We start from the raw sequence: 56,927 nt of genomic DNA, 5'->3' as shown, positions 1-56,927 counted from the left end.
CGCGTAGTCGCATAAGTCATTTCCCGTATGACGATTTCCCGGATTGCGGTGGTGGAATTCGATTCGCTGCGCGCGAATCTCGTTGCGAAGTCATCGAGTGGCTGTTTGGGGGGCGGCGCGCGGCGGTTCGTCTGAGCGACGCGGCGGAGGAAGGGCAAGGGCGAACGGGCAAACCGCGGGCGCATCCGCGCTCAATCCATCGGCGACACCAGCAGCGATACCGGCACGCCATGACAGTCGACCTCCGCGACGATCGTCGCGTGGAGTCCGGCGCCCGCCTTGGCGCGCACGTCGAGCGGACTCGTCTGCCGGTCGATGCGCAGAATGTTCAGCGGCCACGACGGCCGTGTCAGCCGTTCGTGCGCGAATGCGCCGACCCACAGCGGCGTGGCCGAGCTGCCGTTGTCGACCGCATAACCGCTCGGCCAGAAGCGCAGCACGTAACGCTCGTCGCGCGAGTCGCCGGGCCGCATGAAGACCAGCGACGACGGCACGCCGTTGTTGAGCTTCGGCAGCACCGGCAGCGACACCGCGGCGACATCCGGCGACGCCAGCGACAGCAGGCTGTGCGCGGACACATCGGTGCCCTCGACCCAGCCCTGCGCGCGCAACTGCTCGCGAATCGAGGCGGGCTGCGAGACCCATTGCAGCGTCAGCGGCTCCTTGTGATCGCCGCCCATGTCGGAGCGGTAGCAGGGCAGACGCCGCCATTCGGAGCTTTGCCATTGCGCCTGCGTGAACAGTACCGGCTGCTGCGGCGGCGCGTTGTCGGGCGGCGTCGGCAGCGCGAGGCCGAGCTGTGCGCCGACGCTGAGCACCACCACCGCCAGCACGACGAGCGGCATGAAGCGGCGCGGCGGCGGCGGTTGCGGATGCCGCCAGATCGCGGTCAGGGCGACGATCGCGACCCACGCGTAGGCGAGCGCCGCGCCGCCGATCGCGTCGGACACCCAGTAGCGTCCGAAGTAGACGCCCGCGAGCGCCACCACGATCACGACGATGGTGCTCGCGCCCGCCACCAGCACGCCCTCGAGCTTGCCGACCCGGCGCGCGAGCAGGAACGCGAGGAAGCCGTAGACGATCACCGTCGCGGCGACGTGATTGCTTGGGAATACGTAATGACTCGTCAGCAGTTCGTTGGGCGGCGCGCGGCGCATCGCGAGTTGCAGGCCGAGGATCAGCAACTGCGAGAACGCGACCGCCGCGAGCCAGTAGCCGATCGTGCGCCAGCGCCGCTCCCACACCATCCACAGCGCGACTGTCACGATCAGCACGGTCAGCGTGATGCCGCTGCCGAGCGTCGCGAGACTCGCGAGCACGGTGTCGCCCCACGGCGTGCGCACCGATTGCAGGAAGTGATAGACGGACAGGTCGACGGTGGTCAACGGGTCGCCGCTGACCACATCCTCGAGGACGCCGAAAAACAGCGCGCCGGCCACCAGCACGATCAGCGACGTGACGAGGATGTTGGTCGCGTCCGGCGTGTCGGGGTCGAGCATCCTGCGCGCGACGCGGCCGAGCGGACCCGGATGGCGGCATGCCCAGCTGCCGAGATGACGGCCGACCGAACTCGACCAGGCGTTCGCGTGCGACACCAGAAAGCCGGCGCCGCGAAAGCTCAGCCAGACGATGCACACCAGCATCGCGAGGATCACGACGAGCCGGAACGATACCGCGCCCGCGAGCAGCACCGATGCGCCGAACACGACGCCGGGCAGGATGTGCGCGGGGGCCCACAGCAGCGCGGACAGCAGGTTGATCGCGTAGAAGCGCAGCGGCGACATGCCCATCATGCCCGCGACGACCGGCACGATCGCGCGTAACGGACCGATGAAGCGTGCGAGCACGACGCTCTTCGCGCCATGTTTGACGAAGAAGCGCTGGCCCGCGTCGAGCACCTCGGGGTGGGTGCGGAAGGGCCACAGATGAACGATGCGATCCTTGTAGCGCTCGCCGATCCAGAAGCTCATGCCGTCGCCGGCGACCGCGCCGAGGATCGCCCAGAAGAAGACCCAGCCGAGACTGAGCGAACCGGTGCCGGTCAGCGCGCCGGCGAGGAACATCGCGGTGCTGCCGGGGATGAAGGTGCCGATGACCGCGATCGCTTCGAGGAAGGCCGCGAGGAACACGATCGCGAGCATCCACGTCGAGTGGCCGGCGAGCAGATGCAGAAGGTGGATGTAGGCGTGCTCCATCGTGCGCGATCGATCGGCCGTTGTGGCGTCCTTGCGTAACGATCGATCATAACGCGCGCGGGCATGGTCTGTGCGGAGCCTGGCAGAGCGCCGCTGCAGGGCATGGGAGATCGGCTCAGAATAGGTGGCGATGGGGTGGCGATGGTCTGCCGCTATGGGCGCGGCGGTGACGCAGGTCGACGGATTGGGGGCGGACGATGAAGCGGGCGAAGCGAGAAGCGGGTGGAATCGTGCGGACGATGTTGGTGGTGGCGGTGCTGTCGATGGGCGCGGTGGGAACGGTCGCGGCGCAGCAGATGGTGGGCGGCCAGTCGGGCGGTGCGAATGGCAGCGGGAGCGTGGCGGCGGCGGGTGGTAGCGCAGCAGGTGGCGGGACCGGTGCGGGTCCCAGCGCCACTCCGGGCGTTACCTCCGGCACGACGCCGGGCGTGGGCACATCGGTCAATCCGACCTATGGTGGCAATTCGAGCAGTTCGGGCCCGGCGCTGAACAACATGCGCGCGAACGGCACAGCCCTCTACATGAATCCCGATCCGCGCGCGCCGAACGTGACCGGCCGGCCCGCGCCGACGCGTTGATGCGATGATGCACGTATAGAATGCAGGTCCGGTCCGAGCATGGGACGACAGAACACAGAGGCAGACGATGGCGCACGGCGAACACAAGTACCACGTATCAGTGCAATGGACCGGCAACCGCGGCAGCGGCACCTCCGGCTATCGCGACTACGGCCGCGATCACGTGATTGCTTCGGGCAGCAAGCCCGACATTCCCGGTTCATCGGACCCGGCCTTTCTCGGCGACGCGAGCCGCTGGAATCCGGAGGATCTGCTGGTTGCCTCGGCGAGCGCGTGCCATAAGCTCTGGTATCTGCATCTATGCGCCGACGCGGGTCTCATCGTGCTCGACTATCGCGACGAAGCCGAAGGCACGATGCTCGATAGCGCCCAGCAAGGCCGCTTCTCGGAGATCGTGCTGCGCCCGCGCGTGGTGATTCGCGCGGGCGGCGATGTCGAACTGGCTACGCATCTGCATCACGTGGCGCACGAGAAGTGCTATATCGCGAACTCGGTCAACTTCCCGATTCTGTGCGAGCCGGTAGTGGAGACGGAGGCGGGCTGACGCGCGTTTGCGTGCGCGGGGATTTGCGGCTGGGAGCGAGAAGCCCGAAGCCCGAAGCCCGAAGCCCGAAGCCCGAAGCCCGAAGCCCGAAGCCCGAAGCCCGAAGCCCGAAGCCCGAAGCCCGAAGCCCGAAGCCCGAAGCCCAAACTTCCCGAAGCCCAAACTTCCCGAAGCCCAAACTTCCCGAAGCCCAAACCCAGCCGCTCAGGCGGACGTCCGCAGCCGCCCGCCCGTGAAGCGCCCGACGAAGCGTTTGAGCGGCTCCACGCCGAGCGCGACCGCGAACAGCGCGCCGACTGCCGCCGCGTCCGCGAGCAGGCCGAGCGGATAGTTCAGATAACCATCGGTGGCGGCATAGAGCACCGAGTCGATCACGAGCGAGATCACCGCGCCGGCGATAAAGCACAGCAAACCCTGACGCCCGATCAGCCCAATCCACGGCAAGCGCCGCGCGATCTTCTTCGCCCAGCCGAGCTGGATCAGATTCGCGACGAGCCATGCGATCGCGAGGAAGTTGCCCGCGCGCAGATACGACAGATTCTGTTTGAGGTCCCCGGGCAGCGGTGCATGCATCAGGACCAGCTTGTAATACGCGGCGCCCGCGACCACCGCGAACGCGAGCACGCTGACGAGCCAGCCGAGCCGGTGCGCGCTGACGCGCTGATAGACCGGCTGGCAGCGCGCGAGCACGCCGAGTACGAACAGCAACTGCCACGCGAACGGGTTGAAGTCCCAGTGCATGTCGGGTGCGGCGGGCAGGTACTTGCCGATTGTCGGCGCGCCGGCCCACAGCGCGACGCTGCCGGCCAGCAGCAGCCACGGCTGGCGGCGCGCGAGCGGAAGGATCGCCGGCACCAGCAGCGCGAAGAATGCGTACATCGGCAGCACCGACGCGAGATACGGCTGGCGGCGCAGCAGCACGATGTCGCGCAGCGCGGCGAGCGGCGTGTCGAGCAGATCGTCGAGGTCGGTGGTGGCGAGGTTCGGCCCGTCGATGCTGAACGCGGTCAGCACCGCGCTGACCAGCAGCATCAGCCCGGCGGTGACGAGAAACGCGCGGTAGATCTCGAACGAGCGACGCAGGAAGCGGCTGCGCGCGATCGTCTCGTTGCGCCGCTCGGCCAGCGCCGCGTAGGCGGTGGCGGTCGCGAAGCCGCCGAGGAACACGAACACTTCGGCGGCGTCGCACAGCGCGTACGCATGCAGCGTGACGCGCGACAAAATGCTGCCGCCGATGTGATCGACGACGATGATCAATAGGACCAGGCCGCGAAAAAAGTCGAGTTCGATCAGACGGGACGAAGACTTTGGCATTGTTAGCGTCAAAAGCAGCCCCGTACGACGGCGCGCTGATCCAGCGCGGCGGGCGTCTCACAAGGCTTTATAAATGGAATTGGGTACGGCGGCGGGAAGGCGATCCATGCCGGCATCGTCCGCGATCCGCTTTGCCGCGACCGGCCGGCTCGATAGCGCGCGGCGTCAGCGGGTTGTAAAGATGACCCTTGCCACGGCAAGGAGTTCCGTTGCATCGCAGCAAAAGGGCTCGATTATATTTCTTTCCATGACAAGCGCGCTGGGAGCCGCGCAGGGGCGGCCGTCGCTTGCCCGCGCTTATCCGCATCTACCCGAAGCCGCATTTCGAAAAAAGGGGAAGTCGCGCGCAGTGGAGAATTAGCAACATTCTCAACAGTTGGCACATCCTCTCATGGACGGCCGCCCGCGCTCGTGTGACGATTTCCGAAACGCATCGCGTCGACGAAGCAGTCTTCAGAACTGCCGAAAAGTGACGAAAAAGCAGTAGCAAGAACAAGGCGGCCAGATCGAGTTGTCCCATTACTCGAGGTGCAGGGAGATCATCATGAACAAGCAAGTGTTCGCGCTGGCTGTCTCCGTTGCTGCGTCTACCGCCTTCGTCGTGCCTGCGCGCGCGCAGACGAGCGTCACGCTGTATGGGGTGATCGACGAAGGTATCAACTACACCAATAACGTCGGTCGCGGGCATGTCTACGAACTCGCGAGCGGTTTCGCGCAGGGCAGCCGCTGGGGCCTCAAAGGCGCGGAAGAACTCGGCGGCGGCCTCAAGGCGATCTTCCAGCTCGAAAGCGGTTTCGATCTGAGTTCCGGGCGGCTCGGCCAGGGCGGGCGGATGTTCGGCCGCCAGGCGTTCGTCGGTCTCAGTTCGCAACCGTACGGCACGCTGACGTTCGGCCGGCAATACGATTCGGTCGTCGACTATCTTGCGCAGACCACCGCCAACGGCAACTGGGGCGGCGCGCTGTTTTCGCATCCGTACGACAACGACAACACCGACAACACCTTCCGCCTCGACAACACGGTCAAATACACGAGCCCGTCGATCTCGGGCTTCCAGTTCGGGGGCACCTACAGCTTCAGCAACGATACTGGCTTCGCGAACAATCGCGCGTACAGCTTCGGCGGGCAGTATACGTACGGGGGCCTGCTGGTCGCCGCGGCCTATCTGCAGGCCGACAATCCGGGCAACGGCTCGAACGGCGCGATCACCGCCAACGACGCCGGCTTCATCGCGACCCGGCTGCGCGTGTTCGGCGGCGGCATCACGTATACGTTCGGGCCGGCGACCGCCGGTTTCGTCTATAGCAACTCGAATTATCTGCAGCCGACCGCCAACGGTTATCTCGGCATCGAGCCGCCGGTGCCGCTCGTGCCGAGCACACCGCAGGGTGTGTTGCTGAACTCGCTGAAGTATCAGAACTTCGAGATCAACGGCAAGTATCAGATCTCGCCGATGCTGTTCGTCGGCGCGCAGTACGTGTACACGATGGAGACCTACGACGCGTCGAACGGCGGCGTGAAGCCGCGCATTCATACGTTCGGTCTGATGGCCGACTACAACCTGTCCAAGCGCACCGACGTCTATCTGCAGGGCGCTTATCAGCAGGTCACCGGCGACTCGACCTTGTCGATTCTCGATTACGCGTTTATCCCCGGCACGCAGTCGCCGTCGTCGACGTCGAAGCAGGTCGTGGTGCGCGCGGCGATCCGGCATAAGTTTTAGGTCGGGCGCGCACTACGTGGCGTGAGATCGGCGGCGGAAGCCGGAACTCGCTGATGATGAGCAGCGCGATTCCGGTGACATAGGACGCACACAACCGCGCGGTATCAATGCGCGTAATTGGTTCATGTGCGTCGCAATGGCGACGCGTTTGACAACATCGCAACTGCGCTGTCGTTGTCGACTGTTTCGTCTTAGCGATTGGCCGATGCTGAGACGGCGGCGATGGATGCGTTACTCACTTGAAGATATTGTCCGATGGACAAATTTGCTGTCCTGCTTCCATTGAAATTGTCATTCCAGACAATTTCTCCTTTACCAAGGGGGCCTGTAACGACGGCTATATAAGCATCCCCGGCACTCTCCAACGTGTATCTACCAGCGGGAATGTCGACGCCGACTTTGTACGTTCCAGAGAAGTTGTATCCGGTCTGACGGTTCATTGCTTGATACACGTCTAATGCACCTACGTAGCCAATTTTTTGGACTGCACTCGGCGATATCAGGTAGCCATCGTTTTTGATATCGCCAATGCCATGCACATACACATACCCGAACGATGGGAAATTCTCGTTATCAATGATCTGGCCGTTCAACTCTTCGCTGAAATATCCACCATCTTTGCTGACAAAAATATATTCCCCCTTTGGGATGATCCCCTTGGCATAGGAGCCGGGTTTGAAAGTGGAGCCACTAGTTAGCAGTGCTGCCACGTTTGTTGTAGCAGGTTGACTATCAGCGTCAGAGGACTTGTCTGCGACGTCGGCCGACGAGTTGGTGCTCGTCTTTGCAGTTTGATCCGAGCCGCCTTCTTCGCCGGGGATGCTGGTTTTTATAGCCGCGCCGATGAGGCACAGGAAAAGAATGATGGCACTTCCGAGTTTAATTCGGGTCTTGCGGCGTTTGTCCGAATTTTCTGAGTCGCCCCGATCGCTGACAAAGAACAGGATTGGGAAAATTACAAATGCTGAGAGAAGGAATGTGAAGATGGTCCATCGACTACCGCTTCTTCCCTTAGCCTTGGCGTACTCACCGCAGAGAGCCGCAGGAATGACTACAACAAGAAAAGCTATTGCGTATTGATATATGTTCACAAATCGTCCATTAGTTGAGTTAGTGGTTGAGCGATGAGTTCATGCCGGCGACTTTGGTCGAGAGTTACCGGCGCTTAGTGTGCCACATGATCTGGCACTTTTTTGGGACAACTACTTGAACGTTCTGAAGGGCACTGGAAGAGTGAACGGATTACTTGCCGTTTGGCGACACAAGATTACGGGGTGCCCGGCTAAATTAAAGGTCTGATGAACATTCAGCCCTCGGCTAACCCGGAAGGCTTTTTCTCTGCTTACGGGAATACCGTTAATTACATTTCCCGACGTGCTGATACTGCCCAGCGTGCCGGACCTGAACCGGCTGCCGACAGCAATCGACGTGCGTACGGGCGCGACGCGCACGCATGTCCTGTTCAACAACGGCTACCACGACATCGCTCAGCGCAATGCAGGAGCGATGATGGATTTTCTTGGCGTCACCCGATAAACGTTCCCATTTCCACCGATTTTTCAAAGGACTGTCAGATGCCGGGCAAATGGACAAAATGGCGTCGCATCGTGCTTGCACGATTATGTGGGACTCATGTAAAAAGCGAGGCTATTCTCAAATTGCGTAGCTAGACTGAATAATATTGAGAATATGCGAATGGCATCAATTACAAGAGAGCGTTAAAGGAATGCCAATTCCTGCATATATGTGGATCAAAGAGGCCACGATGTAAATCTCCCTGTTGATGCGGTCAACGGCAAGATCACAGGTGCGCGTTCGCACTCGCCCGTGTCGTTCGAAAAGGAGTTTGATTCGGCAACCCCTTATCTTTATAAAGCCGTGGCGAAGCGTCGAACGCTGCGGTCTGCCGAGAAAAAAGGAAAGTCATATTTCGTGATGACGCTCGAAGGCGTGAAGATTTGTGGCATAAATCCCGACATGACAAACACGAAACTCGCGCAGGCATCTGCACTCAATCACGTTGAACCGGTCTCCATGATGTATGACCGCATAACGTGGCATTACCTCGATGGCAATATCAAATACACCGACTCGCGGAATGAGCGCGGTGAAACGGGGGCGTGATATATGGCTTATACGGGAAAATTTCTGGTGAACAACACGCCGCTCTCACCACTCACCATCAATGGCATCGGCACGTTCAACGCGTTTTCAGGTGACCATCAGTATCGCAATCGTGGTGGCTGCACGATGGTGCCTAACGATGGTCCGATTCCTGCCGGTAAATACTGGATTGTGGATCGTCCCACGGGGGGCGCGGGCTCGCAGGCTTATGCGTGGGCGAAGGACACTTACAACTCAATGTTCGGCAAGCCATCGAATCACCGTGAGTGGTTCGCGCTCTATCGTGACGATGGTGCGATTGATGATTGGACATGGATTAATGGTGTCAAGCGCGGGCAGTTCCGATTGCATCCAGCAGGCGGGCAGGGTATTTCGCTCGGCTGTATCACCCTGCCAAGCCATACCGATTTCATGAGAATCCGCAACTCGCTGCTGCACACGGTGACCATTCCCGCCCGCCACTCAGGGCTTCAGGCATACGGAACCATTGAGGTCATCACGTATGGCAACACTTGCCCGTAGGCTGTTCAAGGTCACGTTGTTTTGCGGCCTGTTCTATCTCGCCTTGCGCTATGTCCACACTTATCCGTGGCCGATGCCGGAAAGCCAATCGGTGATGTGGTGGCGTGCTTCGCGCTGGCTAGGCATCCGTGACCCAGAAGATTTGTATTTTTGGGTTTGGGTGCCTATTGCACTGTTCGTGTCGGCAGTGGCTTACGTGGCGATCGTGAGGCTATGGCGGGACTACGGGACAAAGCGCCGGGGCGACGCGGCACGAAACTGAACCGTTGGCGGTCTTCTGCAACGAAGCAGGATGCGATTTCTCCGAACACCCGGTTGAAGGCTGCTTAAGTAGTGAGCTTCCCGAAAAAGGCCCGCAGATGCGGGCTTTTTTCTTTTGAGCGGAGCCTCGTCGACCTGGCGGCTGGCATGTCATTCCCGGCCGCCCGCACTAATTTCGACAATTTCCCCGTTCCGAACTTCTCTGTAACTCCTTGATTTATATGGCCGCGCAACGCGCGATTTGAACGGCTAAATTTGTTTCAGAATGCACTGCATGTCGTTGAGCCTAAAGGAAAAACCGTTACAAGCCGATATATGTGTATCAGAGTGTGTGAAGCGACGCGTTTTTATTAAAAGGCACTTTACAATCCCGCCAGCATTTTTGATCGGCGGTCTAGTCGCGATCCGATCTTTTCGCCGACGTTGTCAGGTTGTTGTGCCGTTTTAATGCACGGGACAGCGAACCTCGACGCGCTACGCGAAAGACCGGAGAGGGGTCGCCCGGGTAACGGATGAGCGGGATGAGCGCCATACAAGGTGGCCTCGCCGTGTCGTGGGAACGCTCGCGCGGCGCAAGACCGCGCACGGGACCCGCGACATCGCGGCATCCGGCTCGCGCATCCATAAAGCAGGAGTCGAACAGCATGAGAAAACGTTTCGACAGAACGATAGTGGCCAGTGTCGCCGGCGTGTGGGTGGCGTTGGCGGTGAGCGGTTGTGCGAACGTCGGGCAGCAGAACGCGCAGAACGGCGCGGCCTCCGCGTCGGCGGCATCCGGCGCGATGGCGGCGAATGGGGCAAATGCGGCGGCCGGCGTCGGCCCGATGGCGAACGCCGCGCCGTTGACGATGGACACCGACGACACCGCGTCGCTGAAGAAAGCGCCGCCGCTCGTTTATCGCGTCAGGCGCGGCGACACGCTCGCGCGCGTCGCGCAGCATCATCACTGCAGCGTCAAGCAGTTGCAGGCATGGAACGGGCTGAAGGCATCGGCGCGGCTGAAGCCGGGGCAGGTGCTGCACGTCGCGTCGCCGGAAACGGTGCGGGCAGTCAGGCAGGCGAATGCGGCGGCGGCAGCAGCGAAGGCGCAAGCCGCCACGCAGGTGTCGGCGCAGCTTGCGACGCAAACCGCAACACAAGCCTCAACACAAACCTCGACGCAATCCACAACACCAGTTGCCGATGCCGCCGAGACTCGTCAGGTCACGCAGGAAACCCGCCGGCATGCGAGCAGCGTGACACTCGCATGGCCCGCGACAGGCAGCGTCGTCGAAGCGTTCCAGCCGGGCGAAACGCGCGGCATCGAGATCGGCGGCAAGGCGGGCGATCCGGTGCGCGCCGCGGCCGACGGCAAGGTGATGTACGCGGGCACCGGACTCAATAGCTACGGCAGCCTGATCATCGTGCAGCACAACAAGGACTTTCTGACCGCGTACTCGCATAACCGCAAGCTGCTGGTCAAGATGGGCGACGTCGTGCGCAGGGGACAGCAGATCGCCGAGATGGGCGACGAAAGCAACTCGCGCGTATCCGTCGGTTTCGAGTTGCGGCGCGACGGCAAGCCGGTCGATCCGATGCCGTATCTGTCGCAAGGGCGCGGTTGAGTGGAGCGCTGTCAGGTCCGCATCGATTCGGCTGTCGATCCCGCGCCGCGGCGGCAAGCACTCGCGGCGCGCTTTTCGTGCGGCGCGATGTAAGCCGCGCAATATCGTGCAATGACGCGCGACGGCGAAAACCTCGCGCACACGCATCCCGCAAAAGCTCACCTCAGTTTTATTCAGCAAAGCCAGGTAATTGGATCGAAGCATGCATCCGCATGTTCGTCCGAACGATTGGGACCTGACGTCGCGCACCCATATTCTTACGAATCTGCTACGAAGCCCCTTCAAACAGGGGCTATTCGTGTCGTCGCGACGAAGTAAAACGGACGGCTCACCGCGCCTTTATCGACCGTACGCGATAAAGCGCTCGCCGATCGACCGCACATCCAGAACCCGCAACCGCTATTCAACGGTGAGAACATACGGGAGCACGAGCATAAGCACGAGCGCGATAAGCCAGCGCAATCGCACCTACGTCGCCTGCACGCCGCGCAGCAGTCGCGCCACTTCGCCGTGGTAATGCAGGATCGCCGGATCGGCCTGCAACAGCGGCAGATAACGCGGCAGGAAACTGTTGTTCGGCTGATCGGCCGAAAACAGGCCGACCACACCCTCGGCGGTCGCGCGACGATCGGCGGGCTCGGCTTCGGTGTCGTCGAGAATTTCGTCGACGCTCGCAATCACCGTCGACAGCGGCGTGAGCCAGCGAAACCCCGAGCCGTTGATCAGCACCTGCAGGAACGCCGCCGGCGTCACCGGGCCGAACTCCTTTTCATACGCCACGCGTTCGTGATCGAGAATCGCCTTGTGCAGCGCGAGCAACGGTCGGCGAATATCGGATAGGAATTGAGTGCATTGCGGGTCGTTCATCGACGGCTCCTGCGGTTGAAGTGATTCGACGCGCTCGCGCATCGCAACATGATGAAGCGCCATCTGCAGCAACATGGCGCCATGCGATGCCCGGCGCGCGTCCATCACGCTGACGGGGGGATGCGTCGATGGTAACGCATCGATTCGCCGCGCGTTTCATCGCGTTGCGATGCATGGAATATATCGCCCGTCGCGGCGGGATTCGCGCTTGCGAGCAGCATCGATTCATGCGATGCGCATCGTGTCCCGCGCGCAACCGAACGGCCGTGCGGCTCCGGAGCGAACTTTTTTCGCGACGACTACAATCATCCGGTTTGCTAGCGACGTCCGTCGTCTTTCAGGCCGCCTTGCAGCGCGCATTAGCGCGACCGGCCGAACAAAGGCGCCAGATTTGCGTGGTCTGGTGCGACGCCGTGATCCAAACCGTGGACCCACAATAACAGCCCCCCGGAGCCGCTCATGACAACCTTCAATATCAACGGCGAAACCCATACCGTCGATGCGCCACCCGACATGCCCCTGCTGTGGGTGCTGCGCGATCTCGTCGGCCTGACTGGCACCAAGTTCGGTTGCGGTATCGCGCAGTGCGGCGCCTGCACCGTGCATCTCGATGGCGTCGCGGTGCGCTCGTGCGTATTCCCTGCGGCGGCGGTCGGCGACAGAAAAATCGTTACGATCGAAGCGGTCGGCGCGACGCCCACCGGTCAGAAAGTGCAGCAGGCCTGGCGCGAACTCGACGTCGTGCAATGCGGCTACTGTCAGTCCGGGCAGGTGATGTCGGCGGCTTCGCTGCTCGCGCGCAATCCGAATCCGAGCGACGCCGACATCGACGCCGCGATGGCCGGCAACATCTGCCGCTGTGGCACTTACCATCGCATCCGCGCGGCCATCAAGCACGCCGCGAAGGGGGCCTGACATGTCCCAGGGATTGCTCGATGCACAGAACGGCGCGCAGCCGTCGGATGCCAACCCCCGGTCCGCTCGCGGCATATCGCGACGCGGTTTCCTCAAATTCGGCGTGACGGTCGGCGCCGCGGCCGGCGGCGGTCTGCTGCTCGGCTTCAGCGTGCCGGCCGCGAGCCAGGATCAGAAGGCGGGCAAGAGCGTGATCGGCGGCGATGCGAACGAGGCGCCGCAAAGCGGCGTGTTCGCGCCGAACGCGTTCATCCAGATCGACACCACGGGCAAGGTCACGCTGGTGATCCCGAAGGTCGAGATGGGCCAGGGCGTCTACACGTCGATTCCGATGCTGATCGCCGAAGAGCTCGAAGTGCCGCTCGACACGGTCACGCTCGATCACGCGCCGCCCAACGAAAAGCTCTTCAAGGACCCGCTGCTCGGTGGTCAACTGACCGGCGGCTCGACCTCGATCCGCTTCGCGTGGGAGCCGATGCGCCGCGCCGGCGCGACCGCGCGCGTGATGCTCGTCAACGCGGCCGCGCAGCAATGGCAGGTCGACCCGGCCAGTTGCCACGCGCAGGCCGGGCAGGTGATTCACGCGGCCAGCAATCGCAGCGCGAGCTACGGTCAGCTCGCGCAGGCCGCCGCCGGGTTGCCGGTGCCGCAGAACGTGCCGCTGAAGGACCCGAAGGACTTCAAGCTGATCGGCACGCCGGCCAAGCGTCTCGATTCGCCGGAGAAGGTCGACGGCACCGCGCTGTTCGGTCTCGACGTGCGGTTGCCCGGCATGGTCTACGCGGCGATCGCCAATTGCCCGGTGTTCGGCGGCACGCTCGCGAGCGTCGACGACACGCATGCGAAGACGATTCCGGGCGTGCGCGAAATCATCAAACTCGACAACGCGGTCGCGGTGATCGGCGATCACACGTGGGCCGCGAAGCGCGGGCTGCAGGCGCTCGACGTCAAGTGGAACGAGGGCGCGGGCGCACAGGTGTCGATGCAGCGGATCGTCGACGATCTGGCCGCCGCGTCGAAGCACAACGGCGCGGTCGCGCGCAAGGAAGGCGACGTCGGCCGCGCGTTCGGCGATGCGAAGACGCGCGTCGACGCGGTCTATCAGCAGCCGTTCCTCGCACACGCGACGATGGAGCCGGTCAACGCCACGGTGCACGTGCGCGCCGACGCGTGCGAAATCTGGCTCGGCTCGCAGGTGCCGACGCGCGTCGTCGATGCGGCGGTCGCGCTCACCGGTCTGCCGGCCGACAGGATCATCGTGCACAACCATCTGATCGGCGGCGGGTTCGGTCGACGGCTCGAAACCGACATGGTCACGCAGGCCGTGAAGGTCGCCAAACAGGTGAGCACGCCGGTCAAGGTGGTGTGGACGCGCGAGGAAGACATCCAGCACGACATGTACAGGCCGTACTACTACGACACGATCTCGGCGGGGCTCGACGCGAACGGCAAACCGGTGGCGTGGCAGCATCGCATCGCCGGTTCGTCGATCATGGCGCGCTTCGCGCCGCCCGCGTTCCAGCACGGGCTCGATCCGGACGCGGTGGAAGTCGCCGCCGATCTGCCGTACGACCTGCCGAATCAGCTGGTCGACTATGTGCGGGTCGAGCCGCACGCGGTGCCGACCGCGTTCTGGCGCGGCGTCGGCCCGACGCGCGGCACCTTCGTGGTCGAGAGCTTCATCGACGAACTGGCCACGCATGCGAAGATCGATCCGGTCCAATACCGCCGCGGCCTGCTCGGCAAATCGCCGCGCGCGCTGAACGTGCTGAACGTGGCGGTGCAGGCGAGCGATTGGGGCAAGCCGTTGCCGAAGGGACAGGGGCGCGGCGTGTCGGTGATGCACGCGTTCGGCAGCTTCTTCGCGATCGTGCTGGAAGTCGCGGTCGAGCAGGGCGAGGTGACGGTCAAGCGGGTGAACTGCGCGGTCGATTGCGGGATGTACGTGAACCCGAACACGATCGAGGCGCAGGTGCAGGGCGGCATCATCTTCGGTATCACGGCGGCGCTCTATAGCGAGATCACGATCAAGGACGGCCGGGTCGAGCAGAACAACTTCACCGACTACCGGATGCTGCGGCTGAACCAGACGCCGCCGATCGACGTGCATCTGGTGAAGAGCGGCGAAGCGCCCGGCGGCATCGGCGAACCGGGCACAGCTGCGCTCGCGCCCGCGTTGACCAACGCGATCTACGCGGCCACCGGTACGCGGCTGCGGCAGTTGCCGGTCGGCCGTCAACTGCACAGCGCGTGACGCAAGGGAGCCCGATATGAATATCACTCTGAAGGGTTTCGGCGCGTTGCCGCGTACCGCATTGCGTGCCGCGTTGCCGTTGTTTGGATCCGCCACGGCGGTCGCGGCGGTTGCTGCGGTTGCGGCGGTCACACTCGTCGCGCCGGCACCGGCTCATGCCGCCGCCAGTTCGGCGGCCGATCCGGCGCTCGTGCAGCGCGGCGCCTATCTCGCGCAGCTCGGCGATTGCGCGGCCTGCCACACCGCGCCGAAAGGCAAGCCGTTCGCCGGCGGTCTGCCGATGAACACGCCGATGGGCCGCATCTACACGACCAACATCACGCCCGACACGCAGACCGGCATCGGCGGCTACACGGAAGCGGACTTCGCGCGGGCGTTGCGCGAGGGCGTCGCGAAAGACGGCCACAACCTGTATCCGGCGATGCCGTATCCGTCCTACGCGAAGGTCAACGACGCCGACGTGAAAGCGCTCTACGCGTTCTTCATGCACGGCGTCGACCCGGTGCAGCAGGCCAATCGCGAGACGGACATCAAGTGGCCACTGAACATGCGCTGGCCGCTCAAGTTCTGGAACATGGCGTTCCTCGACAAGACCGCGTATCGCGACAAGCCGGGCAAGGACGCCGCGTGGAATCGCGGCGCGTACCTGGCGCAGGGGCTCGGCCACTGCGGCTCGTGCCACACGCCGCGCGGCGTCGCGTTTCAGGAAAGCGCGCTCGACGAAAGCGGCAGCGCGTTCCTGAGCGGCGCGCTGCTCGACGGTTGGTTCGCGTCGAACCTGACCGGCGAGCACAACGCGGGTCTGGGCCGCTGGAGCGACGAGGATCTGCGCGCGTTCCTGAAGACCGGCGCGAATCGCCATGCGTCGGCGTTCGGCTCGATGACGAGCGTGATCAACAACAGCACGCAGCATATGAGCGACGCCGACGTCGCGGCGGTTTCGGCCTATCTGAAGTCGTTGGCGCCGGCGGGCGGCAACGGCGCGTCGCCTTATACGTACGATCCGCAGGCGACCAAAGTCTCGCTCGATCGTCCCGCGAACGATGCCGGCGCGCGCGTCTACACCGCGTATTGCATGCATTGTCACGGTGTCGACGGACGCGGTTTCGCGCCGATGCTCGCGCCGCTCGCCGGCAATCCGAACCTGCTCGCGAAGGATCCGTCGTCGCTGATCAACGTGACGCTGAACGGCACCGAGGATCTGGTGATCAACGGCGTGCCGTCGCCGTTCCCGATGCCGGGCTTCGCGGCCGTGCTCGACGACCAGCAGATCGCCGACGTGCTGAGCTTCGTGCGCGCGGGCTGGAACAACGGCGCGCCGGCGGTGGGCGCGGCGGAGGTCGCGAAGCTGAGGCAGTCGACGCGGGCCGCGCGGTAACTCTCTCCGCCAACCTGCGTCGAAACGCAAAAGCGGCAACCCTGCGATGCGCACGGTTGCCGCTTTTTCTTATCCGGGCTACGAAGGCAATCTCGCCAGACCGCCGCCGCCCTTCAACGATGCTGCCCGACCTTCTGCCGCTTCTCCAGCACCCGCGCATACCACGTCAGCGGGAAGCACATCGCGAAGTAGATCATCGCGACCATGCCGTAAATCGGAAACGGCCGGAACGCGGCGTTCGTGATCATCGTGCCGGTCTTCGTCAGTTCGGTGAAGCCGATGATCGACGCGAGCGCGGTGCTCTTGACGACCTGTACCAGAAAACCGATCGTCGGCGCGACGGCGATCTTCAGCGCCTGCGGCCAAATGATGTAGCGCAACTGCTGAGCGAACGTCATGCCGAGACTCGCGCCCGCCGCCCACTGGCCGCGCGGCACTGCCTCGACGCAGCCGCGCCAGATGTCGACCAGATACGCGCTCGTATAGAGCGTCAGCGTGACCGCGGCCGCGGTCCACGGCGACACGTCGACGCCGAGCAATGGCAGGCCGAAGAAGGTGAGAAACAGCTGCATCAGCAGCGGCGTGCCCTGAAACACCTCGACGTACAGCACGACGATGCGCCGCAGCCACGCGATCGGCGACACGCGCAGCGCAAGCAGAACGAGTCCGACGAGGCCGCCGCCGACGAACGCGATCGCCGACAGCAGCACGGTCCAGCGCGCGGCGAGCAGCAGATTGAGGGCAATGTCCCACAGCGTGAATTCGACCATGATCAGCGCTCCGTCGGCAGGGTACGCGCGCCGCGCCACAGCAGGCGACTGCGCCAGTTGCGCGGCAGGCGATCGCTGCCGCTGTCGTTGTTGTTGCCGCTGCCCTGGCCGCGAGCCGCGCGGCCCGCGAACAGACCGCGACCGAAGCGGTTCAGCAATTGCCGCAGCACGATCGACATCAGCAGATAGGTCGCGGTGATGATCAGGTAGCTCTCGAACGAGCGGAAGTTACGCGACTGGATGAAGTTCGCCGCGTAGGTCAGGTCGGGCACCGAGATCTGCGATACCACGGCCGAGCCGAGCATCACGATCAGCACCTGGCCGAGCAGCGCCGGAAACACGTTGGCGAGCGCCTGCGGCAGCACTACGTGGCGGAATATCTGGCGCCCGTGCAGACCGAGCGCCTGCGCGGCCTGCAACTGGCCGCGCGGAATCGAATCGATGCCGGCGCGCACGATCTCGATTGCGTACGCGCCGAGATTGACGGTCATCGCGAGAATTGCGGCCTGCACTTCGTCGATATGAATGCCGAGGCTCGGCAGGCCGAAGAACACGAAGAACAACTGCAGCAGAAACGGCGTATTGCGGATCAGCTCGACGTAACCCGCGACCAGCCAGCGCGCCCACTTCGGCCCGGCCGCCGCGACGCTCGCGCCGGCGATGCCGACGAGTCCGCCGAGCAGCGTCGAAACGGCCGTGAGCCCGAGGGTCACGGCGGCGCCGCGCACGAGCATGTCCGCATAAAGGCCGAAGCCGCTGAAATCGAACGCGTAAGTCATGGCTTCGTGCTCATCGTGGGATCGGGTTGCCGCGTGGTCGTTGGCGGTTCACGCAGGCCGTGTCAAAGATCGGCCGGCAGCGGGGCGCGCAGCCACTTCTGCGAGATCGCGTTCATCGTGCCGTCCTTGCGGGCCTTGGCAATCGTTTCGTCGACCTTTGCTTTCAGGCGCGGCTCGTTCTTGTTCAGGCCGACGTGATCGGGCGAGCTGAACAGCGAGAACTTCTGCTCCGGATCGTTGGCCGGGTGGCGCGCGAGAATCGTCGCGCCGACGTCGTTGCCGACCACCATCAACTGTACCTGACCAGAAAGGAACGCCGAAATTGCGCCGTTCGGATCGTCGAAACGTTTGATGTTCGCGGATGGCGGCGCGATTTTCGTCACGCTCAGGTCCTCGAGCGTGCCGCGCGCGACCGAGATCGACTTGCCGGCGAGGTCGGCGGCGTTCTTCACCGGCAGCGACTTCGGGCCGAACACCGTGAGGGAGTACGGCGCGTACGGCTGCGAGAAGTCGATCACTTTTTCGCGTTCGGGCGTCTGGCCGACCGACAGCAGCATGTCGGTTTTGTGGTCGGCGAGGTAGGCCATGCGGTTGTCGCCGGTGACCGGTACGAGTTCGACCTTCGCGTTCAGCGCCTTGCCGATCAGGTTCGCGACGTCGATGTCGTAGCCGACCGGCTTCATGTCCGGGCCGATCGAGCCGAACGGCGGGTAGTCCTCGAACACGCCGATGCGCACCGTGCCCGACTTCGCGATGTTGTCGAGCGCGTCCGCATGCGCGCTCGACGGCAGCGCGCACAACGCGCCGAGCGCGCTCATCGCGAGCGTCGCGGCGAGCGTGGCGAACACGCGACGCGGGCGGGCGCCACGGGTCGGTTGGAGAGCGGGGCGCTGGTTCATGATCTCTTCCTCTGTCGAAAAGCGTCGTTATTCAAGTGGCTGAAGCGAAGTGGCTGAAGCGGCCTGGGGCCGAGGCGATGCCGGGCGGCGAATGCGCGTCGATGCACTGTAGGTTTGCCAAAATCCCGCAACAATCGAAATATGCGCATGGGCCGCATGACATATGCTCATGGCTCGGGGCTCGTGGAAGCGGCGGTGCAGGTTTGGAGGGCGCGCCAGGAAGCTTGAGAGAGAAGCTGATACGGGTTAACGCCCATCTTTCGACGGTCGAGCCGACGAGGGCCGAGCCATGAGAAAAGCTCGGTTCTGGTGCGACGGGCAGCGTTTTTCTGCACCGTGCTGGTGCGATGCCGGCGCAACGGGCGCGTTTCCCCGCACGTCATGAGCCGAATGCATGCGATCCCGGCGACGACCCCCTTCGTGCGGATGCCGTCGATCGCGTATCCTGTCGTTCCCAATGGGTAAAGCGGTCGTGGTGGCCACGGGCGCCGCCACGACCGCGCAATGATTTTTTCTGATCCTGGATATGCCGATGCGACGCCTTCCGCCGCTCAACGCGCTGCAGATTTTCGAGACCGTCGCGCGTCATCGCAGCTTCACGCGTGCCGCCGACCACCTGTGCCTGACGCAAGGCGCGGTCAGCCGGCAGATCATCGCGCTCGAAGACTACTATCAGTTTCCGCTGTTCAAGCGTCACGCGAAGGGGCTGACGCTAACCGCCGAAGGCGAAATGCTGCTGCCGGTCGTCAAGGAAAGCTTCGGGTGCATCGAGGAAATGTCGCTGCGGCTGACCCGGCAGCGCACCGATCTCGCGCTCAAGGTGCCGACCTGCGTGATGCGCTGGATGCTGCCGAAGATCATGCGCTTCCAGTCCGAATATCCCGACCTGCACGTGCAGATCACGACGACCTCGCAGCACGACGTCGACTTTCAGAGCGAGCCGTTCGACGCCGCGATCATCTACGGTTCGTCGCCCGGGGCCGATGTGCAGGCGGTGTCGCTGTTCGAGGAACATCTGACGCCGGTCTGCACGCCCGAGCTGCTGAAGGACAAGCCGCTCGCCCAGGTGGCCGACCTCGCGCGCCATACGCTGCTGCATCCGACGCGCGATCATCGCGACTGGAAAATGTGGCTCGCGAAAGCGGCGGAAACGGATGCGGCGGGCGCCGGCGCGATCGACGCGGAGCTCGGCCCGAGCTTCGATACGCTCGACATGGCGACCAACGCCGCGGCGCAGGGCTTCGGCGTCGCGATCAGCGATCTCGCCTTGATCGACGAAGATGTGGCCGCGCGGCGTCTCGTGCGGCCGTTCGAGACGGTGCTGAAGACCGGCGGGCGTTACTACTTCGTGTATCCGGATGCGGTCGCGCAGCAGCAGAAACTGAATCTGTTCCGCGACTGGATCGTCGAGCATTGGGAAGAGTGAGGCGGCGGGCGGGGTTACTGCGGGGATTGCGGTGGGGCTGAACGCTGAGTGGGGCTGAGGGGAAGCTGGCCGGAGCGGGCGCTTGTGCGTATCGCAGTCCCGAAGACGTGGTCCCTGAAGGGCTGAAAATCGCGGCTTAAGGGTGTTCGAACTATCGCCCGGATGCCACGTGTGAATCGAACGATTCGTGGAATCGTAAACTCGCGCCGATGCGTTGCTCCCGGCATCGGCGCCAGTGTGCTGCGTTACTGCAACTTCAATTACTGACCGATTGCGCGGATCGTCAGCGCGTTGCGCACCGACGTGACGCCCGGCACGCCTTGGGCGGCCGTCGTCGCGAGTTCGATCTGCGCTGCTTCCGGCACCGAGCCGGCCAGCGTGATCGCGCCGTCGCGTGCGCGCACGGTGATGTTGCCGACCGTCAGGCCCTTGGTGCGTGCGAGCACGCCGCGAACCTTGCGCGACAGTGCGCGGTTGGCCGCACGGTTCTGCTTGGCCGTTTGCTTGGCGGTCGGTGCCGATGCCGCAGCGGCTGCGGGCGCTGCGGCCGAAGCTGCGTCGTTCTGCGCGTAAGCGTTGAGGGACGCGAGCACGACGAGCGCGCCGCCGATCATCTTGATTGCTTTCATTCAACTTCTCCTGTTGTCGTAGGTACGTCTGTCCCCAGGCGGGGACGCTAGTTACACCAGCGGGTACAGCGGGATTCGATCTGAATGGAACAGGTACAGCAGCCGTGCGAATATTTTTTGGCCGGAATGCCGTCCGGGGTTGCGCTCGACGCGCGGGTCCGGACGTGCAAACGGCCGTGTAGCCGGCCGGAGACACACAATATAACAATTAGTGCCACGTTGATGTGGTGGGCGTAGAAAATGAGGCGTCGGTACAACGCATAGGCCGCTCTGGCGATGGTATCGGCGTGCGAGTGTGAGGGGCGCGTGGTGGGGGCGAGATGTTCGGCGCCGCGTCGCGCACTGGACCGTTGACCGATGTTGGTCTCATGCTTGACGGCCTCGGTGCTTTCAGCTCAGTGCTTTCCGGCTTCCTCTGTTTCAGGACATCCCAACGCATGCGAAACGAACCGCTTCCGATCCGTCTTCTGCGCCGCGACGATCTGCCGATCGATACCGTCGAACTCGCGCGCTTCATGGTCGGTAAATACCTCGTGCACGATCTGCCCGAAGGGCGCATCAGCGGACGCATCGTCGAGACCGAGGCGTATCCGCTCGGCGATTCGACGAGCCATGCGTACCTGGGCCGCCGTCCGTACAACGGCTCGATGTTTCTTGCGCGTGGCCATGCATATGTGCGCCTGACCTATGGCGTGTCGTACATGCTGAACATGTCGTCCGAAGCGGAGGAGGTCGGCGCCGGCATTCTGCTGCGCGCGATCGAGCCGCTCGAAGGCCTGGCGCTGATGGAAGCGCGTCGCCCCGGCGTGCCGCTGCGCGATCTCGCGCGCGGACCCGGCCGGTTGACGGTGGCGTTCGGCATCGGTCAATCGTTCGACGGCCGCGACCTCTGTACCGGCCGCGGATTGTGGATCGGCGCGATCGAAGCCGGCGACGCACCGATCGGCGTGACGACGCGTATCGGGCTATCGCGCGAAATGGATCGGCCGTTGCGATTTTTCGAGCCGGGCAGCGCGTTCGTCAGCGGGCCGCGCAAGCTGTTGCTGATGCCGCGCGCGGACGCATGAAAGCACGGGCGCGCACGCACGTCGATTTCTGCCGCTGGCGCGCTTATCGTGGCAAAACTTTCTCAGATCAGATGTATTGCGGAAACATCAGACGCAAGACTTATGAAGCCAACAATTGTTACCGCGAAATCGATGCATCGAAAATCGATCCGCGCGAATCGCTGTGCATTATTGCGATGAGAACAATTATCTATCTCGAAATTAAGGTTTTTCCCTTGGGGATCGGCTGACTAGACTGAATCCAATCGCTCCACACCAGAGTGGCTCGCGATGCACATAAAACCAGATTGGAGGTAAGTCATCATGAAATCGCTGATCAAGGCAGTCGCTATTGCCGCCGTTCTCGCCGCACCGGTCGTGTCGTTTGCGCAGTCGAGCGAGCAGCCCGCGACCCGCGCGGACGTGCGCAACCAGTTGATCCAGCTGGAGCAGGCGGGCTATAACCCGTCGGTCTCGAACGATCCGAACTATCCGGCCGATGTGCAAGCCGCCGAACAACGCGTTCAGGCGCAGAACCCGAGCGTCGCGCAAACCCAGCCGGTTGCCGACACCAGCGGTTATGGCGCGCCGATGAGCGGCTCGTCGCAGGCGGGCGCGATCACGACCCAGCCGATGGGCGGTGCGCACGGCGTGTATTTCGGTAACTGATCGAAGGGTGATGGCGGGTGGGGGCCGTGAACGGGTCTGCCGGAATGGCTGATCCTGGCACTGGCCCTGTCGATAGCGCGATTGAGTCGAGAGAAGAAAAGCGCGCGATTCGAGCGTGAGCGTGATGCGTCGAGCGCCGATGTGGGCGCATGAGTCGACGCTTGAATAGTCGCATGAGCGACCGCTCCGCTATCCATGCAACATCAGACGGTGTGGGCCGCGCTCGACGGCGCACACCGCTTCAGTTCACCGAGGTTTCAACCTAACGCGACGCACCGCTGCATCCGCAATGCAGGCGATTCGTGCGCGCGCTGTGTTCCCGTTTGAAGGAACCTCCGCTGCCGCAAGGTGGCTTGGCCCAAGCTCCAGGAAGTTTGGGCTTTTTTTGCGTCGGTTCCGTGAATGACGCTTGAAGGATCGAGGCGCGGCGCCCGGCCAGACGCTATTTCCGTGTCAAGGCCGTTCGCCGTGAATGTAGAACTCGAGCTGCTGAATCGTGAATTGCTGCTCCGCGATGATGTTCTTCACGAGGTCCCCAATCGACACCATGCCGATCAGCCGTTCGTTTTCGATGACCGGCAAATGCCGCATGCGCCGCTCTGTCATCAGCGCCATGCAGTCTTCGGTCGTCTGGTCGGGACGCACGAAGCGCACGGCCTTGCTCATGATGTCGCGCACCGGCGTTGCCTTCGACGAGCGGTCCATCAGCACCACCTTGCGTGCATAGTCGCGCTCCGTCACGATGCCGGCGATGCTGTCGCCGTCGGTCACTACCAGTGCACCGATGCCCTTTTCGGCCATCAGCCGGATCGCCTCGTAGACGGAATCGTCGGCGCCGATCGTGTAGACGCCGGCGGGGTTCGGTTTTGTTTTAAGAAGCTGTGCAACGCTTGTCATGGAGCGGCTCCGTTTCGCAGTGCAGTACGCCGACGCGGCGTACTGTCGTGAGGGACAGGCCATTGCAGTATAGGCGCGACGTGTGTCCGCGGTACACCGGGAATACCTGGGGCGGTCCATCCGATGCGCGCTGGGTGCGCCTGGCGGGCGCGTGAGCGTTGCCTGCCGTACCGTCGGGTGGTTCACGCGGGAGCGTGTTGCCGCCTGGTTCGCCGCGCTCGGGTTTGCCTCGTCGACAACAGTCGATCACCGTCGATCACCGTTGGCCGCTGTTGCCCGTGGTGCTTACCGTACCGCTTCTTCGGCCCGCTTCTTCGACCCGCTTCCCGCGCTCGCGAAGGGGCATCCGCGTGCGGCATGCGGATTAGCGGTAAACTCGCAGTCCACACCTTAACCCCGGCTCGACCGGGTTCATGTCAGCACCATTGTTTAACGCCATGCTCACGTCTCAGGATTCATCGCCCGCAGCGGAGGGCGCCGTCACCGGCGAATGCGTCGTTCTCGACGCCACCGCCACGCTTCCCACGCGCTACGGCACGTTCACTTCCTATGTGTTTCGCGTGGTCGACAGCGGCGCCGAACATCTCGCGCTCGTGATGGGCGATGTCGCCAATCAGTCGTCCGTGCTGACGCGCCTGCATTCGGAGTGCCTCACCGGCGACGTGCTCGGCTCCTATCGTTGCGACTGCGGCGAGCAGCTCGATCTGGCGCTGCGCTACATCGCGGCCGAAGGCTGCGGCGTGCTGCTGTATCTGCGCGGGCACGAAGGGCGCGGCATCGGCCTGTCGAACAAGATTCGCGCATATGCGCTGCAGGAGCAGGGGCGCGACACCGTCGAGGCCAATCTCGATCTCGGTCTACCCGACGATTCGCGCGAATACGATTCGGCCGCGGGCATTCTGCGCACGCTGAAGGTCACGTCGGTGCGGCTGATGAGCAACAATCCGGAGAAATTCCATACGCTGTCGAAGCATGGTATTCCGGTGTGCGAGCGCGTCGCGCTTGCGATCCCGACGCGCGAGGAAAACGAGCGTTATATCCGCACGAAGCAGGTCAAGTTCGGGCATTACTTCGACGAGAACGAGTAACAGCTGATCGGCGACCGGGGCCTGTCCGACACTCAGAACAGGTTGAAGTCGTCGTTGCTGTCGGGGATCGCGTCGAGCAGGTTCGCCAGCGCGTGCCAGCCGAGCAGGCTCGCAAGCGCCGTTGCGATAGACAGCCCGCGTTGCGCGAGCGGGCTTGCGTGCGTGAGCGGCATCGGTTGAGAGTGAGATGCCGACGCGACTCGGCTGGTTCGCCAGCTTCGGCGAGCCGTGCAGGGCCGCGCGTCGACTTGGGTTTCGACGCGGGTGAAAGTACGCCGCAGCGGGCAGGTTTGCATGCTGTTTCTCCCGGATTGAGTTGATCGAGCCTGTGAGGGCTTGTCACACGGTTCGTACGAACGCCGGCTCACGTGAACGCCACTTGCCGTTCGCGCCGTCTACCTGCGCGCGATACGGATCAGCGCACGTTTTGCGTTATCGCGCCATCGCCCCGGCGCCCGCAGTACGCGGCAGCAGTGCGCCCAATACCTCTTCCCGCGTCGTGATGCCGAAGCATCTGCGCGGCACACGAATCAGTGCACGTTCCGCGTCGCCGCCTCGGCGCCCGCCGTACGCGACAACAGCGCACCCAATACCTCTTCCAACCTCGTGACGCCGAAGCGTCGCTCGCTGGCGTTCGCTTCGACGTCGATGCGTCCCGCGTTGTGCGCGTCGTACAGATCGACGATCAGCTGCGCGTGTCGCTCGCCGAGCCCGGCGCCGCGTAGTACAGCGCTCCATTGATCGCGCGGCACGGCGTGGGCGGCGACCGGTCGCCCGGACAGATCGGCCAGCGTGCGCGCGACGTCGAGCGCACTCACGCGTTGTTCCGCTTCGATACTGACGATGCGCGGGGTCGCCCGCGCCGGTTCGGCATCGAGCAGCAACGCGGCCGCAAGCTCGCCGACGTCCCGTGCGGCGACGGTCGGGAAACGCTTGTCGAGCGGATGATGCAGACTCGGCAACACGCCGCGCTCCAGCGCGACGGGCAGCACACGCGCCCAGTTGTGCATGTGCTCGGCCGCGCGTAGAAACGTCAGCGATGCCGGGACGCCGCACAAGCGTGTTTCGAGGTAGTGGAACCGCGTCGTGATGCCGGTGCCGTCGGCGTGTTCGGCGCCGTAGTCGGACAGTGCGAGCAGGCGTGGCGGCGGCGCCGCGCGAAAGGCGGCGACGCCCGCGTCGATCGTGTGGCGCATCGCGGCGGCCGGATCGTCGTGTGCGCGCGGCACCGGGCAGAGCCACTGCACCGCGTGCGCGCCGTCGATCGCGCGTGCGACCGCTGCCGCGTCGTTCAAGTCGGCGTGCGCGATCTCGCAGCCGATGGCCGCGAGCGCCTCGGCTGGCGCGGCGGTTTGCCCTCCGTCGTGCAGCACTGCGCGAACCGGGTGGCCCGCGCGTCGTAGGGCCGTCGCACTCGCGCGGCCGACCTGGCCGGTTGCTCCGAAAATGACGAACACGTTGCGCTCCTTGCAGGGGATCGAATGGCTTCATCGTAGGGGCGCGGCGCGGACAAAGCGCGCGGATCCGGATGGCGTTGCGCAGAATCGGATGATCCGATGACGCCATACGGCGGTGTGTGCGACCTCCGGCACGAATTGCAGCGACGGCAGGCACGCACAGTGCGGAATTTCGTAGCCTCGGCAAAGCCGCCGAAAACCCCGCACAATGCACGAATCCCGCCGTCATCCCGCCGTCGTGCAGCAGCTCAGTCAGGCTCATTCAGGAGAATCGCGATGAACGCCGTCACCCCGATTTCCACGCTCGCACCGCACAGCGGTTCACGCATCGCGATGCGCTCGAGCAGGACGCTTGGCTGGCAAGGCTTCGGCGCGGAGCTGCTCAGCGTGTCGGCCGGTTTGCATCGGCTGCCGGCGATTCGCCATCATCGCGTCGGCGTGCACGTCGGCGCGCCGGTCAACGCACGCTGCCTGTGCGACGCGCGCCGTCTCACGCGAATCCAGGCGCACGGCGACGCCGACGTGATTCCCGCCGGGCTCGCGGGCCAATGGAACGATGACGCCGCCTGCACGATCTTCAGTGTCTGGTTCGCCGAGGATTTCGCGCGACGGACCGTCGAGCAACTGGCGCTGAAGCCGGCCGACGCGCAACTGCGGCTGCGCTTCCAGATGCGCGATCCGCGCTTTCAGCATCTCGCGTGGGCGCTGCGCGCGGAACTCGAAGCGGACGACGCCTCCGATCCGCTGTACGCGGAAAGTCTGTGCACCGCGATGCTGGTCCGGCTGGTGAGCGGCGAGCTGCCGGCCGGCAAGCGACGCGGCACGCTCGCGCCGCGCACGGCCGCGCGGGTGATCGAATTTATCGACGCGCATCTCGACCAGCGTCTGACGCTCGACGAACTCGCCGCCCACGCACAACTGAGCGTGCCGCATTTCAAGGCGCTCTTTCGCGAGACGCTTGGCGTGCCGGTGCATCGCTACGTGGTGCAGCGAAGAGTGGAGCGTGCGCGGACATTGCTGCTGCAAGGGCGGCTCAGCGCGAGCCGGATTGCGCTGGAGAGCGGCTTCGCGCATCAGAGTCATATGGCGCACTGGATGGGGCGTCTGTCGGGTGTGACGCCGCGCGAATTGCTGGGTATCGCGCGTGATGATGCGGTTGCGGTTGCTGCTGCGGGGAGAGATTCAACGAGCAACGCCGGGACTCGCGCGGAGCCGCCCGCAAGGCACGACTGAAGGCACGACTGAAGGCACGGTTGAAGACGGGGTCGAGGGGCCGATGGAAGGCACTCCGCCTGAACGCCGTGCGCCGGCTCGCAAGCGGGACGCGTTGCTATGCCACCTCGCGCGCAGTCAATTCAGGCAGTCGTCCAGGAGGCACCGCAATCGACAGAGCGGCCCGCAGCGCATCGCATCGCGTTGCCTTTCCGCGCCGCCTGGCCATCTCGGCACCTGGGCACCTCGACACCTCGGCATCACGCCATCTCACGCGCACGCCGCTTACCCCGGCGCCGCGGTCAACTGCGCATACACATCATGCGCAAGCTGCAGCAACTGCTTGCGATCGATCCCGCCCGACACCGCGTAGCCAAAATCCCCGTCGACCCAGTAGAACACATTGACCGGCCCCGCCTGATACAGCCTGAACGCGGTCGTGTTGGCGTTTTCGCGCCGATGCGAGATGCACAGCGTGACGCGCTCGCCGTTCGGCCCGCGATACATGAACTGCGCGGTCGGGCCATCGGCGCCGGGCAGCAGGCGGCCGCCCGACAGCATGAAGCCGCTTTTCGACAGCATCGGCGGATGGACCTGGGTGCCGAGCCGGTTCGCGAGCCATTGCACGAAATCCTGCTCGTGGGCGGCGCTCATGTCGCTCGGCCGTTCGACCGCGGGCATGTAGACCACGTGTGCGACCGCCGCCTGACGCGCGAAACCTTCCGGGCTGTCCGCGCCGAGCGCACGCGCATCGGTGTGCGAGTCGACGTAGCCGGCAGGGCTTTCGATCGCGACCGGCGCGATCAGCTCGCTGCGATGCATGCCGATCCCGATGCCGAGCACCAGCGTCGCCGCCAGCCCCGCGAATTGCACGGCAAAGCGCGGCCAGTTCGCGGCGAGCCACGAGCGGCGCGGTGCGCCCATCTGCAGACGCTTCGGCACCGGCTCGCTGAGCACGCGGTCGTAGCGCTCGTGGAACATGTTGTTGAGCGAAAAATAATCGCTGACGCGCGCGGCCAGCTCCGGGTTCTGTTCAAGCGCGCGCTCCACCTCGGCACGGCGCTTGCCGGACAGCGTGCCGTCCACGTACGCGTGCAGGTCTTCTTCGCCGATCGGCATTTGCGGCTCGCTCATCGCACCACCTGTAATTTCGCTCCGGGCTGATTGCCCGCCATCAACGCCCGCAGCCGTTCGCGTCCGCGCGACAGGCGCGACATCACCGTGCCGATCGGAATGTTCAGCGCGAGCGCGACGTCGGCGTAACTCATTTCTTCGAGGCCGACCAGCAGCACCACCTGGCGCTGCTCGAGCGGCAGCCGCTGCAACGCGTAGTCGAGATCGCGCATTTCGAGCGAGCGGGTCTGCCCGGACGGCACGGCGAGTTCGCTCTCGGCGATGCTGTCGTCGTCGACGGCGACGTGGACCGCGCGCGCCGACGCCTTGCGCGCCTGATTCGCGAACACGTTGTGCATGATCGTGAAGAGCCACGCGCGCAGATCGGTGCCCGGCTGGAACAGCTGGGTGCGGCCGAGCGCGCGTTCGAGCGTGTCCTGCACGAGGTCGTCGGCGAGCTCGCGATTGTTGATCAGCGCCCGCGCGTAGCGCCGCAGACGCGGCACGTGCTCCATCAGCTCGTCACGGACATCCATGGTGGGTCCCGGTTGGGGGGCTTGAGGGCGTCATTGGCTTTAGTCGGTCGGTAGCGAGGCGCAGCGGGCTGCTCGCGGGACGTCCGCGATTGATGACCCGGTGCTTTAGTGCTGCGAACACCTGTCGGCGCATTTTATTCCGGCGGGCGCGCGGCAGTGGGAGTCGCGGATCTTGAGCCGGTTTTTCGGCGACCGGACGGCAGCCGCGCAGCGGCGATTTTGCGCGCCGCGGTTGTACGCTGCGGTGCCAGCAGTGCAGCAGTGCAGCAGTGCAGCAGTGCAGCAGTGCAGCAGTGCAGCGATGTCGAGCGCGCGCCGCAAGTTCTTGCAGCTCCTGATGCGAATTGCGCGTGCGGCTTGCATGCCGTCATCGCGCGGTCATCACGTCGGCGGCGCGCATCAGTCCGTGCGTACGCGCGTTGCCCGCGACCACGAAGCGCTGCCGCCGCGCGGTCCACGTCAGCAGCCGCATGTCGCCGACCCGGCGCGCGGCCCACTGCGGCTGCGCGCGCGCGAACGGCGCCGCGGCCGACAGCACCACCACCGGCTGCTGATCGCCGTTCAGATAGACGAACTCGTCGGCGCGCTGCAACAGGCCGAGCTGCAGCACGCGATGCTCGACGAGCCGCAGCCCGATCGCGTCGAGCACCGGCGCGGATGGTTCGCCGCGCGTCGGCGTGGCGGCGGAAAACGGCCGCGTGGTGGCTTCGGCCAGTGCCATCAGCGCGGCGTTGTCAAGCGCCTGCGCGGAGACCTGGGCGGCCGCGAGCCAGCCGCTCGCGGCCGCCAGCGTCAGCGCGAACGTCGCGAGCACGATGAAGCTGCGGCGCGCGCGCTGGGACGGCGGCAGATGCCCGCGCAGCCGCTGCGAACCGCCGACACGTTCCCTCGCGGGTTCCTCGGTAGTCGGGAAGGTCGCCTGCATCTGCGCGTTGAGCCGGTCGTAAAACGCGACCCGCCGTGCCTCCGCCGGATGCTGGCCGAGATAGTCGCGCAGCGCCGCCGCGCGCTCGGGCGTCAGCGTGCCATCGGCGTAGGCCTGGATGTCGGCTTCCGATGGCGTGGCGTCGGGCGGCGGATCGGTCGAAGTCATGGCGAAGCGGGTGGACGTGAGGGTTGCAGGCGAGATCGCATGTGAGGCCAAGCTGTGGAGCGGGGCTGTGAAGCCAGGCTGTAAAGCGGCGCCGTAAAGCCGGACTGTAAATCGGGAGGCTGCGATCGAAAGATGAACACCGGCACGCAGGCGTTTATTCCCCGCGCCGACGATCTTTTTTCCACCCCGCAAAAACAGGAATAAACGCCGCCGATGCGTGGTTTTTCGTCGTGCGAACCCGCACAACTCTCTCAGGAGTCGATCATGAAAAAGCTTTCGTTGGCCGCGCTGTCCTTTGCTGTGCTCGCCGCTTCGTCGAGCGCGTTCGCGCAGGGCAAGACCCGTGCTCAGGTGTACCAGGAACTGATCGAGGCGCAGCAGAACGGTCTCGACTACATCACCGATTCGTCGTATCCGGACGTCAATCCGGCATTTACGCGACTGGTCGAGCAGCGCAAGCAGGCACTCGCCGCGCAGGCGGCGGCAGGCGGGGCCGCGAGTCACGTCGTGAATGCCGGCGCGCCGGGCGTGAACGCGAATTGACCCGCGGTGGCGCAGCGGCGCGCGACTGCGCGAGGAGCGCGCGCCGCTGCTGGATGGTGCCGAATAGTGCCGGATGGAATAGATCGTCGCGTGGCGTGTTTGCCGGTACGTCGATCGCTGCGTCGATCATTCACCGATCCATCCGGCAAGGAGTCCTCGTGACACACCCCCCCGTTCCCAATCCGCGTGCCAGCCGGCCGCCGATCTGCGTGCCGTGCCGGCTCGCCGCGATCGGCGCGGTCGTGCTGGCGCTCGCGGGCGGCTTCGCGTACACCGCGGGCTGGCTCACGCCCACGCGCCTGAGCGCGCCACGCATCATCGATACGTTCGAGGCGAATGCCGGCCCGCATCCCGGCTATCGACGCAATCACGCGAAAGGCCTGTGCGTCGAAGGCTATTTCGACAGCAACGGCAACGGCGCCGCGCTGTCGCACGCGACGGTGTTCGCGCCCGGCCGCACGCCGGTGTCCGGGCGTTTCGCGGTGCCGGGCGGCAACCCGTCCGCGCCCGATACGAGCTCGCCGGTGCGCAGCCTCGCGCTGCAGTTCCGGCTGGCGGACGGCGAAGAGTGGCGCACCGGCATGAATTCGACGCCGCTGTTCGTCGTGCATACGCCCGCGCAGTTTTACCAGCAACTGCAGGCCGCGCAGCCCGACCCGGCGACCGGCAAACCCGATCCGGCGAAGCTGCGGGCGTTCTACGCGGCGCATCCCGAGACGCAGCCGTTCCAGCGTTGGGTGAAGGCGCACGCGCCGTCGTCGAGTCTCGCGAATGCCGCGTACTACGGCATCAACGCGTTCCTGTTCACCGACGCGCAGGGCACGACGCGGGCGGTGCGCTGGGCGGTAGTACCCGACACCCCGTACGCGCCGATGACCGACGCGCAGCAGGCCGAAAAGAATTTCCTCGCCGCCGATCTCGAACAACGCCTGCAGCAGGGGCCGTTGCACTGGCATCTGATCCTGAACGTCGCGCAACCGGGCGACCCGACCGACGACGCAACCCGGCAATGGCCCGACGACCGTCAACGCATCGATGCGGGCACGCTGGTGATCGAGCGAGCGAATTCGCAGGAAGACGGCGCCTGCCGCGACATCAACTTCGATCCGACGATCCTGCCGGCCGGTATCGCGCCGTCGGACGATCCGTTGCTTGCCGCGCGCTCGGCGGCCTACGCGTTGTCGTTCCAGCGTCGTACGCGCGAAGAGGCGTTGCATCCGGAGCTACATCGCGCGCAGGCCAACAGCGAAAAGAACGGCCAGAACAACGGCGAGCAGAAAGGAGAGCACTCATGACGCCCCCGCGTACCCATTTCAGTCCGCTCGCGCGGCTTCTGCACTGGACGATGGCGCCGCTGATCGTCGCGATGCTGTTTATTGGCGTCGGCATGGTCGCGACGGTGTCGCGCGCGCACGATACGCTGGTCGCGCTGCATCGGCCGCTCGGTATCGCGTTGCTGGCGCTCGTGCTGGTGCGGCTCGCGGTGCGTCTCACGCGCGGCGCGCCGCCGTTGCCGCACGAGATGCCGAACGCGCAGCGGCTGGCGGCGCGGGTGTCGCACGTGGTGCTGTACGCGCTGATGCTGGCGATGCCGCTGATCGGCTGGGCGATGCTGTCGGCGGCCGGCTATCCGGTCACGCTGGCCGGTTCGCTGCATCTGCCGCCGATCGCGCCGCACAACGTCGCGTTGTTCGCGTTGCTGCGCGCGTTGCATACGTGGCTTGCGTTCGCGCTGTTCGCCACCGTGCTGCTGCATCTGGCGGCGGCGTTGTTGCATGCGCTGATTCTGCGCGACGGCGTGTGGAGCAGCATGGCGCGGGGCGGGCGCTGAGATAAAAGGCGCGGCGCTGTTTTCCGACGCGCGACGGGTGCTGCCGTCAGGTATCGCATGCATCTTGGAAGCTGGCGCGGTGGGTGCTTCCGGCCCATGCGCGCTTGCTCGCGTATCTATGAGCGGCGCTGTGCGCAGCGCTCGATTTCTATCTGGATCGGCGCCGAAACCGGCCGTCACAGCCCCGTGCGTCCAACGCGTAAAATGGCCGGCTATCACAGGCAAGTGCAGGTCAAGGGCGGCAGCCGGACAGAGCGGGCCGGGCGACGCGAGCGAGCGTCGTTTGGCCGATGCGTCGAGTGCGGTCCGCGCGCCTTTGCCTTCGCCGGTTCGAACAGGAATGCACGCGGATGTCGTCAGTTTTCTTCGATCGGGACAGGATTACGGAATGGCTCGGTGAGTGGACCGTCGCGAAGGCGCGCTCGGTGGGCACGGTCAGCAACGTGAAATGGCACGGCGCGACGCTGACCGGCGACGTGCAGGGCTCGCAGCCGCAGCCTTACCGGACGCGGGTGCGTTTCCGGACCGACGGCGGCGCGCCGTGGGCGCAAGGCGATTGCACCTGTCCGGTCGGCCGCGATTGCAAGCACGTCGCGGCGCTGCTGCTCGCGGAACTCGACTACCACGACGAGATGGACCACATCACTCGGGTGGCCGACGAGGGCGATGCGGACGCGGCGCGGCCTGTGCCTGCAATGGGGGCAGCGTCACCGTCGTCTTCTGCTGCGCCATTGGCACCGTCCACCGGCGTGCGGCCTGAACTCGTCAGCTGGCTCGAACGCTTTCGCGAGCGTGCCCGCGCGGCCGACGCCGACGCTGCCGCGAGCGCCAAAGACGCCGCTCGTCAGCCAGCTGCCAGCCGCGAAACGCTGGCGTATCGGCTCAACTGGTCGAGCTTCCATCTGCGCCACGAGGTCGTGCTGCATTGCGCGCGTTGCGACGAAGACGGCACGATCGTCGAGGTCGGCGAGAGCTGGGGCGACGTCGAGGTGGCGCTGCTCAGGCAGCCGCGCTTCGTGTCCGACGCAGACCTGTCGATCCTGCGCGGCCTCTGGCTCGGCCGCTCGCGCGAGGATTTTGGCCAGTTCGTGCTGCGCGGCACGAGCGGCGCCGAAACCTTGCAGAAGCTGATCGCCACCGGACGGCTGTTTTTCGACTTCCGGATCGCTCCCGGTCACGCCGGGCCGACGCCGCTCGCGCGGGCCGCCGACCGGCCCGGCCGCATCGAATGGGAGCCGCTTGCCGATCAGCGTCTGCGCCCGGTGCTGCGCACCGAACCGCGCGCGAGCATGGTGCTGCCGACCGAGCCGGTCTGGTACGTCGACGGTGTCGCCAACGAGGCGGGCATCGTGCCGCTGTCGCTGCCGTTCCAGCAATTACCCGACTATCTCGCGATGCCGCCGATCTCGCTGGCCGAAGCGCCGCTCGTCGCGTCGGTGCTGCGCGAGATCGCACCCGAACTGCCGCTGCCGCCCACGCACGATGCGCCCGCGATTCGCGTGATCGACGTCGAGCCGGTGCCGGTGCTGACGCTGAACAGCCACGCGCTGTCCGGCGCGATGAAGGTGGCGCGGGCGGCGAAGGGCGCCGGCGGCGCCAAGGCGGCGAGAACGGGCACCGCAGCCGCAGCGCCGCCGCGCGATGCCGCCGCGGTCGAACTGGCTGCCGTGAGTTTCGACTACGACGGCGTCAGCATCAACGCCGACAGCAGCGTGACGCTCGTGCCGCTGCCGGGCGGTGACGTGATCCACATCCGCCGGCGCTATGAGGCGGAGAAAAAGCGCCTGCTCGAACTGCGCAAGACCGGTTTGCAGAAGGTGCCGACGCGCAGCGTCCACGCATCGCGGCTGTTGCCCGACACGATGCTGGGCCTGCCCGATGCCGACGCGTGGTCCGGCTTCGTCAACGAGGCCGTGCCGGCGCTCGCGGCCAACGGCTGGCGCGTGACGATGGCGCCGGAGTTTCGCTACAACGTGATCGAGATCGACGCGATCGACGGCAGCGCGCAGCAGGCCAGCGACGGCTGGTTCGATCTCGAGATGGGCATCCGCGTCGGCGGGCGCGACGTGCGGCTCGAGCCGCTGCTCGCCGATCTGTTCCGGCGCGACCGGCGCTGGCTGTCCGGCGCACTGGAGACCATCGGCGACGCCGAGCCGATCGAGCTGAAAACCGACGAGAACAAGCGGCTGCGGATACGCGCGGACCGGCTCAAGCCGGTGGTGCGGGTGCTGGTCGATCTGTTCGATTCGCTCGGCGGCGCGCTCGCCGAGGGCGTGCCGCTGCGCGTGCCCGCGCTCGACGCCGGCCGCCTCGACGCGCTGAACGACACCGGCCGCTGGCAGTTCAGCGGCGACGACTCGATCCGCGAACTCGCGCGCCGTCTGCAGGCTGGCCCGGGCTTGCGCGAAGTGCCGGTGCCGCGCGCGCTGAAGGCCGAGCTGCGCGCGTATCAGCACCAGGGGCTGAACTGGATGCAGTTCCTGCGCGATCAGGATCTGGCCGGTGTGCTCGCCGACGACATGGGGCTCGGCAAGACCGTGCAGACACTCGCGCACATCCTCGCGGAGAAGGAGGCGGGGCGGCTCACACGGCCCGCGCTGATCGTCGTGCCGACCACGCTCGTGCACAACTGGCGCGAGGAGGCACGCCGCTTCGCGCCGGATCTGAAAGTGCTGGTGCTGAACGGGCCGCAGCGCAAGGAGCGGTTCGAGCAGATCGGCGATCACGAGCTGATCCTGACTACGTACGCGTTGCTGTGGCGCGACCAGAAGGTGCTGGCCGGGCACGACTACCATCTGCTGATCCTCGACGAGGCGCAGTACGTGAAGAACGCGACCACCAAGGCCGCGCAGGCGATTCGCGGCTTGAGCGCGAGGCATCGGCTGTGCTTGACCGGCACGCCGCTCGAAAATCATCTCGGCGAGTTGTGGTCGCAGTTCGATTTTCTGCTGCCGGGCTTTCTTGGCAGCCAGAAGGATTTCACGCGACGCTGGCGCAATCCGATCGAGAAGAACGGCGATGACGTGCGCCGTGCGTTGCTCGCGCGCCGCATCCGGCCGTTCATGCTGCGCCGTCGCAAGGACGAGGTGGCGAAGGAGTTGCCGCCGAAGACGACGATCGTGTGTCCGGTCGATCTCGAAGGCGCGCAGCGCGATCTGTACGAAACGGTGCGTACCGCGATGCAGGAGAAGGTGCGCGCGGCGGTCAGCGCGCAGGGGCTTGCGCGCAGTCACATCATCGTGCTCGATGCGCTGCTGAAACTGCGTCAGGTGTGCTGCGATCCGCGGCTCGTGCGGGTCGCGAGCGGGATGACGGAAAGCGGGGCGGACGGCAACGAAACCGGCAAGACGGCGGGCAGCGCTGTGGGCAAGACAACGGGTAGCGGCGAACGCGCGATGCGCTCGGCCAAGCTCGATCTGCTGCTATCGATGCTGCCCGAGCTGATCGAGGAGGGCCGCCGCGTGCTGCTGTTCTCGCAATTCACCGGCATGCTCGCGCTGATCGCCGACGCGCTCGACGAAGCCGCGATTCCCTACGTGCTGCTGACCGGCGACACGGTCGATCGCGCGACGCCGGTCGAGCGGTTCCAGCGCGGCGAGGTGCCGCTGTTCCTGATCAGCCTGAAGGCGGGCGGGGTGGGCCTGAACCTGACCGCCGCCGACACCGTGATCCACTACGACCCGTGGTGGAACCCGGCCGCCGAGAACCAGGCGACCGACCGCGCGCATCGGCTGGGGCAGGACAAGCCGGTGTTCGTCTACAAGTTGATCGCGGCGGGCAGCATCGAGGAAAAGATCGTCGAGTTGCAGGAGCAGAAGGCGGGGCTCGCCGACAGCATCCTGGCCGAAGACGCGGCCGGTACCACCCGGTTTTCCGACGACGATCTCGACGCGCTGTTCGAGCCGATGCCGGAGATCGAAGGCGCGCGCTGAGGGTATCTATCGATGTACGCGGAACGCGACGGTCGGAGAGAAGGGGCCAGACTGTAACAAACGGCTACGTATGTAAATGGCGGCCGGCCATGGCTTCAGCTCATACCAATTTCGAACTCGCGCCGCATGGGACTTTCGTGTGGGGGGCGCCCGAGCGGCGCGTAAGAACTACTTCGATGGCGGTTACAAACGAAGTTCTTTCATCTTGAGCGGGTTTATCGGCCGGGCTAACGTGGCATTACTCGTGCGGTTAGACCCCGGCGAGCGTGTGTAGTGTTTTTGGGCGGCGTTGCCTCGAATCGGGCGACGCCGCATTTTTTGCCCGCAGCCCGCTCACTCCTTCAGCCATTACGCATCATTTTTCCGATCCAGGTCCTGGGCTTAGGCAACCAGGCTATCCAACCCGCGACTCAGGTGCGCATCCCTCCTTACGAACAGTTATCTCAATAATGCATGCCAAAAGCATCGAAAAACAGGCAAAGGATGTAAGGAAATCTGACAATATTTAAACGATTTATTTTGAGACTGTTCTTATACTACGCATCAAATTGTTAAATCGGAGCTCTCCGAAGGACTTGCCGAAACGGGATACGCAGACGGGGCCAACCTTATCCCAGCAAGGGTTCACCGTTTCGAACGCTACTTCCTCGCGAGTGCTGGCATAGGCTGCCGGACTCGGGAAAAATCAGGGAGGAACGCGTTAGCCGCTTTCCACCAGGGTTTTTCGTAACGGATTGTCGATACAGGACAACCGGAAAATGGGGAGCTTTAGATTATGATGATCTGCCCTGCATAAGCGTAGTCAATTTCAAAATATGCGCTGATTTCTGCTTTACGGAAAGCAGCGACAAGCGGGGGGCATGGCAAAGGACCATTAGATTAGTTTAGTCATGAAGTAGCAGCCGGAGTTTGTTGGGAAGCCGGATCGGCGGTCAAGATCGTCATCCCGGTCGTCTGCCGGTTCGCCGGTCGTCAGCTACGAAAGACGCTGTTGCGTTGTGGGGTTTTATGAGAATTGCAGTCCTCGATGACGATTCGGCACAGGCCGATCTTGTTTGTCAAACGCTGTCCGCCGCAGGACACGTCTGTCACGCTTACGGCGCGGGCCGCGAGCTGGTGCGCCAACTGCGTCGCCAGACATTCGATCTGCTCGTGCTGGACTGGAACGTTCCCGACATGTCCGGCGAAGAAGTGCTGCGCTGGGTGCGTGAAAGCCTTTCCGAGCGCTTGCCGGTGCTGTTCATGACGAGCCGCGGCCGCGAAACCGACATCACGTCGATCCTGAACACCGGCGCAGACGACTACCTCGTCAAGCCCGTGTCGGCGGCGGTGCTGCTCGCCCGCGTCGGTTCGCTGCTGCGTCGCGCGTACTATCTGAAGCCGCCGGCGACCAAAGAGGTGTTCGGCGATTTCGAATTCGACCTGAGCGCCAAGCACGTCGTCGTGCGCGGCACGCCGGTCTCGGTCACGCAGAAAGAGTTCGAACTGGCGTTGCTGCTGTTCCAGCATCTGAGCCGGCCGCTGTCGCGCGCACACATCCTCGACGTGATCTGGAAACAGGCCACCGACATCCCGTCGCGCACCATGGACACCCACGTGTCGATGCTGCGCAGCAAGCTCGGGCTGCGTCCCGAGCACGGTTACCGGCTGACGCCGATCTACGGCTACGGCTATCGTCTCGAGCGAATCGAGACCGACGCGCCGACTGCGGTCGACAACGAACCTTCTGAAGCGGGGGGGGCGTGACGGTATTTATGGATGCGGCAGCGCCGAGCGGCGCTGTCCCGCCAGTCCGCCGCGCGTCGGTGTGGCTGGCGATGGCCTGCCTGATAGCAGGCAGCGCGGCGGGCTGGGGTACAGCTGCGCACGCCCAATCGCCGCGTGACAAGGCCGGTGCGAAGACCACACCGGCCTATGTTTCGTATACGACCCGTGAAGGCGACACGCTGTACGACATCGCCGATCGCTATATGGCCGATCCAGGCGACTGGGCGCTGTTGAGCCGCCTGAACCACGTGCCCGCGCCGCGTCGCATGCCGGCCGGCATCGCGTTGCGCCTGCCGGCCGAAAGGTTGCGTCAGGACGGTGATGCGGCCCGCGTGGTGGCGACGAGCGGCCCGGTCGAGCATGCATTCGGCACGAGTCCCTATCTGCCGCTGAAGACGGGTGAGAAGCTCGCCGAGGGCGATCGCATCCGTACCGGTTCAAACGGTTTCGCGACGCTGGAGCTGCCCGACGGTTCGTACGTGACGGTCGCCCAGGACGGCGAGCTCGACATCGAAAAACTACGGCACACCACGCTGACGGGCGCCGGCGACCGCATCTTCGACCTGCGCCGTGGCGAGGTCGAAAGTCAGGTCACGCATGCGACGCGACGCGACGATCGCTTCCAGATCCGTTCGCCGTCGGTCGTCGCGGGTGTGCGCGGCACGCGCTTCCGGGTCGACTACAACGGCAGCACGCAGACCACCGCGGTCGCGGTGCTCGACGGCGCGGTGGGCGTCGATCCGACCACGCAAGGCGGCCGGAGCGCCGCGCCGCCGCCGGGCATACCGCTGCAGGCATCCGAACAACTGGTCAAGGCGAGCTTCGGTAGCGTGACGCGCTCGGGCGACCCGATTGGCAGTCCGGTCGAGCTGTTACCGGCGCCGGTACTCACGAAGCCGGCGCGCGTGCAGGACGGCAAGACCGTCGAGTTCGACCTCAAGCCGGCCGAGCATGCGGTCGGCTACCGGCTGCAGATCTCGCACGATGCCGATCAGCTCGACCTCGTACGCGACCAGCGCGTGAGCACGCCGCATGTCGATTTCGGCGATCTGCCCGACGGCACGTATTTCGTGCGCATCGCATCGACGGATAACCAGGGCCTCGACGGCCTGCCGAACGTGTATGCGTTCGAGCGCCGCCAGTTGGGGCTGGAAGCCTCGGCCGCGCAACGTCCGGGCAGCCGCGACTACGAGTTCCGCTGGTTCGTGAGCCACAGCGCGGTGCCGACGCGTTTCCGGTTCGTGCTCGGCAAAACCGCCGACCTGAGCCATCCGGTCGTCGACCGTACCGATCTGACGGGCGGCGAACTGGTGGTCAGCGATCTGCCGGCAGGCGTCTATTACTGGACGATTGTCGCCGAGCAGTTCGAAAACGGCCGCTTCTACGAGAAGAACAGCGCAGTTCGCTCCTTTACGCTGGCGCGCTGACGCTGGTAGATTCTCAGGGCCGGCCGTCTGGCCGGCCCGTTCCTTTATTCCCGAATCGACCGCCCATTGCCCACCACTCCCACGCGACTGAGCCTCGATCCGCGCGCCCGTCTCGGACGGCGTGCCGGCCGGCGCTTTCTGATCGAGTGGGTCGGGGTAGGCTGTCTGGGCATCGTGATGATCCTGCTGACGTCGTTCGGACGGCTCGGCGTCGGTATCGATCAACTGGTGTACGACCGCTTCCTGACGCTGCGTGAGCAGCCGTTGCTGTCCGACATCGTCGTGGTGGAGATCGACAACGCCAGCGTTGCGCAGCTCGGCCGCTGGCCGTGGCCGCGTAGCGACCACACGCGGCTGCTCGAGCAGATCGCCGCGGCCAAACCCGCCGCGGTGGTCTTCGACGTGCTCTTCACCGAGCCGAATGTCGACGATGCGGGACTCGCCCACGCGATCGCATTGAGCCCGACCTATCTGCCGATCCTGCTGCCGCCGCCCGACGGCAGCGGCGCGCGCGCGGTGGTCGAGCCGGTCGCGCCGCTCGCGCACGCGGCAGCAGGGCTCGGGCACATCAATTTCGAGGTCGACACCGACGGCATCGTGCGCAGCGTCGCGCGGTTCCAGGGCGACAACGGCTCGCGCTGGCCGCAGCTGATGCTGCTGGTCGCGGAGGCGGTCGAAAGCGGCAAGCTGCATCTGCGCGACGGGCTGCCGCAGCGCCGCTCGAGCGCGCCGATGGATGCGAGCGGCAACGGCGGCGAGGGCCGCTTCCTGATCCCGTTCGGCCCGAATGCCGAGAACTACACGAAGTTCAGCTTCGCCGACGTGCTCGCCGGCAAGGTGCCGGCAGATCAGTTGCGCGGCCGCATCGTCGTGATCGGCGTGACCGCATCGGGCCTGTACGACCGTTTCGCGACGCCAGTGTCCGGCGAGCTCGGCCCGCAGCCCGGCGTGTACATCCACGCCAACGTGCTCGATACGCTGCTGACCGGCCGCGAAATCCTGCCGGTTGGACGCTGGATCGTGTTCGCGTCGTCGCTTGGGCCGCTCGCCGCGCTGCTCGCCGGTTTTCTGGTGCTGTCGCCGCGCCGCTCGCTGCTGCTGACCGGCGCGCTGGTGCTGGTCGCGGCCATCAGCAGCGCGGTGCTGCTGTACGCCGGGCGGCTGTGGATGTCGCCGGTGCCGGCGATCCTCGGCGTGATGATCGTGTATCCGATCTGGAACTGGCGTCGCCTCGAAATGACGATGGCCTATCTGCGCGGCGAGCTGCAGCGCCTCGCCGACGAACCGCATCTGCTGCCGGAAACCCCGCAGCGCCGTCGCGAGTTCAGCGGCGACGTGCTCGAGCAGCATATGGCGCTGATGGCGCAGGCCGCGCAGCGCGTGCAGGACATGAAGCGTTTCGTGTGGGACAGCCTCGACAGCGTGCCCGAGCCGATTCTCGTCAGCGATCTGGGCGGCGTCGTGCTGATCGCGAATCACGCCGCGAAGGCGCATTTCGCGCGGCTCGGCGCGCCGCTGCCCGAGGGGCAGCCGATGCAGACCGTACTCGGCGGCCTGACGCTGGTGAACACGATCGACACCGACAGTTCCACCGACACCGAGCGCAACCTGTACGCGCACGCGCAGTGGCCGGCGCTGCTCGACCCGACGCGCGACGAGTTCGCGGCGCTGATGGCGCAAGGCGTCGAGGTGCGCGACGCGAACGAGCGCGATCATCTGCTGCGCTACGCGACCTGTACCAACGCGCAGGGCGAGACCACCGGCTGGATCGCCGGTCTGGTCGACGTGTCGGCGCTGCATGCGGCCGAGCGGCAGCGCGAGGACGCGCTGCGGCTGCTGTCGCACGACATGCGCTCGCCGCAGGCGTCGATCATCGCGCTGGTCGAGATCGAGCGCGCCCGGACCGAGCCGGTGCTCGCGCGCAACCTGCTCGAGCGCATCGAGCGCTATGCGCAACGCGCGCTGACGCTGGCCGACGACTTCGTGCAGCTGGCGCGCGCCGAATCGCAGGCGTATGTGCTGGAGCCCCAGAATCTGACCGAGCTCGTGATCGACGCGAGCGACGAGGTCTGGCCGCAGGCGCACGCCAAGCGTATCGCGCTGCATACGGAGATGGGGGACGAGTCCGACGGACTGCACTGGATCTATGCCGATCGCTCGCTGATGACACGCGCGCTCGTCAATATCCTGAACAATGCGGTGAAATACAGTCCGCCCGACACGCGTATCGTCTGCAGTTTTGCGAGCCAGCCGGCCAAGGCGCGCGTGTCATGTACGATTCGGGATCAGGGTTATGGAATTCCAAAAGAACAGCAGGCGGGGCTGTTCGAACGTTTCCGGCGGTTTCACGAGGCAGAGCGGCCGGAAGTGGGTGGTGCGGGACTCGGCATGGCGTTCGTCAAGACGGTCGTCACGCGCCACGGGGGTAGCGTCGACGTCGTCAGCGCACCCGGCGAGGGGACGGCCTTTACGATCTGGCTGCCCACGCTCGACGATGCGCAGCTCGACGAACTGGCCGCTCCGCGAACCTGATGCAGTTGCTGTACCCGCTGTACCCGCTGTACCGGTGTATCCCCTGTACTTGAGAGAAAACAAAAAATGGCAAAAATCGCCCGTCTCTGCGCCGCCCTGGCCGCGGCGAGTCTGGCTGGTTGCTCAGGCCTGAGCGCCAACGTGCATACCGTTTCCGACAATGCCGCCGTTGCGCTGCAAGGCGAGCAGACCTATACGATCGCGCGCACGCAGCCGCAGGAAGACAGCGCCGATCATCCGCAGGCCGAAAAGCTGCTGCGCGACGAACTGGCCAGATATGGTTTCGTCGAGTCGGCGGACAAGTCCGCGCATTATCTGGTGTCGATCGCGTATAGCACGCGGCCGGCGTCGATCGGCGTCGGCGGCGAGGATTGCGCGCCCGCCGATTGCAGCAACACCGGCGACGGATTCGGTGCGCTGCTGTTCGGCCGTCAATATCAGCATGCGCTGACGCTGCGCTTTTTCGATTACGCGAGCGGCGCGGAGCGCTACAAGGTCAGCGCGGTGTTCGTCGATCGCGATGCGGACCCGCTGCACGCGCTGCCGCTGCTGGCGAAGACCGCGCTCGCGAAGCTGCCGTTCGACGCGCCGGCCGACTGGCGCGTGAAGCTGAGCGTCGACAAGGCGAGCGGCGAGCCGAAGGTCGAATCGATGAAGCCGCTGCAGCGCTAAAGCGCTTTAGCGCGTAGCCGGCACGCGCGGCTGACTGGCTTTTGCGTTGCATCGCGCTCGCGTTTGCATGGCGCGCCTTACGCGCCGCATTACGCACGTCATGCACGTTACGCGCGCTACTTTCGCTCCGACGTGTCCGCATCCTGCGGCCAGCAATTTTCGAACACGCAGTCGGTCAGCGGCAAACGGCTCGCCCAGCGTTCGGTTTCGAGCATCGGCTCGTCGTAGAAGCGTTCGACATGGCCGAGGCACAGAATCGCGACCGGCCGCGCGCCTTCCGGCATCCGCAGCAGCGCGCGCACCGCATCGACGTCGAATAGCGACACCCAGCCGAGCCCAAGTCCTTCCGCACGCGCGGCGAGCCACATGTTCTGGATCGCACAGGCGACCGACGCGAGGTCCATCTCCGGCAGCGTGCGGCGCCCGAACACGTGCCGCTCGCGTCGGTCCATCAGCGCGATCACCAGCAGCTCCGCGCAGTCGCGCATGCCTTCCACCTTCAGCTTCATGAACTCGTCGCGGCGTTTGCCGAGCGCGTCGGCGGTCGCGAGCCGTTCGCGCTCGACGATGTCGCGCAAGCCCGTGCGCAGCGCCGCGTCGGTGATGCGCGCGATACGCCACGGCTGCATGAAGCCCACGCTCGGCGCGTGATGCGCGGCGTCGAGCAGACGCCGCAGCACGGCCGGGTCGACCGGATCGGGCACGAAGTGGCGCATATCGCGCCGTTCGTAAATCGCGCGATAGACCGCGTCGCGCTCGGAATCGTCAAAAGGCTTCGCCATGAAAGAGGGCGGCCGTGAAGGCCGGGTTGGAGGGCCAGTAAGCGTGCATATAGGTTGCCACAATCGGGCCGGCGCGGAACACCGCTTCGCCAGATGCGTCGCTGTGCGCGCGCGTCGCGAAGCGTAGCGGCGCGAGCGGCGTGTCGAGCTTCGAGTAGTGGAACGTGTGGCCGGTCAGCGGACCGTACGCGCCGTCGATCTGCTGCATGCCGAGCGAGGTGAAACGCTTTTGCATCGTCGCGTGACCGGGCAGCAGGCCGAGCATCGGCGTGCGCGTGCCGTGCGCGTCGGTGAGCGTGTCGAGCAGATAGAGCATGCCGCCGCATTCGGCGAGCACCGGTTTATCCGCGTCGACGTGCGCGCGGATCGACGCGGCGCTGGTCGCATTGCCCGCGAGCATCGCCGCGTGCAGCTCGGGATAGCCGCCGGGCAGATAGAGCGCGTGCGCATCGGCGGGCAGCGGCTCGTCGGCGAGCGGTGAGAAGTAGCTGAGCCGGGCGCCGAGCGTTTCGAGCAGCGCGAGGTTGGCCGGATAGATGAACGAGAACGCGGCGTCGCGCGCGATCGCGATGTGTCGACCTTGCAGCAGCGGCGGTAGGGCTTCGGGCGTCGGCGTGCCGAACTCGATGGCCGGCGGCAACGCCGCGAGCGCGGTGGAGGCGAGCGTATCGGCGGCACGTTCGAGGCGCGCGTCGAGGTCATCGATTTCGTCGGCCTGGTGCAGGCCGAGATGGCGGTCGGGCAGCGCGATTTCATCGCTCGCGGCGATGTGGCCGCACCAGCGCAACGCCGGCGGCAGCGCTTCCTGCAGCATCTGCGCATGCCGCGCCGAGCCGACGCGGTTCGCGAGCACGCCATGAAACGGCAACTGCGGCCGGAATCGCGCGAGGCCGAACGCGAGCGCGCCGAAGGTCTGCGCCATCGCCTGCGCGGAAATTACCGCAAGTACCGGCACGCCGAACGCGGTCGCGAGATCGGCGCTGCTCGGCGTGCCGTCGAACAGCCCCATCACGCCTTCGATCAGGATCAGATCGGCCTCGAGCGCCGCCTGCGCGAGCAGGTTGCGGCACGCGCTTTCGCCGACCATCCATAGATCGAGCGACAGCACCGGCGCGCCGCTCGCGCGCGCGAGGATCATCGGGTCGAGAAAATCCGGGCCGGTCTTGAACACGCGCACGCGCCGGCCGAGCCGTCGGTGATAGCGGGCGAGGCCGGCGGTGATCGTGGTCTTGCCTTGTCCCGACGCGGGCGCGCTGATGAACAGCGCGGGACACGCTCGGGAGGACGGGCCCGTGGGTGCCGAAGTCATCGCTCAGAACTCCACGCCGCGCTGCGCCTTCACACCCTGCTCGCGATACGGATGCTTGATCGCGCGCATTTCGGTGACGAGGTCGGCGGCTTCGATCAGCGCGTCGGGCGCATGACGGCCGGTCACGACGACGTGGAGCATCGGCGCGCGCGCGTTGATGACGGCGAGCACTTCGTCGAGCGGCAGGTATTCGTACTTGAGCACGGTGTTCAACTCGTCGAGGATCACCATCTGGTAGTCGCCGCTTTCGATCATCCGGCGCGCCTCGTCCCAGCCCTTGCGCGCGGTCGCGATGTCGGCGTTGCGATTCTGCGTGTTCCACGTATAGCCGTCGCCCATCGTGACGAAATCGCACTGCGCGATCGCGCCGAGAAAGTCGCGCTCCGACGTATGCAACGCGCCCTTGATGAACTGCACGACGCCAAGGCGCATGCCGTGGCCGAGCACGCGCACGGCCATGCCGAACGCGGCGGTGCTCTTGCCCTTGCCGGTGCCGGTGTTGACGATCAGCAGACCTTTTTCGACGGTCGCGGCGGCCTGCTTCTTTTCGTGGCCTTCGCGGCGGCGTTCGGTCATGCGTTGATGCGATTCGAGGTCGGTTTTCATCGAGAGTCCTGATTGGGTGGAGCACGGTGGGTGGCGGCCGGGTTGGGGCCTGCGGCATCGTGCGCGGCGTTGCTGGTGCAGGCGATCGCGACGGTGATGCCGGCGTGGCGGGTCTTGCGTACGAGCAGGCGTGGGCTATGTGCCGCGTCTGCGGGATGGCTCGTAGTGTTGTTGGGTGTGGCGTTGTTGGCGTCCGTGCTACTTGCGGCGTGGCTCGCGGCGAGCAGCGCGCACGGTTCGCAGACACCGTCGACACCCAGATGCGCCTGCGCAGCCGCCGACGGCGACGCGACCGGCATCGCGGCAATCTGCGCGCGGCTGAACAGTTGCAACGGCAGCGCGTGGCGCGCGCAGAATTCGAGCAGGCCCGCTTCATGAGCTTTGCTGTCGATCGTCGCGACGGTGCCGATCTGTTCGAACGCGTACGCGCCTAGCGCGATGCGCACGGCGGTTTCAATATCGGTGGCCGCGCTGTTCGCACGACAACCGATGCCGACGCTCAGCGTTCTGGTCGGGCTATCGCGTGGTGGGGTGTCGGCGTAGGTGTGAGTCTGCATGCCGGAATGATCACCGGTTGCCGAATGCGCAGCGTCTCCGGCGTCCCCAAACTGCTCGACGCCTTCACGGCCAACGCCCTCTTCGCACCGCGCCGTATCATCAGCCACCTCCCGCGCCAGCGCCAGCGACGCCACCCCGCCGATCACGACAATCGCCGGCGAACCGAGTCCCGCGCGCCCGACCGCGGCAGCGAACGCGCCGAGCGGCGCGAGCACATGACGCTGTTCGGGCCGCGTCGCCGCTTCGATCGCCGCGCACGGCGTGGCGGCGCTCATGCCGGCCGCGAGCAGCGCGCCGCTGATGTCGGCGAGCCGCCGCATGCCCATATAGATCACGAGCGTCATGCGTGTCGCGACGAGCGCGGCCCAGTCGGGCTCGCCGTCGCCGGCGCTATGACCGGTGACGAACACCACGCCCTGCGCATGGTCGCGATGCGTGACCGCGATGCCGAGCGCCGCCGGCGCGGCAATGCCGGCCGTGATGCCGTTGATCACGTCGACATGGATACCTTCCGCGTGCAGCGCCTGCAATTCTTCGCCGCCGCGGCCGAACACGAACGGGTCGCCGCCCTTGAGCCGCGCGACGCTGCGCCCGGCCCGCAGATACGCGAGCATTTGCGCGACGATCTCGGCCTGCGGCGTCGACGGATGACCGCCGCGTTTGCCGACGTAGACAACCTGCGCATCGCCGCGCGCGAACTGCAGCACCTCGGGATTGACCAGATCGTCGACCAGCACGACGTCGGCCTGCGCGAGCGCGCGGGTCGCTTTCAGCGTCATCAGTTCGACGTCGCCGGGGCCGGCGCCGATCAGCCACGCGCGCGTCATCGCGGCGTGCATGGCGCGCGCCACACGGTGAGAGCAGGGACAAAGCGGCGCGCTGCAACGCGCGCGGCGGTGAGGACTGAGGTCATGCGGTACTGCGAATCCGGGTGCGGCTTGTCGCGTAGTTCGCGGCGTAGGGTCCGGAACGAAGCTCAGGAACCTACGCCACGCACGCGCGTTGCCGTGCTTGAACGCCTTCACATCCGTTCCCCGCGGATTCCGGCGGCCGGCGGCGCAATCGGCGCCACGTGCAGGACGTGACGCGGGCGCTGCCTCCGCGTCTGGCCGGTATCCGGGCTGGCGACCTCACGCGTGTTGCCTTCCCGTCCCCATTGGCGATTCGCGACGTAGCGGATTCGCGGGACAGTGGCATCAAGAAACGCATGCGCGACGCGGCCGGAACGGCTCTTGCGTCGCTGGTCGCTTACCGTTGCGGGGACAGCACAGGTTGAACGCGCGAGGCGCTGCCTGTTTCCCGTTTAACTGCACACGCGAGCGCGTGTGCGGGCACCAAACGCGCGCATACGATAGCACATGGCGCCCCGCCGGATAAGCGCTGGCGGGCCGCTTTCCTTGACTGCACAGGGCCGCGGGCCTACACTCGCACGCACTTTGGGTGCTCGCCCGCGCGTTCGTGCGCGGGCAGTTAAACGGGAAACAGGGAGCCATCTGCTCTGGAGCGGCTAACCTGTGCTGTCCCCGCAACGGTAAGCGAAAAGCGGTGCCGGCTTGATAGCCGGTCATCGCGGTGCCGGCTTCGATGTCCACGCGCAAGGCGCGTCGGCATATCACCACTGGACGAGAAACCACTCGGCCGGGAAGGGGAAGCGGCGCTTTCGCCAGCCCGGATACCGGCCTGAAGACGCAGGACGTACGCCGCGGGGATGCGGCGGCGCGTTCATGACCTCACTTGCGCTTTCTGTGTTTCCGCTTGTGTTTCCGTTGCCGCGGCAACGTCGTCGTTCGTCCCCGTGTTGTGATTGCCGGCCCGGCAGATGGCCAGGCGCGCGGATTCGTGCGTCCGAGGCGCCCGCCGATCGATGCAGCGCAACCCGCGGACGTGCCGGCCCACCGTCGCGACGACGACATCATGCCCACGCAACGGCTACGCAACGCCACGCAACCTGCGCAGCGCCTACGGATGGACCTCACGATGCAAACTCAATTGCGCAAAACTCCCGTCACGATCGTCACGGGCTTTCTCGGCAGCGGCAAGACCACGTTGCTGCGGCACATTCTCCAGCATGCGGACGGCAAGCGCATCGCGGTGATCGTCAACGAATTCGGCGAACTCGGCATCGACGGGGAAATTCTGAAGGGCTGCGGAATCGGTTGCGATGAGAACGGCGTCGAGACCGAAGGGCAATTGTATGAACTCGCGAACGGCTGCCTGTGCTGCACCGTGCAGGAAGAGTTTTTCCCGGTGATGGAAAAGCTCGCCGAGCGTCGCGGCGAAATCGATCACGTGCTGATCGAAACCTCGGGGCTCGCGCTGCCGAAGCCGCTGGTGCAGGCGTTCAACTGGCCGCAGATCCGCAACGGCTTCACGGTCGACGCAGTGGTGACGGTGGTGGACGGCCCGGCCGCCGCGAGCGGTCAGTTCGCCGACAACCCGATCGCCGTCGACGCGCAGCGCAAGGCCGATCCGAATCTCGATCACGAGTCGCCGCTGCACGAGCTGTTCGAAGATCAGCTATCGGCGGCCGACCTGGTGATCCTGAACAAGACCGATCTGATCGACGACGCGCAGCAACGCGACGTCGAAGCCGCGATCCGCGAAGACATTCCGCCGCAGGTGAAGATCGTGCGCGCGCATCTTGGCCAGCTCGATCTGCATACGCTGCTGGGTCTCGAAGCGGCGTCGGAAGAAACGATCCATTTGCGCCACGACCATCACGGTTCCGCCGACGATCCCGATCACCACCACGACGAATTCGATTCGGTCGTCGTCGAGACGCGGGCAAGCTCGCGCGAAGCGGTGCTCGCCGCGTTGCAGACACTGGTCGAAAACCACACGATTTACCGCGTCAAAGGCTTCGCGGCGTTGCCGGGCGCGCCGATGCGGCTGGTGATCCAGGGCGTCGGCCGACGCTTCGACAGCTATTTCGACCGGCGCTGGCAAGCCGGCGAAGGCGGCGATGCGTATCCGAGCCGCTTCGTGCTGATCGGCGAAGACCTCGAGCAGCAGGTGCTGCAACAGGCGTTCGACGCGGCGCTCGTCGTCGGCTCGGGCGTCGCCGCTCCCGCCGCTGCAAAGTAAAGGGCATCGCCATATGCATCTGCTGCGCACGACGCCGGGCGGTTTCGTCGACGATACGCAGGGCGTGATCCGTATCGATCAGCAGCCTGCCGATATCGTCGTGCTCAGTTCGGCGGACACCACGCTGTCGCTGCTCGCGAGCGTGGTGCCGCGTCTCGGCGACGGCTTCCCGAGCGTGCGGCTCGCGAACGTCACCTATCTGCGCCAACCGGCCTCGGTCGATTTCTATCTCGACGACGTGTTGCGGTACGCGCGCGTCGTCGTGGTCGATCATCTCGGCGGCGAAGCGTACTGGCCGTACGGCATCGAGCAGGTGGTCGCGCTCGCGCAGCGTAACGGCCAGACGCTGGCGATGTTTTCCGGCGACCTGCAGGAAGATCCGAACCTGATCGCGCGCAGTACCGCGAGCGCCGAGTTGTGCCAGCAGTTGTGGCGCTATCTGCGCGAAGGCGGTCCGCAAAACGCCGAGGCGTTCCTGCGCTGCATCGCCCATCGCGCGTTCGACTGGGGACGCGAGCCCGAGCCGCCGCGCGCGTTGCCGGCCGCGTCGCTGTATCACCCAGAGCGTGACGTGCCGACGATCGCCGACTGGCAGGCGCGCTGGCGGCAGCACGCACCGGTCGTCGCGATCCTGTTCTACAAGGCGCATCTGCAGGCCGCCAACATCGCGGTGTTCGATGCGCTGATCGATGCGCTCGAAGCGGAAGGACTCAATCCGTTGCCGCTCGCGATCACGTCGCTGAAGGACGCGGTGAGCCGCGAAGTCGTGCAGTCGCTGTGCGCGCAGCACGGCGCCGCGCTCGTGCTCAATACGACCGCGTTCGCCGCATCCGCGATCGACGACCCCGAGCCGCTCGCGCTGGCCGGCGACGCACCGGTGTTGCAGGTGATCCTGAGCGGCGGCAATCGCGAGGACTGGCTGAAGGACAACCACGGCCTCAATTCGCGCGACATCGCGATGCATATCGCGCTGCCCGAGGTGGACGGCCGCATCATCACGCGCGCGATCAGCTTCAAGGGGCTCGCGTATCGTTGTCCGCATACTCAGGTCGACGTGGTTCGCTATCAGCCGGACCTCGAACGGGTGCGCTTTCTCGCCGGACTGAGCCGCCGCTGGTGCCGGCTGCGCTCGCTCGACAACGCGGACAAGAAGCTCGCGCTGATCCTCGCCAACTATCCGATGAGCGAGGGGCGCATCGGCAATGGCGTCGGGCTCGATACGCCGGCCTCGGTGGCCGGCATTCTGTCGATGCTGCGCGACGAGGGCTATCGTGTCGGCGAATTGCCCGACGACGGCGACGCGTTGCTGCGCAAGCTCACCGAAGGCGTGACCAACGACCCCGTCGTGCGCGATCTGCGCCCAGCGCTGCAAAGCCTCGCGCTCGACGACTACCTCGCGCATTTCAACGCACTGCCCGCGAGCGTGCGCGACGCGCTGAACGCGCGCTGGGGCACGCCCGAGCAGGACCCGACGCTGCGGCGCGGGCGTTTCATGATCGCGGGCTGGCGCTGCGGACAGGTGTTCGTCGGCATTCAGCCGTCGCGCTCGCGCGAACAGGGCGACTACGCGAGCTATCACCATGCCGAGCTCGTGCCGCCGCATGCGTATCTCGCGTTCTACTTCTGGCTGCGCCATCAGTTCGGCATCGACGCGGTCGTGCATGTCGGCAAGCACGGCAACCTCGAATGGCTGCCGGGGAAAAGCGTCGCGTTGAGCGAGGCGTGCTGGCCCGATCTGATTCTCGGGCCGCTGCCGCATCTGTATCCGTTCATCGTCAACGATCCCGGCGAGGGCAGCCAGGCGAAGCGGCGCGCGCAGGCGGTGATCGTCGATCATCTGATGCCGCCGCTCACACGTGCCGAAAACTACGGGCCGCTGCAGGACCTCGAACGCCAGGTCGACGAATACTACGAAGCGCTGATGGTCGATTCGCGTCGTGCCAAGCTGCTGCGTCGCACGATTCTGGCGACGATCGTCGAGCATCGGTTGCATGAGGAGCTGAGCCTCGCGGCGCCGACCGGGCAGGACGACGAAGACGTGCTGCTCACGCGCGTCGATGCATTTCTGTGCGAGCTGAAGGAAGCGCAGATCCGCGACGGGCTGCATACCTTCGGGCAGTCGCCGCGCGGCGTGCAGCGGCGCGATACGCTGCTGGCGCTCGGGCGCTTTCCGATCGGCGATGGACAGGGCGGCAAGGCGGGCCTGATCGATGCGCTCGCGCGCGATCTGCGCATCGACCATCGGTTCGATCCGTTGACCGTCGATTGGGCGGCGGCGTGGGACGGTCCGCGTGACGACATCTTGCAGCGGGTCAGCGATGCACCGTGGCGGCACTACGGCGATACGCGCGAGCGGCTGGAGTTGCTGGCCGCGCAGTTGTTGCACGGCGTATGCGAGGTGGGCGATGCGTGCGAGATGGAAGGTCAGGCCGCGGAGCGTTCGCAAGCTACGCCGATAGCCGACGAAAACCTGCCGCAAGCGCACCAGGTCATCGCCCGTTTGCGCGACGACGTGCTGCCGCGCCTCGACGCCTGCGGCCCGCAGGAAATGACGCAACTGAAGCGCGGTCTCGAAGGCCGTTTCGTGCCGCCGGGGCCGAGCGGTTCGCCGTCGCGTGGCCGGCCCGACGTACTGCCGACCGGCCGCAACTTCTATTCGGTCGACACCCGCGCGGTGCCGACGCAGGCCGCGTGGGCACTCGGCGTGAAATCGGCGCAGCAGCTGATCGAACGGCATCTGCAGGAACACGGCGACTATCCGCGCGCGATCGGCCTGTCGGTCTGGGGCACCGCGACGATGCGCACCGGCGGCGACGATATCGCGCAGGCGCTCGCGCTGCTCGGCGTGCGGCCGAAGTGGGCGCCGGGCAGCCATCGCGTGACGGACTTCGAGATCATGCCGATCGAGGCGTTCGACCGGCCGCGTATCGACGTCACGTTGCGCGTGTCCGGTTTCTTCCGCGATGCGTTCGCGAACGTGATGCATCTGTTCGATGCGGCCGTGCAGGCCGTCGCCGAACTCGACGAGCCCGAAGATCTGAACCCGCTGCGCGCGCGCGTGCTGCGCGAACGCGATGCGCTGATCGCGCGCGGCATCGATGCCGCCGAAGCCCGCAAGCGCGCCGGCTGGCGCGTGTTCAGCGCGCGGCCCGGTGCGTACGGCGCGGGTCTGCAGGAGATGATCGATACGCGTCAATGGCAGACCGATGCCGATCTCGCGAACGCGTATCAGGCGTGGGGCGGTTACGCGTACGCGCAGAAGAGCACGGGCGAGGCAGCGCATCACGCGTTCGGCGCGCGTCTCGCGACGCTGGACGTGGTGCTGCAGAATCAGGACAACCGCGAGCACGACGTGCTCGATTCGAACGACTATTACCAGTTCCAGGGCGGCATGGTCGCGGCGGTGCGGCATCTGGCCGGCGAGCAGCCGAGCGTCTATCACGCCGATCACAGCAATCCGGCCGCGCCGCGCGTGCGGTCCTTGCAGGAGGAGATCGCGCGCGTGATCCGCTCGCGAGTGGTCAATCCGAAATGGCTCGACGGCGTGAAGCGCCACGGCTACAAGGGCGCGGCCGAGATCGCCGCGACCGTCGACTATCTGTACGGTTATGACGCGACCGCGCGCGTGATCGCGGATCATCAGTACGCGCTCGTCGCCGAGGCTTATCTGAACGATGCCGATACGCGCGCGTTCATGCAGCGGCACAACCCGCATGCGCTGCATTCGGTTTGCGAGCGTCTGCTCGAAGCGATGCAGCGCGGTCTGTGGCAGCAGCCCGGCGACTATCGCGCGCAGGTGGAAGCGCATCTGCTCGCGAGCGAACAGCAGATCGAAGGAAGGCAAACATGAGTGAAGCGACGCGAGAAGCGGGCGGCGTGGGGGCGGGCCCGGGCTCTGACGGGATGGGCACGGCCGCGCGTCCGGTGTTTCCGTTTGCCGCGCTGATCGGTCAGGCGCCGCTGCAGCAGGCGTTATTGCTGGCGGCGATCGATCCGGGTTTGGGCGGCGTATTGATCAGCGGTCCGCGCGGCACCGCGAAGTCGACGGCGGCGCGCGCGCTGGCTGAGCTGCTGCCGGAGGGTCAACTGGTGAATCTGCCGCTCGGCGCGAGTGAGGATCGGCTGATCGGCACGCTCGACATCGAAACCGTGCTGCGCAATGGGGCCGTGCGCTTTTCGCCGGGCCTGCTCGCGAAGGCGCATCGCGGTGTGCTGTATGTCGATGAAGTCAATCTGCTGCCCGATGCGCTCGTCGATGCGTTGCTCGACGCGGCGGCGAGCGGCGTGAATACGGTCGAGCGCGATGGCGTGTCGCATCGTCATGACGCGAGCTTCGTGCTGATCGGCACGATGAATCCGGAGGAAGGCGAGTTGCGGCCGCAACTGATCGATCGCTTCGGGTTGATGGTCGAGTTGCAGAACGCGTTCGAGCCGCGCGTGCGGCAGGCGATCGTCAAGGCGCGGCTTGCATTCGATCACGATCCTGACGGCTTTCGTGCCGCTTATGCGCAGCAGCAGGCCGAGTACGTGGAGCGGATTCATGCGGCGCGCGCGGCGCTGCCGCAGCTTTCGTTCGATGACGCCGTGCATGAGCGTGTCAGCGCGCTCTGTATCGACGCGGCCGTCGACGGCCTGCGTGCCGATCTCGTGATGCTGCGCGCGGCGCGTGCGCTGGCCGCGTTCGAGCAGGCGCACGCGGTGACGGTGCGGCATGTCGACTGCGTGGCCGAGGCGGTGCTGCTGCATCGGCGTCGGCATGATTCGCGCGGCTCGAATCAGAGCCCGCCGGAGCACGACGAGCGGGCGCATCAGGCTTCTGGCAGCGGCGCGGCACACGATGCTGCGGCCGCATCCTCTCCCGACGCCGACTGGGGTTATCTGCCGCCCGAGCCTACTGCGACGCTACCGGTCAAAGGCGTGATCCCGCTCGACGCAAAAAAACGCTGAGCCATCGGAAAGGCGCCGCCGCTGACTCGCGCAGCGGTTTTCGATGGCGGCAACGTAGTGGCGTGGGGGCGTCGCGTGGCATTGCGCGTGGCGCGTCTGGCAGACGCATTGCGTGGCCACCGACGCTCGCGGCGATGCGTGACGGCGCGCTGAGTCGGGAGCATTTGCGCTTTGTCCACGAGACGCCGCGCGGCGGCGTGCTGCATTGCTTCGTGCTCGATTGCTCGGGTTCGATGCTGACCGGACAGCGGCTCGCGCTCGCGAAGGGATTGCTGATCGCGTTGTTCGATCGTGCCGGCGCGATGCGCGCCGAGGCCGCGCTGGTCTGCTTCGGCGGGGCGAGTGCCGATGTGCGTTTCGGTCCGGCAGTGCCGCGCTGGTGGAACGAGCGATGGCTGGAGCCGGTCGGCGCAGGGGGCGGCTCACCGCTTGAAGCCGGCGTGCGACGTGCCGCGCAACTGCTCGAACGCAGCGCACGCCGACGGCCGGCCCAGCAGCGCTGGTTGTGGATTCTGACCGACGGCCGCACACGCGATGAACCGAGGCGCCCAGCCGATGCCGATGAAGTGGTGTTCGTCGATTTCGAGCGCGGCACGCTACGGCTTGGCCGTTGCGAAGCGCTCGCCAATGCGTGGGGCGCGCGCTGCATGACGCCGGAGGCGTTGATCGGCTGAGCGTTTGGCGATGCGCGCGAATGAGGGCGACGAGGGTGATGACCCGGCCGCGCTGCTTACTTCAGTCCGTTCGACCAGTACTGCACGTCTTCGTGACGATCGAACACGAAGACTTTCATCGCCATCTGCTGGGCGGGGTCGAGCTGATCCAGTTCCAGTCCATGCGTGCTCGGTTCGCTGGGCGCTTTGCCTTTCTGCACGTTGCGGATCACGGCGGTGGTCTCGATCTGCGTATCGAGGTCGGCGGACTTCAGGCGGAACGCGACCCGCAGGCGCTCGCCGACCTCGCCGACGGTCCACGACGCGCTCAATGACATGCCGAGCGCGCTGATGCCTTTCGCGAGTCCGAGCCCCTCATACGTATCGCCCGTTTCGCCGATGCCGAAGCGCACCGCGAGATGCGCATGGACCCGAATCGATTTGCGTTCGCGCAGCCGGCGGATCATGCCCGGCCTCGACAGCACCATGTAGTCGAACGGCAGGCGGCAGATCGCTTCGACGGTACAGACGAAGCGGAACACCGCCTGGCTCGCGATGGCGACGAGCTCCACATTTTCGCCGGGCGCGAGCGGCAGCGGTCGTCCCTGTTGTAGCGGCGACGTGACGAAGAGCGCGTGATTCGGCGCGAAACCGATGATCCGGCAGGGGTGCATCGGCGTGCCGCTGCCGAGCTGCGAGCGGACGCCGATCAGCGCGCCGATCTCGAGATGCATGTCTTTGATCGTCAACTCGCCTGCAGGCTCCTGCTGGAATTCCGTTGCGGGCGACTGGGGTGTGTCGGGATCGAGCAGATCGCCGCGTTGCGGCTGGAAGTGCTGGAACAGGAAGAAGCGCTCGTCGGGGCTGGCGAGAGTCGTGCCGCTCGCGAACAGCAGCGTGCTGTCGGCATCGACGATGGGCCAGGGCAGCGGTGTGCCTACCGGTACCGCATCCGGTACGAGCGCCGACGACGAAGCAGCGGATGGCGTTGGCGCGACGTGTTCCTCGACGGGGTTATCCATGGTCGGCGGCTTGTTTAAGTGACGGGATAATCTGGTTGACGGCGGGGGAGGATAAAACTTTAATTGGGGGCGCGGTCAGGGATAGAGGTGGCCCGCAGTCTGGTTTGCCCTGCTGGTTTTCTGTCCGGATAAATTAAATCGGATGACTAACTAATTGGAAGTTCGCACGTTGCTGCTTAATTTTTTGTGCTCTTCAACTTTTTAAAATAAATTGTGAGAAGGGTATTGACGTGATGCGACCGGCTCTCCATAATCTCGTTTCTCTGCTGCAGACGCAGCGACGCAAACGAAGCGGTGCCGGTGGTTGTAGGTGCTGTGATTTGCGAACGATCTTTAAAAACTAACAGCCGATAAGTGTGGGCGCTTGATGCGGAAATGCACTGGCCGGTTCTTCGGAATTGGCCGGATAGCAAAAGTATCAGAAGCCTCACACAGTAATGAAAGGAAGGTTTTTTCATCGAAAGATGGATGAACACTTCGTCAGTACGTTGAGTGAGCGACCGGTTTCTAACGAAACCGAAAACAGTAACAGGTTTGAACTGAAGAGTTTGATCCTGGCTCAGATTGAACGCTGGCGGCATGCCTTACACATGCAAGTCGAACGGCAGCACGGGTGCTTGCACCTGGTGGCGAGTGGCGAACGGGTGAGTAATACATCGGAACGTGTCCTGGAGTGGGGGATAGCCCGGCGAAAGCCGGATTAATACCGCATACGCTCTATGGAGGAAAGGGGGGGATCTTCGGACCTCTCGCTCAAGGGGCGGCCGATGGCAGATTAGGTAGTTGGTGGGGTAAAGGCCTACCAAGCCGACGATCTGTAGCTGGTCTGAGAGGACGACCAGCCACACTGGGACTGAGACACGGCCCAGACTCCTACGGGAGGCAGCAGTGGGGAATTTTGGACAATGGGCGCAAGCCTGATCCAGCAATGCCGCGTGTGTGAAGAAGGCCTTCGGGTTGTAAAGCACTTTTGTCCGGAAAGAAAACCTCTGGGTTAATACCCTGGGGGGATGACGGTACCGGAAGAATAAGCACCGGCTAACTACGTGCCAGCAGCCGCGGTAATACGTAGGGTGCGAGCGTTAATCGGAATTACTGGGCGTAAAGCGTGCGCAGGCGGTGATGTAAGACCGATGTGAAATCCCCGGGCTTAACCTGGGAACTGCATTGGTGACTGCATCGCTGGAGTATGGCAGAGGGGGGTAGAATTCCACGTGTAGCAGTGAAATGCGTAGAGATGTGGAGGAATACCGATGGCGAAGGCAGCCCCCTGGGTCAATACTGACGCTCATGCACGAAAGCGTGGGGAGCAAACAGGATTAGATACCCTGGTAGTCCACGCCCTAAACGATGTCAACTGGTTGTCGGG

Annotated in this window: 48 protein-coding genes, 1 rRNA gene, 1 pseudogene and 2 riboswitches; of the genes and pseudogenes, 30 read left to right on the top strand and 20 right to left on the bottom strand. The window is 65.3% G+C overall.

Annotated features, from left to right (window positions below; all coding sequences use genetic code 11):
- Nucleotides 1-191 precede the first annotated feature (191 nt).
- Complete coding sequence (locus tag HHL14_RS04325) at nt 192-2,195, bottom strand: bifunctional DedA family/phosphatase PAP2 family protein (RefSeq protein ID WP_169496350.1); 2,004 nt, start codon at nt 2,193-2,195, stop codon at nt 192-194.
- A 239-nt stretch (nt 2,196-2,434) separates the two neighbouring features.
- Between HHL14_RS04325 and HHL14_RS04320 the strand changes: the two genes are divergently transcribed.
- Both HHL14_RS04320 and HHL14_RS04315 read left to right on the top strand, forming a co-directional pair.
- Entirely contained in the window at nt 2,435-2,773 is a 339-nt protein-coding gene (locus HHL14_RS04320) for a hypothetical protein (protein WP_230412941.1), read from the top strand.
- A 67-nt stretch (nt 2,774-2,840) separates the two neighbouring features.
- The gene (locus tag HHL14_RS04315) at nt 2,841-3,317 is read left to right on the top strand and encodes an OsmC family protein (RefSeq protein ID WP_169496348.1); all 477 of its coding nucleotides are present in this window, start codon (nt 2,841-2,843) and stop codon (nt 3,315-3,317) included.
- 204 nt (nt 3,318-3,521) lie between these two features.
- Here HHL14_RS04315 and HHL14_RS04310 read toward each other — a convergent pair whose 3' ends face one another.
- Nucleotides 3,522-4,631, bottom strand: coding sequence for an OpgC domain-containing protein (locus HHL14_RS04310; protein ID WP_169496347.1), 1,110 nt, complete (start codon nt 4,629-4,631; stop codon nt 3,522-3,524).
- Nucleotides 4,632-5,175: 544 nt separating this feature from the next.
- On the opposite strand from HHL14_RS04310, the gene HHL14_RS04305 reads away from it, so the two are divergent.
- Nucleotides 5,176-6,354 carry a porin gene (locus HHL14_RS04305; protein WP_169496346.1) on the top strand — a complete coding sequence of 393 codons (1,179 nt, stop codon included), beginning with the start codon at nt 5,176-5,178 and terminating at the stop codon, nt 6,352-6,354.
- 191 nt (nt 6,355-6,545) lie between these two features.
- On the opposite strand, the gene HHL14_RS04300 is transcribed toward HHL14_RS04305, so the two are convergent.
- Nucleotides 6,546-7,445, bottom strand: coding sequence for a hypothetical protein (locus HHL14_RS04300; protein ID WP_169496345.1), 900 nt, complete (start codon nt 7,443-7,445; stop codon nt 6,546-6,548).
- A 301-nt stretch (nt 7,446-7,746) separates the two neighbouring features.
- Here HHL14_RS04300 and HHL14_RS04295 point away from each other — a divergent pair, with 301 nt between their 5' ends.
- The 5 genes from HHL14_RS04295 (at nt 7,747) to HHL14_RS04275 (ending at nt 10,865) form a co-directional block, all read left to right on the top strand.
- On the top strand, nt 7,747-7,890 hold the full coding sequence (locus HHL14_RS04295) for a hypothetical protein (RefSeq protein ID WP_169496344.1): 144 nt from the start codon (nt 7,747-7,749) through the stop codon (nt 7,888-7,890).
- Between the two features lie 210 nt (nt 7,891-8,100).
- Nucleotides 8,101-8,478 (top strand): type VI secretion system tube protein TssD, encoded by a 378-nt coding sequence (gene tssD, locus HHL14_RS04290; protein WP_329601607.1) that lies wholly within the window; start codon nt 8,101-8,103, stop codon nt 8,476-8,478.
- Nucleotides 8,479-8,481: 3 nt separating this feature from the next.
- Nucleotides 8,482-9,000 (top strand): DUF2778 domain-containing protein, encoded by a 519-nt coding sequence (locus HHL14_RS04285; protein ID WP_169496343.1) that lies wholly within the window; start codon nt 8,482-8,484, stop codon nt 8,998-9,000.
- Nucleotides 8,981-9,262: a hypothetical protein gene (locus HHL14_RS04280; RefSeq protein WP_169496342.1), complete on the top strand. Its 282-nt coding sequence runs from the start codon at nt 8,981-8,983 to the stop codon at nt 9,260-9,262. The genes HHL14_RS04285 and HHL14_RS04280 overlap by 20 nt, the downstream gene beginning before the upstream one ends.
- A gap of 643 nt (nt 9,263-9,905) precedes the next feature.
- Entirely contained in the window at nt 9,906-10,865 is a 960-nt protein-coding gene (locus HHL14_RS04275; protein WP_169496341.1) for a peptidoglycan DD-metalloendopeptidase family protein, read from the top strand.
- Nucleotides 10,866-11,333: 468 nt separating this feature from the next.
- On the opposite strand, the gene HHL14_RS04270 is transcribed toward HHL14_RS04275, so the two are convergent.
- Nucleotides 11,334-11,732 carry a hypothetical protein gene (locus HHL14_RS04270; RefSeq protein WP_169496340.1) on the bottom strand — a complete coding sequence of 133 codons (399 nt, stop codon included), beginning with the start codon at nt 11,730-11,732 and terminating at the stop codon, nt 11,334-11,336.
- Nucleotides 11,733-12,191: 459 nt separating this feature from the next.
- On the opposite strand from HHL14_RS04270, the gene HHL14_RS04265 reads away from it, so the two are divergent.
- The 3 genes from HHL14_RS04265 to HHL14_RS04255 are packed head-to-tail and all read left to right on the top strand — an operon-like array spanning nt 12,192 to nt 16,279.
- The gene (locus tag HHL14_RS04265) at nt 12,192-12,647 is read left to right on the top strand and encodes a (2Fe-2S)-binding protein (RefSeq protein ID WP_169496339.1); all 456 of its coding nucleotides are present in this window, start codon (nt 12,192-12,194) and stop codon (nt 12,645-12,647) included.
- 1 nt (nt 12,648) lies between these two features.
- Complete coding sequence (locus HHL14_RS04260; protein ID WP_169496338.1) at nt 12,649-14,901, top strand: xanthine dehydrogenase family protein molybdopterin-binding subunit; 2,253 nt, start codon at nt 12,649-12,651, stop codon at nt 14,899-14,901.
- Nucleotides 14,902-14,917: 16 nt separating this feature from the next.
- Complete coding sequence (locus tag HHL14_RS04255) at nt 14,918-16,279, top strand: c-type cytochrome (RefSeq protein ID WP_169496337.1); 1,362 nt, start codon at nt 14,918-14,920, stop codon at nt 16,277-16,279.
- 113 nt (nt 16,280-16,392) lie between these two features.
- Here the strand turns inward: HHL14_RS04255 and HHL14_RS04250 are convergent, their stop codons facing one another.
- The 3 genes from HHL14_RS04250 to HHL14_RS04240 form a co-directional block, all read right to left on the bottom strand.
- Nucleotides 16,393-17,049 (bottom strand): amino acid ABC transporter permease, encoded by a 657-nt coding sequence (locus HHL14_RS04250; RefSeq protein WP_169496336.1) that lies wholly within the window; start codon nt 17,047-17,049, stop codon nt 16,393-16,395.
- Nucleotides 17,050-17,051: 2 nt separating this feature from the next.
- Nucleotides 17,052-17,828: an amino acid ABC transporter permease gene (locus tag HHL14_RS04245; protein WP_169496335.1), complete on the bottom strand. Its 777-nt coding sequence runs from the start codon at nt 17,826-17,828 to the stop codon at nt 17,052-17,054.
- 62 nt (nt 17,829-17,890) lie between these two features.
- Nucleotides 17,891-18,727, bottom strand: a complete 837-nt coding sequence (locus HHL14_RS04240; RefSeq protein ID WP_169496334.1) for a transporter substrate-binding domain-containing protein — start codon at nt 18,725-18,727, stop codon at nt 17,891-17,893.
- A 532-nt stretch (nt 18,728-19,259) separates the two neighbouring features.
- Between HHL14_RS04240 and HHL14_RS04235 the strand changes: the two genes are divergently transcribed.
- Complete coding sequence (locus HHL14_RS04235; RefSeq protein ID WP_169496333.1) at nt 19,260-20,153, top strand: LysR substrate-binding domain-containing protein; 894 nt, start codon at nt 19,260-19,262, stop codon at nt 20,151-20,153.
- Nucleotides 20,154-20,413: 260 nt separating this feature from the next.
- On the opposite strand, the gene HHL14_RS04230 is transcribed toward HHL14_RS04235, so the two are convergent.
- Nucleotides 20,414-20,782, bottom strand: a complete 369-nt coding sequence (locus tag HHL14_RS04230) for a BON domain-containing protein (protein WP_169496332.1) — start codon at nt 20,780-20,782, stop codon at nt 20,414-20,416.
- Nucleotides 20,783-21,219: 437 nt separating this feature from the next.
- Here HHL14_RS04230 and HHL14_RS04225 point away from each other — a divergent pair, with 437 nt between their 5' ends.
- The 3 genes from HHL14_RS04225 (at nt 21,220) to HHL14_RS04215 (ending at nt 22,497) form a co-directional block, all read left to right on the top strand.
- Entirely contained in the window at nt 21,220-21,849 is a 630-nt protein-coding gene (locus HHL14_RS04225; RefSeq protein WP_169496331.1) for a DNA-3-methyladenine glycosylase, read from the top strand.
- On the top strand, nt 21,846-22,079 hold the full coding sequence (locus tag HHL14_RS04220; RefSeq protein ID WP_169496330.1) for a hypothetical protein: 234 nt from the start codon (nt 21,846-21,848) through the stop codon (nt 22,077-22,079). The genes HHL14_RS04225 and HHL14_RS04220 overlap by 4 nt, the downstream gene beginning before the upstream one ends.
- Before the next feature lie 73 nt (nt 22,080-22,152).
- Complete coding sequence (locus HHL14_RS04215; protein ID WP_169496329.1) at nt 22,153-22,497, top strand: DUF4148 domain-containing protein; 345 nt, start codon at nt 22,153-22,155, stop codon at nt 22,495-22,497.
- 453 nt (nt 22,498-22,950) lie between these two features.
- On the opposite strand, the gene HHL14_RS04210 is transcribed toward HHL14_RS04215, so the two are convergent.
- Nucleotides 22,951-23,394, bottom strand: coding sequence for a CBS domain-containing protein (locus HHL14_RS04210; RefSeq protein WP_169496328.1), 444 nt, complete (start codon nt 23,392-23,394; stop codon nt 22,951-22,953).
- 437 nt (nt 23,395-23,831) lie between these two features.
- Between HHL14_RS04210 and ribA the strand changes: the two genes are divergently transcribed.
- Complete coding sequence (gene ribA / locus HHL14_RS04205) at nt 23,832-24,482, top strand: GTP cyclohydrolase II (RefSeq protein ID WP_169496821.1); 651 nt, start codon at nt 23,832-23,834, stop codon at nt 24,480-24,482.
- Nucleotides 24,483-24,514: 32 nt separating this feature from the next.
- Here the strand turns inward: ribA and HHL14_RS04200 are convergent, their stop codons facing one another.
- Nucleotides 24,515-24,655: a hypothetical protein gene (locus tag HHL14_RS04200; protein WP_169496327.1), complete on the bottom strand. Its 141-nt coding sequence runs from the start codon at nt 24,653-24,655 to the stop codon at nt 24,515-24,517.
- Nucleotides 24,656-25,012: 357 nt separating this feature from the next.
- Complete coding sequence (locus HHL14_RS04195; RefSeq protein ID WP_169496326.1) at nt 25,013-25,939, bottom strand: NmrA family NAD(P)-binding protein; 927 nt, start codon at nt 25,937-25,939, stop codon at nt 25,013-25,015.
- Between the two features lie 276 nt (nt 25,940-26,215).
- Between HHL14_RS04195 and HHL14_RS04190 the strand changes: the two genes are divergently transcribed.
- Nucleotides 26,216-27,172: an AraC family transcriptional regulator gene (locus HHL14_RS04190; protein WP_169496325.1), complete on the top strand. Its 957-nt coding sequence runs from the start codon at nt 26,216-26,218 to the stop codon at nt 27,170-27,172.
- 264 nt (nt 27,173-27,436) lie between these two features.
- Here HHL14_RS04190 and HHL14_RS04185 read toward each other — a convergent pair whose 3' ends face one another.
- From HHL14_RS04185 to HHL14_RS04175, 3 genes are all read right to left on the bottom strand, one after another.
- Complete coding sequence (locus HHL14_RS04185) at nt 27,437-28,285, bottom strand: anti-sigma factor family protein (RefSeq protein ID WP_169496324.1); 849 nt, start codon at nt 28,283-28,285, stop codon at nt 27,437-27,439.
- On the bottom strand, nt 28,282-28,800 hold the full coding sequence (locus HHL14_RS04180; protein ID WP_169496323.1) for an RNA polymerase sigma factor: 519 nt from the start codon (nt 28,798-28,800) through the stop codon (nt 28,282-28,284). The genes HHL14_RS04185 and HHL14_RS04180 overlap by 4 nt, the downstream gene beginning before the upstream one ends.
- Before the next feature lie 367 nt (nt 28,801-29,167).
- On the bottom strand, nt 29,168-29,893 hold the full coding sequence (locus HHL14_RS04175; protein ID WP_169496322.1) for an anti-sigma factor family protein: 726 nt from the start codon (nt 29,891-29,893) through the stop codon (nt 29,168-29,170).
- A 264-nt stretch (nt 29,894-30,157) separates the two neighbouring features.
- Here HHL14_RS04175 and HHL14_RS04170 point away from each other — a divergent pair, with 264 nt between their 5' ends.
- From HHL14_RS04170 to HHL14_RS04135, 8 genes are all read left to right on the top strand, one after another.
- Nucleotides 30,158-30,436, top strand: a complete 279-nt coding sequence (locus tag HHL14_RS04170; RefSeq protein WP_169496321.1) for a DUF4148 domain-containing protein — start codon at nt 30,158-30,160, stop codon at nt 30,434-30,436.
- 158 nt (nt 30,437-30,594) lie between these two features.
- Complete coding sequence (locus HHL14_RS04165; protein WP_329601606.1) at nt 30,595-31,731, top strand: catalase family peroxidase; 1,137 nt, start codon at nt 30,595-30,597, stop codon at nt 31,729-31,731.
- Nucleotides 31,728-32,267 (top strand): cytochrome b, encoded by a 540-nt coding sequence (locus HHL14_RS04160; protein WP_169496319.1) that lies wholly within the window; start codon nt 31,728-31,730, stop codon nt 32,265-32,267. The genes HHL14_RS04165 and HHL14_RS04160 overlap by 4 nt, the downstream gene beginning before the upstream one ends.
- 350 nt (nt 32,268-32,617) lie before the next feature.
- A complete protein-coding gene (locus HHL14_RS04155) occupies nt 32,618-36,199 on the top strand; it encodes a DEAD/DEAH box helicase (RefSeq protein WP_169496318.1) in 3,582 nt (1,193 codons plus the stop codon).
- Between the two features lie 1,008 nt (nt 36,200-37,207).
- Nucleotides 37,208-37,945, top strand: coding sequence for a response regulator transcription factor (locus HHL14_RS04150; protein ID WP_169496317.1), 738 nt, complete (start codon nt 37,208-37,210; stop codon nt 37,943-37,945).
- A gap of 8 nt (nt 37,946-37,953) precedes the next feature.
- On the top strand, nt 37,954-39,393 hold the full coding sequence (locus HHL14_RS04145; RefSeq protein WP_169496820.1) for a FecR domain-containing protein: 1,440 nt from the start codon (nt 37,954-37,956) through the stop codon (nt 39,391-39,393).
- Nucleotides 39,394-39,459: 66 nt separating this feature from the next.
- Nucleotides 39,460-41,925 carry a CHASE2 domain-containing protein gene (locus HHL14_RS04140; protein ID WP_169496316.1) on the top strand — a complete coding sequence of 822 codons (2,466 nt, stop codon included), beginning with the start codon at nt 39,460-39,462 and terminating at the stop codon, nt 41,923-41,925.
- A gap of 66 nt (nt 41,926-41,991) precedes the next feature.
- Nucleotides 41,992-42,597 carry a DUF4136 domain-containing protein gene (locus HHL14_RS04135; RefSeq protein ID WP_169496315.1) on the top strand — a complete coding sequence of 202 codons (606 nt, stop codon included), beginning with the start codon at nt 41,992-41,994 and terminating at the stop codon, nt 42,595-42,597.
- A 116-nt stretch (nt 42,598-42,713) separates the two neighbouring features.
- On the opposite strand, the gene bluB is transcribed toward HHL14_RS04135, so the two are convergent.
- The 5 genes and pseudogenes from bluB to cobA form a co-directional block, all read right to left on the bottom strand.
- The gene (gene bluB / locus HHL14_RS04130) at nt 42,714-43,379 is read right to left on the bottom strand and encodes a 5,6-dimethylbenzimidazole synthase (protein WP_169496314.1); all 666 of its coding nucleotides are present in this window, start codon (nt 43,377-43,379) and stop codon (nt 42,714-42,716) included.
- Entirely contained in the window at nt 43,363-44,688 is a 1,326-nt protein-coding gene (locus tag HHL14_RS04125) for a cobyrinate a,c-diamide synthase (RefSeq protein ID WP_169496313.1), read from the bottom strand. The genes bluB and HHL14_RS04125 overlap by 17 nt, the downstream gene beginning before the upstream one ends.
- A 3-nt stretch (nt 44,689-44,691) precedes the next feature.
- The gene (gene cobO, locus HHL14_RS04120) at nt 44,692-45,294 is read right to left on the bottom strand and encodes a cob(I)yrinic acid a,c-diamide adenosyltransferase (RefSeq protein WP_169496312.1); all 603 of its coding nucleotides are present in this window, start codon (nt 45,292-45,294) and stop codon (nt 44,692-44,694) included.
- On the bottom strand, nt 45,291-45,851 hold the full coding sequence (locus HHL14_RS33730; RefSeq protein ID WP_329601624.1) for a cobalamin biosynthesis protein: 561 nt from the start codon (nt 45,849-45,851) through the stop codon (nt 45,291-45,293). The genes cobO and HHL14_RS33730 overlap by 4 nt, the downstream gene beginning before the upstream one ends.
- Before the next feature lie 102 nt (nt 45,852-45,953).
- Nucleotides 45,954-46,679, bottom strand: a pseudogene (cobA, locus tag HHL14_RS33725) (uroporphyrinogen-III C-methyltransferase); the annotation flags it as partial.
- A 263-nt stretch (nt 46,680-46,942) separates the two neighbouring features.
- Nucleotides 46,943-47,206: riboswitch (cobalamin riboswitch) on the bottom strand.
- Nucleotides 47,207-47,273: 67 nt separating this feature from the next.
- Nucleotides 47,274-47,550, top strand: a riboswitch (cobalamin riboswitch).
- A gap of 279 nt (nt 47,551-47,829) precedes the next feature.
- On the opposite strand from cobA, the gene cobW reads away from it, so the two are divergent.
- The 4 genes from cobW to HHL14_RS04095 all read left to right on the top strand — a co-directional run bounded on the left by cobW (nt 47,830) and on the right by HHL14_RS04095 (nt 54,557).
- A complete protein-coding gene (gene cobW, locus HHL14_RS04110) occupies nt 47,830-48,936 on the top strand; it encodes a cobalamin biosynthesis protein CobW (protein WP_329601604.1) in 1,107 nt (368 codons plus the stop codon).
- Nucleotides 48,937-48,949: 13 nt separating this feature from the next.
- Complete coding sequence (gene cobN / locus HHL14_RS04105) at nt 48,950-52,786, top strand: cobaltochelatase subunit CobN (RefSeq protein ID WP_169496310.1); 3,837 nt, start codon at nt 48,950-48,952, stop codon at nt 52,784-52,786.
- A 53-nt stretch (nt 52,787-52,839) separates the two neighbouring features.
- Nucleotides 52,840-53,883: an ATP-binding protein gene (locus tag HHL14_RS04100; RefSeq protein ID WP_206002218.1), complete on the top strand. Its 1,044-nt coding sequence runs from the start codon at nt 52,840-52,842 to the stop codon at nt 53,881-53,883.
- 134 nt (nt 53,884-54,017) lie between these two features.
- Nucleotides 54,018-54,557 carry a vWA domain-containing protein gene (locus HHL14_RS04095; RefSeq protein WP_169496308.1) on the top strand — a complete coding sequence of 180 codons (540 nt, stop codon included), beginning with the start codon at nt 54,018-54,020 and terminating at the stop codon, nt 54,555-54,557.
- 56 nt (nt 54,558-54,613) lie between these two features.
- Here HHL14_RS04095 and HHL14_RS04090 read toward each other — a convergent pair whose 3' ends face one another.
- The gene (locus HHL14_RS04090; protein WP_169496307.1) at nt 54,614-55,558 is read right to left on the bottom strand and encodes a flagellar brake protein; all 945 of its coding nucleotides are present in this window, start codon (nt 55,556-55,558) and stop codon (nt 54,614-54,616) included.
- Nucleotides 55,559-56,094: 536 nt separating this feature from the next.
- On the opposite strand from HHL14_RS04090, the gene HHL14_RS04085 reads away from it, so the two are divergent.
- Nucleotides 56,095-56,927, top strand: a 16S ribosomal RNA gene (locus HHL14_RS04085); the annotation flags it as partial.

This window comes from Paraburkholderia antibiotica, from assembly GCF_012927125.1.
Classification (GTDB): domain Bacteria; phylum Pseudomonadota; class Gammaproteobacteria; order Burkholderiales; family Burkholderiaceae; genus Paraburkholderia; species Paraburkholderia antibiotica.
Note: the sequence above shows the minus strand (reverse complement) of the source record. Positions and strands in the feature narration are given on the sequence as shown.

Bases quoted from the DNA above. Each gene is read 5' to 3' on its own strand.
- HHL14_RS04275 (WP_169496341.1), top strand. From the start codon at position 9,906: ATGAGAAAACGTTTCGACAGAACGATAGTGGCCAGTGTCGCCGGCGTG.
- HHL14_RS04285 (WP_169496343.1), top strand. From the start codon at position 8,482: ATGGCTTATACGGGAAAATTTCTGGTGAACAACACGCCGCTCTCACCA.
- HHL14_RS04185 (WP_169496324.1), bottom strand. From the start codon at position 28,285: ATGAGCGAGCCGCAAATGCCGATCGGCGAAGAAGACCTGCACGCGTAC.
- HHL14_RS04090 (WP_169496307.1), bottom strand. From the start codon at position 55,558: ATGGATAACCCCGTCGAGGAACACGTCGCGCCAACGCCATCCGCTGCT.
- HHL14_RS04200 (WP_169496327.1), bottom strand. From the start codon at position 24,655: ATGCCGCTCACGCACGCAAGCCCGCTCGCGCAACGCGGGCTGTCTATC.
- HHL14_RS04265 (WP_169496339.1), top strand. From the start codon at position 12,192: ATGACAACCTTCAATATCAACGGCGAAACCCATACCGTCGATGCGCCA.
- HHL14_RS04270 (WP_169496340.1), bottom strand. From the start codon at position 11,732: ATGAACGACCCGCAATGCACTCAATTCCTATCCGATATTCGCCGACCG.
- HHL14_RS04160 (WP_169496319.1), top strand. From the start codon at position 31,728: ATGACGCCCCCGCGTACCCATTTCAGTCCGCTCGCGCGGCTTCTGCAC.
- HHL14_RS04235 (WP_169496333.1), top strand. From the start codon at position 19,260: ATGCGACGCCTTCCGCCGCTCAACGCGCTGCAGATTTTCGAGACCGTC.
- HHL14_RS04095 (WP_169496308.1), top strand. From the start codon at position 54,018: ATGCGTGACGGCGCGCTGAGTCGGGAGCATTTGCGCTTTGTCCACGAG.
- HHL14_RS04250 (WP_169496336.1), bottom strand. From the start codon at position 17,049: ATGGTCGAATTCACGCTGTGGGACATTGCCCTCAATCTGCTGCTCGCC.
- HHL14_RS04145 (WP_169496820.1), top strand. From the start codon at position 37,954: ATGGATGCGGCAGCGCCGAGCGGCGCTGTCCCGCCAGTCCGCCGCGCG.
- HHL14_RS04175 (WP_169496322.1), bottom strand. From the start codon at position 29,893: ATGACTTCGACCGATCCGCCGCCCGACGCCACGCCATCGGAAGCCGAC.
- HHL14_RS04280 (WP_169496342.1), top strand. From the start codon at position 8,981: ATGGCAACACTTGCCCGTAGGCTGTTCAAGGTCACGTTGTTTTGCGGC.
- cobW (WP_329601604.1), top strand. From the start codon at position 47,830: ATGCAAACTCAATTGCGCAAAACTCCCGTCACGATCGTCACGGGCTTT.
- HHL14_RS04230 (WP_169496332.1), bottom strand. From the start codon at position 20,782: ATGAAAGCAATCAAGATGATCGGCGGCGCGCTCGTCGTGCTCGCGTCC.
- bluB (WP_169496314.1), bottom strand. From the start codon at position 43,379: ATGGCGAAGCCTTTTGACGATTCCGAGCGCGACGCGGTCTATCGCGCG.
- HHL14_RS04225 (WP_169496331.1), top strand. From the start codon at position 21,220: ATGCGAAACGAACCGCTTCCGATCCGTCTTCTGCGCCGCGACGATCTG.
- HHL14_RS04315 (WP_169496348.1), top strand. From the start codon at position 2,841: ATGGCGCACGGCGAACACAAGTACCACGTATCAGTGCAATGGACCGGC.
- HHL14_RS04125 (WP_169496313.1), bottom strand. From the start codon at position 44,688: ATGACTTCGGCACCCACGGGCCCGTCCTCCCGAGCGTGTCCCGCGCTG.
- HHL14_RS04135 (WP_169496315.1), top strand. From the start codon at position 41,992: ATGGCAAAAATCGCCCGTCTCTGCGCCGCCCTGGCCGCGGCGAGTCTG.
- cobN (WP_169496310.1), top strand. From the start codon at position 48,950: ATGCATCTGCTGCGCACGACGCCGGGCGGTTTCGTCGACGATACGCAG.
- HHL14_RS33730 (WP_329601624.1), bottom strand. From the start codon at position 45,851: ATGCAGACTCACACCTACGCCGACACCCCACCACGCGATAGCCCGACC.
- HHL14_RS04215 (WP_169496329.1), top strand. From the start codon at position 22,153: ATGAAATCGCTGATCAAGGCAGTCGCTATTGCCGCCGTTCTCGCCGCA.
- HHL14_RS04210 (WP_169496328.1), bottom strand. From the start codon at position 23,394: ATGACAAGCGTTGCACAGCTTCTTAAAACAAAACCGAACCCCGCCGGC.
- HHL14_RS04320 (WP_230412941.1), top strand. From the start codon at position 2,435: ATGTTGGTGGTGGCGGTGCTGTCGATGGGCGCGGTGGGAACGGTCGCG.
- HHL14_RS04260 (WP_169496338.1), top strand. From the start codon at position 12,649: ATGTCCCAGGGATTGCTCGATGCACAGAACGGCGCGCAGCCGTCGGAT.
- HHL14_RS04325 (WP_169496350.1), bottom strand. From the start codon at position 2,195: ATGGAGCACGCCTACATCCACCTTCTGCATCTGCTCGCCGGCCACTCG.
- HHL14_RS04255 (WP_169496337.1), top strand. From the start codon at position 14,918: ATGAATATCACTCTGAAGGGTTTCGGCGCGTTGCCGCGTACCGCATTG.
- HHL14_RS04190 (WP_169496325.1), top strand. From the start codon at position 26,216: ATGAACGCCGTCACCCCGATTTCCACGCTCGCACCGCACAGCGGTTCA.
- HHL14_RS04305 (WP_169496346.1), top strand. From the start codon at position 5,176: ATGAACAAGCAAGTGTTCGCGCTGGCTGTCTCCGTTGCTGCGTCTACC.
- HHL14_RS04180 (WP_169496323.1), bottom strand. From the start codon at position 28,800: ATGGATGTCCGTGACGAGCTGATGGAGCACGTGCCGCGTCTGCGGCGC.
- cobO (WP_169496312.1), bottom strand. From the start codon at position 45,294: ATGAAAACCGACCTCGAATCGCATCAACGCATGACCGAACGCCGCCGC.
- ribA (WP_169496821.1), top strand. From the start codon at position 23,832: ATGCTCACGTCTCAGGATTCATCGCCCGCAGCGGAGGGCGCCGTCACC.
- HHL14_RS04155 (WP_169496318.1), top strand. From the start codon at position 32,618: ATGTCGTCAGTTTTCTTCGATCGGGACAGGATTACGGAATGGCTCGGT.
- HHL14_RS04150 (WP_169496317.1), top strand. From the start codon at position 37,208: ATGAGAATTGCAGTCCTCGATGACGATTCGGCACAGGCCGATCTTGTT.
- HHL14_RS04245 (WP_169496335.1), bottom strand. From the start codon at position 17,828: ATGACTTACGCGTTCGATTTCAGCGGCTTCGGCCTTTATGCGGACATG.
- HHL14_RS04170 (WP_169496321.1), top strand. From the start codon at position 30,158: ATGAAAAAGCTTTCGTTGGCCGCGCTGTCCTTTGCTGTGCTCGCCGCT.
- HHL14_RS04310 (WP_169496347.1), bottom strand. From the start codon at position 4,631: ATGCCAAAGTCTTCGTCCCGTCTGATCGAACTCGACTTTTTTCGCGGC.
- HHL14_RS04220 (WP_169496330.1), top strand. From the start codon at position 21,846: ATGAAAGCACGGGCGCGCACGCACGTCGATTTCTGCCGCTGGCGCGCT.
- HHL14_RS04100 (WP_206002218.1), top strand. From the start codon at position 52,840: ATGGGCACGGCCGCGCGTCCGGTGTTTCCGTTTGCCGCGCTGATCGGT.
- HHL14_RS04240 (WP_169496334.1), bottom strand. From the start codon at position 18,727: ATGAACCAGCGCCCCGCTCTCCAACCGACCCGTGGCGCCCGCCCGCGT.